Annotated in this window: 64 protein-coding genes and 1 other RNA gene (2 of these 65 cut by a window edge); 33 read left to right on the forward strand and 32 right to left on the reverse strand. The window is 40.7% G+C overall.

Annotated features, from left to right (window positions below; genetic code table 11):
- Positions 1-49 carry the end of a DUF6268 family outer membrane beta-barrel protein gene (locus tag CHB71_RS10670; RefSeq protein ID WP_144017393.1) on the forward strand. 824 nt of this gene lie to the left of the window's left edge, so the window shows 49 of its 873 coding nt (coding positions 825-873); the start codon falls outside the window, past its left edge; it ends in the stop codon at positions 47-49.
- A gap of 141 nt (positions 50-190) precedes the next feature.
- On the opposite strand, the gene CHB71_RS10675 is transcribed toward CHB71_RS10670, so the two are convergent.
- Positions 191-1,327, reverse strand: coding sequence for a lycopene cyclase family protein (locus CHB71_RS10675; RefSeq protein ID WP_089356897.1), 1,137 nt, complete (start codon positions 1,325-1,327; stop codon positions 191-193).
- A 55-nt stretch (positions 1,328-1,382) separates the two neighbouring features.
- Here CHB71_RS10675 and CHB71_RS10680 point away from each other — a divergent pair, with 55 nt between their 5' ends.
- Positions 1,383-2,078, forward strand: a complete 696-nt coding sequence (locus CHB71_RS10680; RefSeq protein ID WP_179213380.1) for a DUF3667 domain-containing protein — start codon at positions 1,383-1,385, stop codon at positions 2,076-2,078.
- On the opposite strand, the gene CHB71_RS10685 is transcribed toward CHB71_RS10680, so the two are convergent.
- Genes CHB71_RS10685 through CHB71_RS10695 form a run of 3 tightly spaced genes read right to left on the reverse strand, consistent with a single transcriptional unit; the run spans position 2,075 to position 4,260 of the window.
- Positions 2,075-2,821 (reverse strand): LytR/AlgR family response regulator transcription factor, encoded by a 747-nt coding sequence (locus CHB71_RS10685; protein WP_089356899.1) that lies wholly within the window; start codon positions 2,819-2,821, stop codon positions 2,075-2,077. The genes CHB71_RS10680 and CHB71_RS10685 overlap by 4 nt on opposite strands.
- The gene (locus CHB71_RS10690) at positions 2,818-3,837 is read right to left on the reverse strand and encodes a sensor histidine kinase (protein ID WP_089356900.1); all 1,020 of its coding nucleotides are present in this window, start codon (positions 3,835-3,837) and stop codon (positions 2,818-2,820) included. Before CHB71_RS10690 ends, CHB71_RS10685 begins: the two co-directional genes overlap by 4 nt.
- A gap of 9 nt (positions 3,838-3,846) precedes the next feature.
- Positions 3,847-4,260 (reverse strand): hypothetical protein, encoded by a 414-nt coding sequence (locus CHB71_RS10695; RefSeq protein WP_089356901.1) that lies wholly within the window; start codon positions 4,258-4,260, stop codon positions 3,847-3,849.
- Between the two features lie 213 nt (positions 4,261-4,473).
- On the opposite strand from CHB71_RS10695, the gene CHB71_RS10700 reads away from it, so the two are divergent.
- Genes CHB71_RS10700 through CHB71_RS10715 form a run of 4 tightly spaced genes read left to right on the forward strand, consistent with a single transcriptional unit; the run spans position 4,474 to position 8,565 of the window.
- The gene (locus CHB71_RS10700) at positions 4,474-4,806 is read left to right on the forward strand and encodes a PadR family transcriptional regulator (protein ID WP_089356902.1); all 333 of its coding nucleotides are present in this window, start codon (positions 4,474-4,476) and stop codon (positions 4,804-4,806) included.
- The gene (locus tag CHB71_RS10705) at positions 4,806-7,445 is read left to right on the forward strand and encodes an ABC transporter permease (protein ID WP_089356903.1); all 2,640 of its coding nucleotides are present in this window, start codon (positions 4,806-4,808) and stop codon (positions 7,443-7,445) included. The genes CHB71_RS10700 and CHB71_RS10705 overlap by 1 nt, the downstream gene beginning before the upstream one ends.
- A gap of 23 nt (positions 7,446-7,468) precedes the next feature.
- Entirely contained in the window at positions 7,469-8,008 is a 540-nt protein-coding gene (locus CHB71_RS10710) for an HD domain-containing protein (RefSeq protein WP_089356904.1), read from the forward strand.
- A gap of 11 nt (positions 8,009-8,019) precedes the next feature.
- Positions 8,020-8,565, forward strand: coding sequence for a DUF2911 domain-containing protein (locus tag CHB71_RS10715; RefSeq protein ID WP_089356905.1), 546 nt, complete (start codon positions 8,020-8,022; stop codon positions 8,563-8,565).
- A 66-nt stretch (positions 8,566-8,631) separates the two neighbouring features.
- On the opposite strand, the gene CHB71_RS10720 is transcribed toward CHB71_RS10715, so the two are convergent.
- Positions 8,632-9,345 (reverse strand): DUF2490 domain-containing protein, encoded by a 714-nt coding sequence (locus CHB71_RS10720; protein WP_089356906.1) that lies wholly within the window; start codon positions 9,343-9,345, stop codon positions 8,632-8,634.
- A 44-nt stretch (positions 9,346-9,389) separates the two neighbouring features.
- Positions 9,390-10,037, reverse strand: coding sequence for a sigma-70 family RNA polymerase sigma factor (locus CHB71_RS10725; protein ID WP_089356907.1), 648 nt, complete (start codon positions 10,035-10,037; stop codon positions 9,390-9,392).
- A 101-nt stretch (positions 10,038-10,138) separates the two neighbouring features.
- Between CHB71_RS10725 and CHB71_RS10730 the strand changes: the two genes are divergently transcribed.
- On the forward strand, positions 10,139-10,495 hold the full coding sequence (locus CHB71_RS10730; protein ID WP_089356908.1) for a DoxX family membrane protein: 357 nt from the start codon (positions 10,139-10,141) through the stop codon (positions 10,493-10,495).
- A gap of 357 nt (positions 10,496-10,852) precedes the next feature.
- Here the strand turns inward: CHB71_RS10730 and CHB71_RS18725 are convergent, their stop codons facing one another.
- The 3 genes from CHB71_RS18725 to CHB71_RS10745 all read right to left on the reverse strand — a co-directional run bounded on the left by CHB71_RS18725 (position 10,853) and on the right by CHB71_RS10745 (position 13,999).
- Positions 10,853-11,665, reverse strand: coding sequence for a hypothetical protein (locus tag CHB71_RS18725; protein WP_144017394.1), 813 nt, complete (start codon positions 11,663-11,665; stop codon positions 10,853-10,855).
- A gap of 298 nt (positions 11,666-11,963) precedes the next feature.
- On the reverse strand, positions 11,964-13,319 hold the full coding sequence (locus CHB71_RS10740; RefSeq protein ID WP_089356909.1) for a pyridoxal phosphate-dependent decarboxylase family protein: 1,356 nt from the start codon (positions 13,317-13,319) through the stop codon (positions 11,964-11,966).
- 110 nt (positions 13,320-13,429) lie between these two features.
- Positions 13,430-13,999 (reverse strand): nitroreductase family protein, encoded by a 570-nt coding sequence (locus CHB71_RS10745; RefSeq protein WP_221406708.1) that lies wholly within the window; start codon positions 13,997-13,999, stop codon positions 13,430-13,432.
- 17 nt (positions 14,000-14,016) lie between these two features.
- Here CHB71_RS10745 and CHB71_RS10750 point away from each other — a divergent pair, with 17 nt between their 5' ends.
- Positions 14,017-14,880, forward strand: a complete 864-nt coding sequence (locus CHB71_RS10750) for an SDR family oxidoreductase (protein ID WP_089356910.1) — start codon at positions 14,017-14,019, stop codon at positions 14,878-14,880.
- A 302-nt stretch (positions 14,881-15,182) separates the two neighbouring features.
- Positions 15,183-16,064 (forward strand): DUF72 domain-containing protein, encoded by an 882-nt coding sequence (locus CHB71_RS10755; RefSeq protein ID WP_089356911.1) that lies wholly within the window; start codon positions 15,183-15,185, stop codon positions 16,062-16,064.
- 58 nt (positions 16,065-16,122) lie between these two features.
- On the opposite strand, the gene CHB71_RS10760 is transcribed toward CHB71_RS10755, so the two are convergent.
- Positions 16,123-16,896, reverse strand: a complete 774-nt coding sequence (locus CHB71_RS10760) for an AMP nucleosidase (RefSeq protein WP_089356912.1) — start codon at positions 16,894-16,896, stop codon at positions 16,123-16,125.
- An 81-nt stretch (positions 16,897-16,977) separates the two neighbouring features.
- On the opposite strand from CHB71_RS10760, the gene CHB71_RS10765 reads away from it, so the two are divergent.
- Positions 16,978-17,667, forward strand: a complete 690-nt coding sequence (locus CHB71_RS10765) for a hypothetical protein (RefSeq protein ID WP_089356913.1) — start codon at positions 16,978-16,980, stop codon at positions 17,665-17,667.
- Positions 17,668-17,696: 29 nt separating this feature from the next.
- Here the strand turns inward: CHB71_RS10765 and ssrA are convergent.
- Positions 17,697-18,096, reverse strand: a transfer-messenger RNA (tmRNA) gene (gene ssrA, locus CHB71_RS10770).
- A 169-nt stretch (positions 18,097-18,265) separates the two neighbouring features.
- On the opposite strand from ssrA, the gene dnaX reads away from it, so the two are divergent.
- Entirely contained in the window at positions 18,266-19,384 is a 1,119-nt protein-coding gene (gene dnaX / locus CHB71_RS10775) for a DNA polymerase III subunit gamma/tau (RefSeq protein ID WP_089356914.1), read from the forward strand.
- Positions 19,385-19,785: 401 nt separating this feature from the next.
- The gene (locus tag CHB71_RS10785) at positions 19,786-20,016 is read left to right on the forward strand and encodes a hypothetical protein (protein ID WP_144017395.1); all 231 of its coding nucleotides are present in this window, start codon (positions 19,786-19,788) and stop codon (positions 20,014-20,016) included.
- An 8-nt stretch (positions 20,017-20,024) separates the two neighbouring features.
- Here the strand turns inward: CHB71_RS10785 and CHB71_RS10790 are convergent, their stop codons facing one another.
- From CHB71_RS10790 to CHB71_RS10820, 7 genes are all read right to left on the reverse strand, one after another.
- Positions 20,025-21,845 (reverse strand): LysM peptidoglycan-binding domain-containing protein, encoded by a 1,821-nt coding sequence (locus CHB71_RS10790; protein ID WP_089356917.1) that lies wholly within the window; start codon positions 21,843-21,845, stop codon positions 20,025-20,027.
- The gene (locus tag CHB71_RS10795) at positions 21,842-22,480 is read right to left on the reverse strand and encodes an O-methyltransferase (RefSeq protein ID WP_089356918.1); all 639 of its coding nucleotides are present in this window, start codon (positions 22,478-22,480) and stop codon (positions 21,842-21,844) included. The genes CHB71_RS10790 and CHB71_RS10795 overlap by 4 nt, the downstream gene beginning before the upstream one ends.
- 17 nt (positions 22,481-22,497) lie before the next feature.
- Entirely contained in the window at positions 22,498-23,736 is a 1,239-nt protein-coding gene (locus CHB71_RS10800) for a M16 family metallopeptidase (protein ID WP_089356919.1), read from the reverse strand.
- A 130-nt stretch (positions 23,737-23,866) separates the two neighbouring features.
- Positions 23,867-25,093 carry an RNA polymerase sigma factor gene (locus tag CHB71_RS10805; protein WP_089356920.1) on the reverse strand — a complete coding sequence of 409 codons (1,227 nt, stop codon included), beginning with the start codon at positions 25,091-25,093 and terminating at the stop codon, positions 23,867-23,869.
- A gap of 174 nt (positions 25,094-25,267) precedes the next feature.
- Positions 25,268-25,603, reverse strand: coding sequence for a YciI family protein (locus CHB71_RS10810; protein ID WP_089356921.1), 336 nt, complete (start codon positions 25,601-25,603; stop codon positions 25,268-25,270).
- Between the two features lie 139 nt (positions 25,604-25,742).
- Positions 25,743-26,198, reverse strand: coding sequence for a hypothetical protein (locus CHB71_RS10815; protein ID WP_089356922.1), 456 nt, complete (start codon positions 26,196-26,198; stop codon positions 25,743-25,745).
- 84 nt (positions 26,199-26,282) lie between these two features.
- Positions 26,283-27,473 carry a S8 family serine peptidase gene (locus tag CHB71_RS10820; protein WP_089356923.1) on the reverse strand — a complete coding sequence of 397 codons (1,191 nt, stop codon included), beginning with the start codon at positions 27,471-27,473 and terminating at the stop codon, positions 26,283-26,285.
- Between the two features lie 38 nt (positions 27,474-27,511).
- On the opposite strand from CHB71_RS10820, the gene CHB71_RS10825 reads away from it, so the two are divergent.
- The 5 genes from CHB71_RS10825 to murA all read left to right on the forward strand — a co-directional run bounded on the left by CHB71_RS10825 (position 27,512) and on the right by murA (position 31,896).
- Positions 27,512-28,801, forward strand: coding sequence for an aminopeptidase P family protein (locus tag CHB71_RS10825; RefSeq protein WP_089356924.1), 1,290 nt, complete (start codon positions 27,512-27,514; stop codon positions 28,799-28,801).
- On the forward strand, positions 28,798-29,229 hold the full coding sequence (locus tag CHB71_RS10830) for a GNAT family N-acetyltransferase (protein WP_089356925.1): 432 nt from the start codon (positions 28,798-28,800) through the stop codon (positions 29,227-29,229). Before CHB71_RS10825 ends, CHB71_RS10830 begins: the two co-directional genes overlap by 4 nt.
- On the forward strand, positions 29,229-29,666 hold the full coding sequence (locus CHB71_RS10835; RefSeq protein WP_089356926.1) for a RidA family protein: 438 nt from the start codon (positions 29,229-29,231) through the stop codon (positions 29,664-29,666). The genes CHB71_RS10830 and CHB71_RS10835 overlap by 1 nt, the downstream gene beginning before the upstream one ends.
- 126 nt (positions 29,667-29,792) lie before the next feature.
- Complete coding sequence (locus tag CHB71_RS10840) at positions 29,793-30,485, forward strand: DUF4290 domain-containing protein (RefSeq protein WP_089356927.1); 693 nt, start codon at positions 29,793-29,795, stop codon at positions 30,483-30,485.
- A 103-nt stretch (positions 30,486-30,588) separates the two neighbouring features.
- Positions 30,589-31,896 (forward strand): UDP-N-acetylglucosamine 1-carboxyvinyltransferase, encoded by a 1,308-nt coding sequence (murA, locus tag CHB71_RS10845; RefSeq protein WP_089356928.1) that lies wholly within the window; start codon positions 30,589-30,591, stop codon positions 31,894-31,896.
- Between the two features lie 12 nt (positions 31,897-31,908).
- Here murA and CHB71_RS10850 read toward each other — a convergent pair whose 3' ends face one another.
- The 3 genes from CHB71_RS10850 to CHB71_RS10860 form a co-directional block, all read right to left on the reverse strand.
- Positions 31,909-32,307 carry a BLUF domain-containing protein gene (locus tag CHB71_RS10850; protein ID WP_089356929.1) on the reverse strand — a complete coding sequence of 133 codons (399 nt, stop codon included), beginning with the start codon at positions 32,305-32,307 and terminating at the stop codon, positions 31,909-31,911.
- Between the two features lie 30 nt (positions 32,308-32,337).
- Entirely contained in the window at positions 32,338-33,246 is a 909-nt protein-coding gene (locus CHB71_RS10855) for an MBL fold metallo-hydrolase (RefSeq protein WP_089356930.1), read from the reverse strand.
- Between the two features lie 64 nt (positions 33,247-33,310).
- Positions 33,311-34,618: a hypothetical protein gene (locus CHB71_RS10860; protein WP_144017396.1), complete on the reverse strand. Its 1,308-nt coding sequence runs from the start codon at positions 34,616-34,618 to the stop codon at positions 33,311-33,313.
- 179 nt (positions 34,619-34,797) lie between these two features.
- Between CHB71_RS10860 and CHB71_RS10865 the strand changes: the two genes are divergently transcribed.
- The 3 genes from CHB71_RS10865 to CHB71_RS10875 are packed head-to-tail and all read left to right on the forward strand — an operon-like array spanning position 34,798 to position 36,486.
- Complete coding sequence (locus tag CHB71_RS10865) at positions 34,798-35,367, forward strand: MarC family protein (protein ID WP_089356932.1); 570 nt, start codon at positions 34,798-34,800, stop codon at positions 35,365-35,367.
- Positions 35,364-35,819: a ribonuclease HI gene (gene rnhA, locus CHB71_RS10870; protein ID WP_089356933.1), complete on the forward strand. Its 456-nt coding sequence runs from the start codon at positions 35,364-35,366 to the stop codon at positions 35,817-35,819. Before CHB71_RS10865 ends, rnhA begins: the two co-directional genes overlap by 4 nt.
- Before the next feature lie 37 nt (positions 35,820-35,856).
- Positions 35,857-36,486 (forward strand): hypothetical protein, encoded by a 630-nt coding sequence (locus CHB71_RS10875; RefSeq protein ID WP_089356934.1) that lies wholly within the window; start codon positions 35,857-35,859, stop codon positions 36,484-36,486.
- Between the two features lie 3 nt (positions 36,487-36,489).
- Here the strand turns inward: CHB71_RS10875 and CHB71_RS10880 are convergent, their stop codons facing one another.
- Genes CHB71_RS10880 through ubiE form a run of 4 tightly spaced genes read right to left on the reverse strand, consistent with a single transcriptional unit; the run spans position 36,490 to position 40,137 of the window.
- Positions 36,490-37,839 carry a saccharopine dehydrogenase family protein gene (locus CHB71_RS10880; protein ID WP_089356935.1) on the reverse strand — a complete coding sequence of 450 codons (1,350 nt, stop codon included), beginning with the start codon at positions 37,837-37,839 and terminating at the stop codon, positions 36,490-36,492.
- A gap of 38 nt (positions 37,840-37,877) precedes the next feature.
- A complete protein-coding gene (locus CHB71_RS10885) occupies positions 37,878-38,630 on the reverse strand; it encodes an SDR family NAD(P)-dependent oxidoreductase (protein WP_089356936.1) in 753 nt (250 codons plus the stop codon).
- The gene (gene porT / locus CHB71_RS10890) at positions 38,630-39,466 is read right to left on the reverse strand and encodes a type IX secretion/gliding motility protein PorT/SprT (protein WP_089356937.1); all 837 of its coding nucleotides are present in this window, start codon (positions 39,464-39,466) and stop codon (positions 38,630-38,632) included. Before porT ends, CHB71_RS10885 begins: the two co-directional genes overlap by 1 nt.
- A complete protein-coding gene (gene ubiE, locus CHB71_RS10895; RefSeq protein WP_089356938.1) occupies positions 39,415-40,137 on the reverse strand; it encodes a bifunctional demethylmenaquinone methyltransferase/2-methoxy-6-polyprenyl-1,4-benzoquinol methylase UbiE in 723 nt (240 codons plus the stop codon). The genes porT and ubiE overlap by 52 nt, the downstream gene beginning before the upstream one ends.
- A gap of 62 nt (positions 40,138-40,199) precedes the next feature.
- On the opposite strand from ubiE, the gene yihA reads away from it, so the two are divergent.
- The 3 genes from yihA to CHB71_RS10910 are packed head-to-tail and all read left to right on the forward strand — an operon-like array spanning position 40,200 to position 41,741.
- Complete coding sequence (yihA, locus tag CHB71_RS10900; protein WP_089356939.1) at positions 40,200-40,802, forward strand: ribosome biogenesis GTP-binding protein YihA/YsxC; 603 nt, start codon at positions 40,200-40,202, stop codon at positions 40,800-40,802.
- 29 nt (positions 40,803-40,831) lie between these two features.
- Positions 40,832-41,296, forward strand: a complete 465-nt coding sequence (locus CHB71_RS10905; RefSeq protein WP_089356940.1) for a DUF5606 family protein — start codon at positions 40,832-40,834, stop codon at positions 41,294-41,296.
- Positions 41,289-41,741, forward strand: coding sequence for an acyl-CoA thioesterase (locus CHB71_RS10910; protein ID WP_245811251.1), 453 nt, complete (start codon positions 41,289-41,291; stop codon positions 41,739-41,741). Before CHB71_RS10905 ends, CHB71_RS10910 begins: the two co-directional genes overlap by 8 nt.
- On the opposite strand, the gene CHB71_RS10915 is transcribed toward CHB71_RS10910, so the two are convergent.
- Entirely contained in the window at positions 41,731-42,207 is a 477-nt protein-coding gene (locus tag CHB71_RS10915; RefSeq protein ID WP_089356942.1) for a nuclear transport factor 2 family protein, read from the reverse strand. The genes CHB71_RS10910 and CHB71_RS10915 overlap by 11 nt on opposite strands.
- A 60-nt stretch (positions 42,208-42,267) precedes the next feature.
- Here CHB71_RS10915 and CHB71_RS10920 point away from each other — a divergent pair, with 60 nt between their 5' ends.
- Positions 42,268-42,585 carry a hypothetical protein gene (locus CHB71_RS10920; RefSeq protein ID WP_089356943.1) on the forward strand — a complete coding sequence of 106 codons (318 nt, stop codon included), beginning with the start codon at positions 42,268-42,270 and terminating at the stop codon, positions 42,583-42,585.
- On the opposite strand, the gene fbp is transcribed toward CHB71_RS10920, so the two are convergent.
- A complete protein-coding gene (gene fbp, locus CHB71_RS10925; RefSeq protein ID WP_089356944.1) occupies positions 42,560-43,567 on the reverse strand; it encodes a class 1 fructose-bisphosphatase in 1,008 nt (335 codons plus the stop codon). The genes CHB71_RS10920 and fbp overlap by 26 nt on opposite strands.
- Positions 43,568-43,645: 78 nt before the next feature.
- Here fbp and CHB71_RS10930 point away from each other — a divergent pair, with 78 nt between their 5' ends.
- Complete coding sequence (locus CHB71_RS10930) at positions 43,646-44,884, forward strand: aspartate kinase (RefSeq protein ID WP_089356945.1); 1,239 nt, start codon at positions 43,646-43,648, stop codon at positions 44,882-44,884.
- Positions 44,881-45,351: a GNAT family N-acetyltransferase gene (locus CHB71_RS10935; protein WP_089356946.1), complete on the forward strand. Its 471-nt coding sequence runs from the start codon at positions 44,881-44,883 to the stop codon at positions 45,349-45,351. The genes CHB71_RS10930 and CHB71_RS10935 overlap by 4 nt, the downstream gene beginning before the upstream one ends.
- On the opposite strand, the gene CHB71_RS10940 is transcribed toward CHB71_RS10935, so the two are convergent.
- The 4 genes from CHB71_RS10940 to CHB71_RS10955 form a co-directional block, all read right to left on the reverse strand.
- Positions 45,334-46,191 (reverse strand): fructosamine kinase family protein, encoded by an 858-nt coding sequence (locus CHB71_RS10940; RefSeq protein ID WP_089356947.1) that lies wholly within the window; start codon positions 46,189-46,191, stop codon positions 45,334-45,336. The genes CHB71_RS10935 and CHB71_RS10940 overlap by 18 nt on opposite strands.
- Positions 46,188-46,658 (reverse strand): low molecular weight protein-tyrosine-phosphatase, encoded by a 471-nt coding sequence (locus CHB71_RS10945; protein WP_089356948.1) that lies wholly within the window; start codon positions 46,656-46,658, stop codon positions 46,188-46,190. The genes CHB71_RS10940 and CHB71_RS10945 overlap by 4 nt, the downstream gene beginning before the upstream one ends.
- A 137-nt stretch (positions 46,659-46,795) precedes the next feature.
- Positions 46,796-47,815 carry a DUF6588 family protein gene (locus CHB71_RS10950; RefSeq protein ID WP_089356949.1) on the reverse strand — a complete coding sequence of 340 codons (1,020 nt, stop codon included), beginning with the start codon at positions 47,813-47,815 and terminating at the stop codon, positions 46,796-46,798.
- A gap of 14 nt (positions 47,816-47,829) precedes the next feature.
- The gene (locus CHB71_RS10955; protein ID WP_089356950.1) at positions 47,830-48,423 is read right to left on the reverse strand and encodes a hypothetical protein; all 594 of its coding nucleotides are present in this window, start codon (positions 48,421-48,423) and stop codon (positions 47,830-47,832) included.
- 147 nt (positions 48,424-48,570) lie between these two features.
- On the opposite strand from CHB71_RS10955, the gene CHB71_RS10960 reads away from it, so the two are divergent.
- The 6 genes from CHB71_RS10960 (at position 48,571) to aat (CHB71_RS10985) (ending at position 53,183) form a co-directional block, all read left to right on the forward strand.
- Positions 48,571-49,014, forward strand: a complete 444-nt coding sequence (locus CHB71_RS10960) for a Fur family transcriptional regulator (RefSeq protein WP_089356951.1) — start codon at positions 48,571-48,573, stop codon at positions 49,012-49,014.
- Positions 49,015-49,036: 22 nt separating this feature from the next.
- Entirely contained in the window at positions 49,037-49,666 is a 630-nt protein-coding gene (locus CHB71_RS10965) for a peroxiredoxin (RefSeq protein WP_089356952.1), read from the forward strand.
- 100 nt (positions 49,667-49,766) lie between these two features.
- On the forward strand, positions 49,767-50,681 hold the full coding sequence (rsgA, locus tag CHB71_RS10970; protein ID WP_089356953.1) for a ribosome small subunit-dependent GTPase A: 915 nt from the start codon (positions 49,767-49,769) through the stop codon (positions 50,679-50,681).
- A 260-nt stretch (positions 50,682-50,941) separates the two neighbouring features.
- On the forward strand, positions 50,942-51,745 hold the full coding sequence (locus tag CHB71_RS10975) for a DUF4197 domain-containing protein (RefSeq protein ID WP_179213381.1): 804 nt from the start codon (positions 50,942-50,944) through the stop codon (positions 51,743-51,745).
- 78 nt (positions 51,746-51,823) lie between these two features.
- A complete protein-coding gene (gene aat, locus CHB71_RS10980) occupies positions 51,824-52,459 on the forward strand; it encodes a leucyl/phenylalanyl-tRNA--protein transferase (RefSeq protein ID WP_221406709.1) in 636 nt (211 codons plus the stop codon).
- Between the two features lie 67 nt (positions 52,460-52,526).
- Positions 52,527-53,183, forward strand: a complete 657-nt coding sequence (gene aat / locus CHB71_RS10985; protein WP_089356955.1) for a leucyl/phenylalanyl-tRNA--protein transferase — start codon at positions 52,527-52,529, stop codon at positions 53,181-53,183.
- Here the strand turns inward: aat (CHB71_RS10985) and ggt are convergent.
- Positions 53,165-54,862: a gamma-glutamyltransferase gene (gene ggt / locus CHB71_RS10990; RefSeq protein ID WP_245811252.1), complete on the reverse strand. Its 1,698-nt coding sequence runs from the start codon at positions 54,860-54,862 to the stop codon at positions 53,165-53,167. The two genes, aat (CHB71_RS10985) and ggt, sit on opposite strands and share 19 nt — an antisense overlap.
- 411 nt (positions 54,863-55,273) lie before the next feature.
- Here ggt and CHB71_RS10995 point away from each other — a divergent pair, with 411 nt between their 5' ends.
- Positions 55,274-55,360, forward strand: the 5' end (the start) of a protein-coding gene (locus CHB71_RS10995) for a hypothetical protein (protein ID WP_089356956.1). 714 nt of this gene lie beyond the right edge of the window; only the first 87 of its 801 coding nucleotides appear in the window; the start codon lies at positions 55,274-55,276; the stop codon falls past the right edge of the window.

Raw genomic sequence — 55,360 nt, forward strand, 5'->3', positions numbered from 1 at the left:
CATCGATGATGCAATGCTTTATCGAATTGGGGTGAGGTGTAAGATTTAAATATCCTCTTGAGGGGTTCGGAGTTTTGAATGTTAACATCCCCCTTCCATCTCACAATCCTGCGCGCCCCCGAAACGTCGGACCGCCTTCAAAGGGGAATTAGGCACAGGCATTCGATATCAAATATTTTAGATTCCGACTTTATTTGAAAAAAGTATTCATAAACGCTCTCCAGAACTGAGGTTTGTTAAGTGAAAACATCACTTTCATATCTTCAGATAGGCTACTTTCTTCGTCCAGGAATCGGAAGACTGATTGTATATCCGGCTTGGTGTAAAGTCTTGTGAAAATTTCCTCGCCAAGATCATTGTTAGACGAAAGAACATTCAGAAAAATGGAATCATACATCCGGAAGCGAGAAGTTGCAATCCCTTTCTCCGGTCGCTTTCCTTTCTTTATGTTTTCTACCATCATCGTCGAGTACCGGTCTGCATTCTTAAAGGAGTATCCTGAAGAGGGGCGGACCCAGCCTCCGGCTGTTCCTATTTTGGTTAGGTGCTTTTCATGATATTTATGAAATGGAAAATCTGACATGGGGATCAGTCCCTGCTCCACTTCTTCTACTTTGTATTCAAACAAGTTTAAATAGGTGGCAAGGTACCTTCTCAGGAATTTGTCATATTCATCGTCCATCAAAAGTTGGTCGTTGAACAAGGTGAACTCTACCAATGCTTCCGTTTCTGAGATAGGAAGTACGTAAGTGAAACTGGTGCTGTCCTTCCATTTCAGCCGATAATCCATCATGGTGAAAGTCTCAGGATCAAACGTTGGTTTTTTGGTTTTCACAAACCAACCCTTGAAATGCTGAATGAGTGAGTGATAGTCATCTTGCTTGTCATGAAATGCCTGTGGAATGCGACTATCGAATATGTGATTTGTTTGATAATTATCTAATGACCCCTTTATGTCTTGATCGTTTACTTCAACGACCTCATCCTTCACCCACTTTACATTTTCGGCTTTTGCAAGCTCACCTTTGGCATACGAGTAGAAATCCGCTGATCGCACCATTTTGTAGCGATACGGGTCCAACTTAAAATCGATGGTCTGCTCCAGGTTAATGAACAGACCCTGACCCCAAGTTTTTGTAGCCAGCTGATCCCACGTGGTTTCTCCTTTTTCCCAAAAACACCACGTCCGATCGTTCGTGGACTTTTCATCTTTGTCCAAAACCAAAATGGATTTCTCTTTGAAAAACGGATCGCGAATCATCTTAAGTAAAAGCTGTAGGCCGGCAGCTCCAGCACCTATGATCGCATAATCGTATTTTGCATCCATTGACAGATAAAGCTACAATTAGTTTTATTTGTTTAATAGCTTATAAATTGAGGATGTGAAATACCCCATCGAATCAGAAGAAAAAAGAACCATTAATCGGATCACATTTCGTCAGTCTTTCAACGACTTTCTAAATGCGTTTAATGTAGAACGAGGATTGATATACACCCTCAGGAATCTCTTTACAAACCCGGGCGAATTGATTCGAAATTATCTGGGTGAAGGCCGCCACAAAGTAGTAAATCCATTTCGTTTACTAATCCTAACCACTGCAGTCAGCCTGTTGGTAATGTATATAAGCGATTTTCAGTCTGTTTTCAATGAAATGGAAGGTGCGTTAAATGAAGGGGTTGACTTTAATAAGACCGGCAATATTAATGAGATTATGCTCGATTGGTACAATCTGTTTTTATGGATATCGATCCCCATTTTTGCGTTTTGCACGTTGATTTTGAATAGAAAACATGATTATAATTATGCAGAGAATATTGTCCTACAGACGTATTATATAAGTGCGATGAATTTACTGACGACTTTATTGATGTCAATGAATCTATTTATAGATATTTTTTCGGTGTTGGTGGTAATTTTTATAGCAAACACCATCCTGTATTTTTATATGGTTTCTTCTTTTTATCAGCGAAAGAGCATCGTATTCTTAATCAAGAACCTTTTCGGATATTTAATAGCGTACAGCATTTACTCTTTTGTAATGACTACAATTCTGGGAGCTATCATGTATGTAAACTAGCGATCCAACCAATCCTTAAACGCCCGAACCTTTTCTCGGCTGACAATAACTTGCTCAGAGAATTCCGGTTTTAATGAGATCAAAAGACGGTTGTTGAAGTACGAATCAATGGAGATGATGTGGTCATCACAGACCAACATGTGTCTGTTGATTCGGAAATAACGATCGGGATTTAATGCTTTCTGCAAGTCATCTAATGAATGATCTATGATCAGAGATTCTCCTGTCAATGTTCTCAGATAAGAAGTGCTTGATTCACTATAGAAATACGCAATTTCTTCTACGGGGACAGACTTAAACTTTTGCCCCGTTTTTATAAGAAACTTCTTTTTATACTCGCCTTGTAACTGCGATTTTAAGTTGCTCATTATAGTGTCAATATCACCCTGACTCCTAACTTTTCTCAGTTTTTCAATGGCAGATATCAGTTCTTCGCCTTTTACTGGTTTTAATAAATAATCAACGCTGTTGTATTTAAATGCATCCAAAACATACTTATCAAATGCCGTAGTGAAAATCACTTGCGGGTATGACTTCAACGAATCGAGCACATCAAACCCCGTACCGTCACCTAGCTGAATGTCGAGAAAAAGTAGTTCAGGGCATTCATTTTTATGAAGCCATTGAATGGCAGATTTGACCGAATAGAAGGTTTCAACAACCGAAATAGAGGTGTGTTCCTGAATCAGTTTGTTGAGCCGGTCAGCGGTTAACTTTTCGTCTTCGATGATGAGGGCATTCATGAGCTGGTCAAAGGTAGTCTTACTTGAAATATTTCATCATTGTCAGTGATCTCCAGCGTTCTACCGGAAGCAAGTTGAAGTCTGTTGGATAAATTTTTCAATCCAATTTTCGTCCCTGGTGCAAGATTCTCTTTTTTCCTTTTAGGATTAGAAACGATAATCGCTCTTTCCTCATCATTTGAAATGCGAATTTCCAGCGGATCATCCATCGAGAAATGATTGTGCTTTACTGCATTCTCAACTAACACCTGGATGGACATAGGAGGGAGTTGAAGATTTGAGTTTTTGATTGTCAGTTCATTTTTTATCAAAATTCCAGATTGATGTCTCATCTTTAATAAAAAGACATAGCTGTCAAGAAAATCCAGCTCCTCCTTGAGGTCTACAACACTTTTTTCATCGTTTTCCAGAATGTATCGATACATATCGGAAAGCTTTGAAATGAACTCAATCGCTTGTTTTGAATCATCTTCTACTAGTGAGGAGAGAACACTAAAGCTGTTGAACAGAAAGTGTGGATTGACCTGATTTTTCAGACTTTCTAACTTGGCGGCAGCCAGTTCTTTCTGAATCTGCTCTTTCTCTCTGGCGCTTTTAATGGCATTTCTTACATACAGGATGATGATTTCATACGCAATGATCAAAAGTGAAATGACAAAACCCTGAGCAGCATTGATCAGGAAACTCCCATAATAGTGTTCGGGGCAACAACTAATATATTGAAGGATATTGTCATAAATGTATGCGAACAAAAACACCAAAGGCAACATCAGAAGTGTTGCCTTTGTGGAAAGGATGTATAATCCTTTATTAGAATTTATACTTGTTTTATTGCTGGTAGCATAAATATAGCGAGCCACTATTTCCCACAGCGCAAGAATGACAATTACAGTGTAGGCAAGTGAAATCCATGTTCCCTTGTCCCAGTGAAATAACTCATTTCTGAAATCATCCCTTGTCAGCTTAAAAAAGAAGAAGACAAAGACAGCAATTGTAAACCTAAATCGGTACTTCATTCAGTAAAATTACTCTCCATCTTTCGATGCAACCGTTTTTGCCGGAGTAATATTAAAAGACAGAGTAGTCCCTGTGACCTGATGAGTTCCATTGGTTTTGGAAGAGACAATCGTGGTGTATTGACCCGGAACAACATCTTTGGCCGAAACAGTAACCACATAATGATCCACATTCTCAGTATCCTGCTTTACCTCAAACGTTAAACCAGAACTGCTTCTAAGAGTTGGAGCTAAAAAGTTTGCTTTTTTTGCCATTCGTGATCTTACAATCCAAAGGTCAAAAGTTGTTTCATCCTCTGCATCAAGTGTTATCGAATACTCTTGTGCAAAGATTTTAGCACCCTTTCTTGGGGCGTCAAAATTTTGGGCCATAGCTAGTGTGCCTAATAGAAGAAGGGTAAGAAATGTAATATGCTTTTTCATAGTAGTAATCAGTTTGATTGTACAAATGACACGCTTATTAGCTGGCAGAGTACTATCGTTTTGGCTGAATTGACATGTTTTCTGTTGAATTGAGATTTTGAATAGCTGAGTCGTAATAATTTTTCATACAAAATGTGAAAAAATAAAACCTTGCAACTTTCGATTGCGTATTTATTTTTCATACATTTAATGAATTAATCAATTTTTGTAGAAATGAAAGGAACCAATCTTGGTGAATTTGAAGAGATAGTGCTACTCACAATCGCATCATTGATGTCCGAAGCATACAGTGTCAACATCGTGGATGAAATTGAGGATGTTACCGGCCGGAAGACAAAGCTTGGTGTTGTTCACGCTGTGCTCAAAAGAATGGAGGATAAAGGACTAATTACCTCCGAACTAGGTGAACCGACCAAAGAACGGGGAGGGAGAAGGAAACGATTTTTTACCATTTCCCATACTGGCAAGGTGGCACTGATGAAAGCGAAAGAGCAGCGAGACAAACTGTGGGGCAAAATTCCTGAACTTGTTTTTCAAGGTATCTGATGGAGGAATTAAAAGGGCCACCAAGATGGATGGATAGGATCATTGAATTCTACTGTCGCAAAGATCTATTAGAAGATCTGCAAGGTGACCTGCATGAATACTATTTCAGAAACCTCGAAAAAAGTAGAAGAAGAGCCAACCTGATCTTTTTATTGGATGTGTTCAAATTCTGCAGACTTTATACCATTCAAAAACCCAAAATACTAGGACAAATGACATTTCTAAATCTAATGGGCAACTACTTCAAAACAAGCGTGCGGAGTATTGCAAGAAACAAGCTTTTCTCATCTATCAATATTGTCGGGCTGGCAGTATCTATGTCTGTCGGGCTGCTCATGATTACCTACATAGGGGAGACACTCACCTTTGATGAGTTTCATGAAAAGAAGAATCGGATTTACCGGGTAACATCCAACTATCAAAGCATATCCAGCGACGATCCGTTTGATCTGGCATCAACATCTGTTTTCATAGGTGAAAAACTACGAGAGCAGTATACCGGGTTTGAAAAGGTGCTGATCATGCGACGTAACTTCAATGCTGATATTGCCAAAGGGGAGAATATCATCAATGTGAGGGGACATTATTCAACTACCGAATTTTTTGATGTCTTTTCTTTCGATTTGAAATCCGGAGATCCTGCTACTGCACTGAAGGAACCAAACTCAATTATCCTAACAGAGAAAGCGGCTAAAAAGCTTTTCACAGATGAAGATCCGGTCGGCCAGATAGTAACAGCAGGCGAGAAATCATACACAGTCACAGGATTGATGAGTGAAGTTCCAGAAAACTCCCACATCCAATTTGAAGCGTTAGCTTCTTTCTCAACTTTAGAAAAGGAACACCGAGACAATGAGAACTCAACCTTTTTTACCTGGAGAAGCATCTGGATGAACTATGTCTACTTGCTACTTGAGGAAGGAGTAAGACCGGAGCAAATCAATCAGAATTTAGCTGAAATAGCTGCAGAAGAGAATGCGAAGACAGACAGATATACGATCAATCATAAGTTAGAGAGTCTGTTGGATATCGTTCCCGGCAGGGATTTATCCAACCAAATTGGCCCCAGCATCAATTGGGAGAATATCTACCAGCTGCTTGGCTTGACATTGATAATCATTTTATCCGCTTGCTTCAATTACACGAATCTGTCAATAGCTCGAGCATTAAGAAGGGCTAAAGAAGTAGGCATAAGAAAAGTAGTAGGCGCATCTCAAACCCAGGTGCTTATGCAGTTTGTTTTTGAGGCGATTCTTATAGCGATTTTCTCCCTTGTTATTGCCGGAGGATTTTACCTGCTCATCAAACCGGAGTTTGTTTCATCTGTTGTGGATGATGAAAACATAGGTATGCAGTTTAGATGGATTCATCTTTTCTACTTCTTGCTTTTTGCTATTGCAATAGGATTTGTTTCCGGAATTCTGCCATCTCTAGTATTATCAAAACTGAAGGCCATTTCTATTCTGACAGATGCCACTAAACTCAAGCTTTTTAAAGGAGTTAACCTAAGAAAGGTGCTGATCGTGTTTCAGTTTGCAATCTCCATGGCGCTTATAATTGGTGCTACTATAACCTACCGCCAGTACAATTTTTCCATCAACTATGACCTTGGGTTTACTTCAGAGAATATTTTGAACATGGAGTTGTTTGGAAATGATTCTGAAGTATTGATCACTGAACTCTCGAAACTCCCGGAGGTAAAAGAAATGTCACGCTCAGGCATGATACCGAGTACAGGAGAAATTTGGGGAGAGGATTTGAAATATAAGGATCCGATGGATTCAGTATCAATCTACTTCAACAGGGTGGATAAAAACTACCCAGGTGTGCATGAATTGACGTTCCTGGCAGGTGGCACATTCCCTTATGACATGAAAGAAGATGATGAGAATCCCAAGTTCATCATTATAGACAGAGCGTTGTGTGAGCGATTTGGTTTTGAAAAACCGGAAGATGCGCTCGGGGAGATTGTGTATTTACAAAGAAGAGTGGAGGATGATGTGCCAGTGCAGGTTACTGGTGTAATTGAAAATTATCAGTATCAAAACCTTGCAGAAGATCCTGAACCGACCGCATTAATTCAGGGTGGCAAAGATGACCTCTATACCATCAATATGGTCATTAGCTCTAATGATATCATTGGCCTGATGGATAAAATAGAGGAAATATGGACTGATGTAGAAAAAGTACATCCATTCACGGCAAGTTTCATGGATGATCAAATCCAGTCTTCATATGCCCATTATAAAGTGATGTTCAGGATATTCACCTTTTTGGCGATACTCGCTATAGCTATATCTACTATGGGATTATTGGGGATGGCCGTTTTTACTACCGAAACAAGAATAAAAGAGGTAAGCATTCGCAAAGTACTGGGAGCATCAGAGCAAAACCTGATTATGATATTATCACGAAGTTTCATGATCATGCTCTTCATATCGGCAATCATTGCGATTCCATTTACCTATTTCTTTTTCACAGAATATATTCTGGGAGAGTTTAAAAAGCGAATTGATATAGGTCTGATGGAGCTGCTTCCAGGGGTGCTTCTAATTTTCCTGATTGGCTTTTTAACCATCAGCTGGCAAACGATAAAAGCGGCAAAAACCAATCCCGCAGATATGCTGCGGGACGAGTAGTCTAAATTTTGTATTTTCATGGAATGGACAGAAAAGAAGCAAGATTCATTCTGGAATCAATGACCGAAGGTGATAGCCTCCTTCGTCACGCACGAACAGTAGAACTGGTGATGGAGGCCTATGCTGAAAAGTTTAATGAAGATGCGGATGAATGGGCAATCACCGGAATGCTGCATGATGCTGACTATGAAAAATACCCGGATGAGCACCCCAATAGAATTGTAGCAATGCTCAGGGAAAAAGGAGATGAGAAGATTGCTCACGCCATCTCTGCCCACTATACAAAATGGAATGTGCCTTACGAGACTACTCTGGATAAGGCATTGCTGGCATGTGATGAGCTTACGGGGTTTATTGTGGCTTGCTCCCAGGTAAGGCCGGAAGGAATTGAGACCCTGACCGCCAAATCTGTAAAGAAAAAACTAAAACAGGCCAGCTTCGCAGCAAAGGTAGAACGAGATGAGATAGCAGCCGGAGTTGAGATGTTAGGTGTGGATATGACAGAACACATTACCTTTATCATAGAGGTCCTCAAGAAAAACAAAGAGGAATTAAACATCTAACCGACCGTATTATGAAAAAGAAAATATTTATTGGAGTTGGCATCCTGATCGTATTGATCGTGGTGGCCATGTTTTATCTCAATAACAGAAATAGAACGCTGAGTCCTCCTGGGCAGGCCATTGGAGCATTGAGCGGCGATACCGTATCAGTAGAATATTCCAGACCTTCTGTGAGAGACCGACTGATTTTTGGAGAGGAAGAGGAGGGGGCGTTACAGCCATACGGAGTATACTGGAGATTAGGCGCCAATGAGCCAACATTCCTAAATGTTAATTACGATTTCCGGTTTGGAGATTCAGAAATCGATGCGGGGAAGTATGTGATTTATGCCATCCCAAGAAAAGGGGAGATGGAGCTTAGACTTAATGCTGATTTAAGGTTTTGGGGCTTCACTGAGCCTGATTATGCTGAAGATTTGGCTACCGCTGTAGTAAGAATGAGTCCCGGTGAACACACGGAGCAGTTTACCATTTCAGTGGAAAGCGCAGCTTCGGGATTCGAGTTAAAATTCAATTGGGGTAAGCAGCAATGGAGTTTACCACTGGAAAAGCAATAAACTTAAATTATTACGAGTATTCAAAGTCGTCCTATCACATGGTGGTGATGGGACGACTTTTTTTATCTAAAAATCGTATTGGAAAGTAACTTGTAAGGATGGGTGTCGTTCCACAATCCCACCACTACTGGCATGTTGATGCAGGTATGCCAACTGAACATTTCCATTACCGACATTGCGTCCAAGTCCCAGGTATATCCAGTTTTGGTTATAAGATGCCTGTTTAAACTTACTGTCAGCAGATACCCACAACTCATCAAATATGTGAATGAAGTAATCTTCTGAGATCGGCTTTCGCAAGGTCAAACGATACCTGAATCGATTGCTGAAATCATATCCGTCTACCTCAAATAATTCAGGAGAAGTCTCCACTAAATTTCCCTGATACCTATGTTCCATTCGATATCGATGGGATAGGGTTGTTTTTCCCAGAGTTTGATTTATGGTGACTTGCTCCCAGAAATTATGTTCTGGCTGAGTAATAGGGCGAGGATATTTGCCGTATGGATGTGTTTCGATGTATGAGTATCCGACTGAGTAAACGACACTTTCCCCCGGTTTGAAATTCACAAAAGGACGAAGAATAAATTGCTTATTCTGACTCATGAATTCTGTGCGACGAATGTGCAGTTCATTTCCTACTGTCCACTGGTCATCAATTTTGTAGTGATTGAGCATCAAGAACCAAAACTCAGGATCACCGTGAGTTTCTTGTGATAGGGTTTCTTTTGGAAATAGAAAAATGGCCACAAAAGCCAGGATCAGTAAACGTAATTTCATTTGGCGATTTTAGTGAATAAAATTAGAAGGTCAACAAGAACCAATCAAATTAAATTCATCACCCTAGTGGTTAAAGCGTCACATTTTTTGTTCCCAAACTCATAAACATCAGTGGAAGCAGATAGTTGATAGAGCTTGTCTTTGATAAGGGATTTAGCCCGATGTATGCGCACTTTCACGTTCGATTCGGTGATCTCCAGACAGTCGCTAATTTCTGCAATGGACATGCCCTCTACTTCTTTCATAATATAGGCCGATCGATATTTCTCAGCTAGTGAACCAATAGCCATCTCCAGTGTCTGTTTTGCTTCTGCCTGCATATACTTTAGTTCAGGTTGTTGATTTGACTGAAACTGAGATTCCTTCACCTCGTCGAGGGAAACGACCTTCCTGGATTGGTTGATTCTTCTCAGTGCTTTATTGATGCCAATGCGAATAAGCCAGGTTGAAAACTGTGCTGACTGTCTGAATTGATCCAGCTTTTCATAAGCGGTGACGTACGTGTCTTGCATGGTGTCTACCACCTCATCATGATCAGTGAGGTACCCTCTCAGCACCCGATACAGTTTTTGATTGTTTCTTCTCAAAAGGATTTCAAAAAGCCCTTTCTCACCGGATAGTACTTTTTGTATGACCTCTATATCCTGCAAAGGACTAAAGGGTGGGGTAGATGAAATTTGAATGACTCGCATAATTGGTCTTTCCACTTAGAGCAGAGATTCTTGATAAAGTTACAACGGATGTAACCTTTCCTTAGGTTTTTGATCCAACCGCCAAACAAAATCTAAAGAACATGGAAACGACAGTGAAAAATGTATTTAACCTTTTAAAGTATACCTATGGACTGGTTCCCATCGTGGCTGGTTTGGATAAGTTCACCAATATACTCACAGACTGGAGTCAGTACCTGAGTGAAGGAATGATCCCAATGGAGTCAGAAACTTTTATGATGATTGTGGGAGTGATTGAAATTGTTGCCGGAGCATTGGTATTAACCAAAACCAAACTTGGTTCATTGATTGTAGCTGCCTGGTTGGTGTTGATATCCATAACACTGCTGGTAAGCTGGAGCTATGTAGATGTCGCGGTTAGGGATTTAGTGATGGCAATAGGCGCTTATAGCTTATATAAGCTTTCAGATCATGCTTAGAGGAAGGGGCTGGAGTAATAATGCCTATCTGAAATTCACTATAACGTCATGATAAAATGAGTGCGCCCACTCTCTCTTAATTCTCAGAAATAATATTTCACTTCTTGATTTATATGAAGGAAGTAAGCGCATTCAATTTTATCTATTGTTATGAGTCTTTGTTTTCAGAACTGTGTCTTACCAAAACTAATGAAGTAATTGTTGACACAATAAATGCACAGATAATTGACATCCAAAACCCCAACTTGGAAGGATTGAAAGTTCCATAAGGCATAAAATGCATAAATACGAATACCATAATAATAGTTGAAATCCAATACCTTCTTCTATGTTTATTATTTATAAACAGTTTCATGACTATCGTCCGCATGATGTAATTAAACCTGCCGCAACGCTTGTTGCTGCACCTGAAACAAATCCGATTGCTCCCCCGACGACTCCTCCACTGACTCCACCAGTTACTGTTCCTATTACTGGGAATGTAACGGTTCCAGCTGTAGCTCCAACATAAGCACCTTGCGTAGCTCCAACAGTCAACCCGACCACTGCACCAGCCCAAACGTCTCTCCAATTCACAGAGCAACCGCTACTTCCTCCTTCACCCGTATCACATGGTTGATTAACGTCATCAGGACAGTGATTGGTGAAATCTAAATCTGGTGCATCTAGAATTCTTCCATTTTCAGTATTGAGTATGTTATTTGCAATTTGCCCAAGACCACCGTTTATCAGGTTTTGATGTAAAGAATTTGTATACTCAACTAAAGCTATCATTTCATACTTTTCCTCGTCAGTCATTCCTTTAGAATTAGCTAATTTAATTCTCAATTCATCGATTGCCTCTTGGAGTTCAATGGAGCTTCTAACTTCCCCCATCAAAATCCCCATAGTCTCAATAAATTCTAATTGTTTTTGAGAAAAATATCCTGAATCTGCGATACGAGAATTAAAATTTGCTTCTAGGTCTATTTCAAATTCTGAGGGCAGGTTTTTAAAGTAGTTGGTTCTTAAATGATCTGAAACAATCTCTGGATTATTGATGCGAATCTCCTTATTTTGACTTATATCAAATGAAAAATTCGCATTTGAAAATCTTAAGGTATTTGATGACATATCTGCAAAAAAACCTGCAAGTTCATCAAGGTTTATTTCCGTTTCAATTTTGTTCATTTCCTGCTCTTGACAGGAAAAACTAATTGTTAGTAAAAATAAAATGGTGAGTAAAAATGATCTTTCATAGTTTAAAATTTGTTCAATAGCCTTACTTCTTTTTGAGGAGGATTCAGGTCAAATTATTCTCCTGATTAGGTGTTTGCAAACTTTTAATCAGTGCTAAATAGAATACTTTGTTTGATAAAAGCAAGTGCATTTTAATAATATTGCTCCTAACTATAATGTAACGTAAACAAATCTTTACAAACCTATCATTATAACGTAGTTCATAACGTTTATGTAGTAAGTCAAAGGTTTAAGAATTTATAGAAGTAACAGCACGAGATCTACTTTTCTCAAGCCTTGCCCATATCTCATCCAGCCATTCCTTATGTTCCGGCTTCATCAGGGATGATCGGAGGCAAATAAGATACTCCGCATCAATTTCAAAATCAGGATCATTGAATTTTGCTGTAGGATATTTATAAAGAGATAGATACAAATGATTATGTTCTGCTCGCTTGAATACTTCCTGTGCCGCCTTTGACATCTCGCTTACCTTTTGACCTTTCATCGCCCAAGACACGATATCCGTTTCCGGCTTAACAATTGGGAAGAAATGATCACTTGTGTTTAGTCTTTCGTACAATGAAAGGGCTGCTTCTCTTGATTGCGATAAATCAGCAGCAAACTTTCCGCCTTTAACCGGAGGCATCAATTGATGAGTAGCCCAGAGCCCTACCGCTGAAGCTCCTGCTCGTGAACACTCCAGGCTGATTTCACCCAAATGCAATTCATCGGAAGTGAAATAGGTATAGGGTGAATCGTGAATGTAGTACTGCGCCACTTTAGGATTTTTGAAAAGCACACAGCCACACCCGTAAGGCTGTAATCCTTGCTTGTGAGGGTCAATGACGATGCTATCCACCTGATCCAGCAAAGCATATTTTTCACTCGTTGAAGATTCGAGATTATCCAGTAATCTGAAATAACCACCATAAGCTGCATCAGCGTGGATTCTGAAATCGTACTTCTCCTGCAGGGCAACTATTTCAGGAAGCGGATCAACAGCGCCAAGTCCTGTGGTTCCCATCGTGCACACGACGGTACCCACATTGCCTTTTTTTAGCTTTTCTTCTAATGCATCTATGTCTATTCGTCCCTGATGGTCCGTAGCTACTTTTTCAAACTTTAACTTTAGAACCTCGGATATGCGCTCATGGGTATAGTGCGCCTGATCAGAAGCAACAATGGCTTTGTCAGGATGAATGTTGCCGGCAACCCATAAAGCTTCCAAATTAGCCATGGTGCCACCTCCGGTTAAGTGTCCCAGATGCTCGCTCCATCCAAACATTTTAGCCAGATCAGCCACAACCTCTTTCTCCATCGGGGAGCTGGCTTTGCTTCCATCCATGGCGTGATTGTTCGGGTTGATCCACATAGCCATCATATATGCTGCTTTGGCAATCGGATGAGGAGGCTTTAGCATCTGGCCTGCAAACAGCGGATGAAAATACGGGTAGTTGTCCTGCATTCGCTCGGCAGCTTTCAGGATCACCTCTTCCATTTTTTGGTAATCATGGGATGAATTAAAATCCGGCAAATCAAATCCCAATTCTAACTTTTCGATTGCTTTGGTGAGTAGCTTTATTGATTCTTTTTCTAGTTTCATTTCGTCAAAGTTTGCGTCATCGCGAGCTTGCGAAGCGATCTTAAAGACAAGATTGCTTCATTTGCCCTGCTTTTGTCGGCAGGTAGGCTCATTCGCAATGACGAGGTAAATTAATCCTCAATCCACTCCACTTTATCTTCAATCGGTTTCTTTTGGATAACACGATCAGATGGTTCGCAATAGCCTATGTAAAAGAGGCCGATGCACCTTTCGTTTTCTTTCATTGAAACATGCTCTCCTAAAAATTTGCAAAGGGCTGGACTACTCCAGTAGCCACCCATGTTATATTGATCAAGCGCAATCCAGATGTTTTCTACAGCACACGCCACTGATGCTATTTCTTCCCATTCTGGCACGCGCTCAGCCGGATCCCGATGCAACACAATCGCCAGCATAGCGCCAGCCATTGTCGGTTTAGATTTTATTTTCTCATACTTGGCCGGAGAAAATGCTTCTTCAGGAGTGATCTTCTGATACTTTTTTGCTAAAAATTCTCCCAATTTATTTTTTGCTTCACCGCTGAAAACTTTGAACCTCCAGGGTTCCGTAAGTTTGTGTGTAGGCGCATGATTGGCATTGAGGAGGAGCTCTTCCAGAATTTCTCTTGGTATAGGCTTATTGATATATTGCGCTGGATACACGGATCGCCGCTGGCGTATAATTTCGTTTATCTTACTCACTCTTGAATTATTTATAAATGGCGAAATCTAAAAACATCCTGATAACCGGCGCTTCAACCGGCATTGGTTATGACATGGCAAAGGTATTTGTTGCAAATGGTTATACCGTGTATGGAAGTGTAAGAAAACAGGAAGATGCGGATCGGTTAGTCAATGATTTAGGAAAAAACTTCCATGCTTTGTTATTTGATGTCACTGATTATGATGCCATAGATAAAGCCGCAGAGCGGCTGGAAAAAGAAATTGGTCATGAAGGACTTGGTGCGCTCATCAATAATGCCGGTATTGCCATAGGCGGGCCGCTCATGGATCTTGATGTCTCAGAATATAAGCATCAGTTTGATGTCAATGTTTTTGGGCTCATTAAAGTAACCCAGGCATTTTTGCCATTGCTAGGGGCAAAGCAAAATCATCCTTCAGAATCCGGAAGAATTATTCAGATTTCCTCTGTTGCCGGACGTCATGGGATGCCGTTTATGTCGCCCTATTCAGGATCCAAACATGCGCTGGAGGGAATCACGGAAAGTTTGAGAAAGGAGCTGATGATGTTTGGGATAGACGTCATTCTGATAGAGCCAGGACCCATCAAAACACCCATTTGGCATAAAGGAGCCAATCAGGCCGAAGAAGAAAAATTCCAGAATTCTGTTTTCAATGCTCCACTGAAAAAGTTCCAAACCAAGTTCGTAGCGAAGGCTGTGAAAAAAGCCTGGACTTCAGAGAGAGCAGCCAAAATCATATTTGATGCCTTCGAAAGCAAAAAACCAAAAGTACGATACCTCATCGTGCCACAGAAATTCAAGAACTGGACGCTCCCTCGATTGATGCCAACCCGCGTGGTAGATAAAGTCATTGCAAAAGCCATCGGATTGTTGAAATAGCATCTTGTTAGTTGCGTCCGAGAGAGATTTTTCGATTCGGTGCAATTAGCCCTTAAATCACCCTTTTTCATTCCCTAAAGGGATTTCTTTGCAACTCCCTTTTGGCCGGGCCGACGATTCGGTAGGGGTGGTTTTGAAATTGAAAGAAAAATCCATTCTCGGACTCATTAAATACACTTTTCTCAAATGAGAATAGATTTAGTTGGATGTCAATAGCATTTTGTTAATTCCCACACTATTGCACTGACTGTTGGAATAGGTCTTATAAAGACACTAGATTTAATCTTCTAAATACATGCCCTATGAAATTCGGAAGTGTCGACAATCCCGCTGGAATAGATTTTTCATTACCTGATGATCACCACGATACGGAGAAAGTATTGAAACAAGGGAGTGGCCTTAAACAGGTTTTTGTGGGTTGTGCAAAATGGAATAAGCAGGATTTAAAGAAATTCTACCCTCGTGGAACAAAGGACGAGCTTGCATATTATTCAACCCAGTTCAATTCCATCGAGCTCAACGCTACATTCTATAATCACTTCAGTATAGAGCAGATTGAAAAGTGGGTAGAAAAAACACCTGATGATTTCAAATTCTTTCCGAAAGTGCACCAGATGGTGAGTCACATCAAAAGACTGAATAATGTGGAAGAACCGATCGAACGATACACGACCAACATCAGAGCCTTCGGAGACAAGTTGGGCATGTGTTTCCTTCAACTTCATGACAATTTCAAGCCTCAAAACATGGAAAGGCTGGTAACAGCCGTGGAGTATTGGCCAAAGGATATTCCATTGGCGATTGAGCTTAGAAACACTGAATGGTTTAATGATGCTGAGGTAGCAAATGAAGTATATGCATTATTTGAGCAGCACAACATTTCCAATATTGTAACTGACACAGCGGGCAGGAGAGATCTGCTGCATATGCGTTTAACTTCGCCATCTGTATTTGTGCGATACGTTGGCGCCAATCATGAAAGTGACTACTCTCGTTTGGATACCTGGATGGATCGTTTAAAGCAGTGGGCCGATCAGGGGATGGAAAATCTCTACTTTTTCGTTCATCAGAATTTGGAAAAAGAATCACCTGTACTGTCTGCTCATTTTATTCACAAGTTGAATAAAGAATTTGGGCTAGATATCAGCATTCCTGTTGGTCAAGATCAGGAAAGTTTGTTTTAAATAGAAAAGCCCTCATTTGAGGGCTTGGATAAAGTTTTGCTATAAGATCAATCTCAACTTATTCGAATTTCAAATGCTTAACAGACTCTCCGGAGCTACTTAATTCCATAAGTGAATCAATTCCAATATCCAGGTGATTCTCAACAAACTGAGCAGTTACTTTCTTATCACTTTTTGACGTTTTAACTCCTTCAGGTACCATTGGATTGTCAGAGACTAAAAGCAAAGCACCTCGTGGGATTTTGTTTGCAAACCCAACAGTAAAGAGCGTAGCGGTTTCCATGTCAATCGCTGAGGCCCGAATTTCTTTCAGGTATTCCTTGAATTCATTATCGTGCTCCCAAACTCGTCTGTTGGTAGTAAATACCGTGCCTGTCCAATAGTCAAAACCTTTGGCCTTAATGACGTGCGAAACGGCACGCTGAAGGCGGAATGAAGGCAATGCAGGTATTTCTGCAGGCATATAATCGTCAGAAGCACCCTCGCCACGTATTGCAGCAATTGGAAGGATTAAATCCCCAAGTTTATTCTGACTTTTCAAACCGCCACATTTTCCAAGGAATAACACGGCTTTAGGCATGATTGCGGAGAGCAAATCCATTACCGTAGCAGCCATCGCACTCCCCATTCCAAAATTGATAATAGTAATATCATCATGGGTGGCAGTTTGCATTGCCCCTTTCTTGCCAAGAATTGGCACGTCGAACTTTTTAGCAAAAATGTCTACGTAGTTTTTAAAGTTGGTGAGAAGGATGTATTGACCAAATTCATCCAATTCGGTTCCTGTATATCTGGGTAACCAATCGTCTACTATTTCTTCTTTTGTTTTCATGAAGTGCAAAGATAGTTGAATGCTCAATACGAATTTTTACAGTTCTCCAAACTTGAAAATAGGTTTTCCGTTTCGTTATTGATGTCAAAATCTTTAGGCCTTTTCATTTTATTGATTTCATTATCAGGTAGTCTTAAAGCGCAAGTCCCTACTTATAATTCCTTTTTTTTCAATGAAGAGGCTGTGGAGAGTAAGGTATATGTAATAAATCTAACATCAATCGGACGCTATCACTTTGACGATACATGGAATGCGGGAAATATTTTTCTTAAAAATGGCGATTCGCTTATAGCTTATTATATGCGCTATGATTTGGTACGCAATCAGCTTGAAGTGATCATTGGAAATGATATTAAAGCATTGAATGGAGGATTTATTGATTGGTTTGAATGGTTTAGCGTTGAACGACTCAGGCCAGAGAAATTTGTGTCAGCTCAGTTATTTCAATTTGATGAGCAAAGCGAGATCAGGGGTTTTATTCAGTTACTCGAAGATGGGGACGCAAAGCTTTTGAAGTGTAAGCGAATGTACGCACCAAGAGAGGCCACCTCTCCAACGATAATAAATGATACAGATGAAGATATTCAAGCCCTTGAAGAATATTATTTGGTAGTTAACAATGTAGCAGTGGAGGTCACCAGAGGGAAACGGAAAAATCTTGATGTTTTTAAATCGAGAGAATTAAATAGATATGTGAATCAATCCAATCTGAAATTCAACAATGAAAGGGACCTTAAGGAGATTGTAGAATATTACAATTCTTTAGAATAAAAAAACCCACCGAAGTGGGCTTTAGTTTAGTGTGGAGTCGGAGGGATTCGAACCCTCGTCCAGCTAAGGAAACCATAGACCTTCTACATGCTTAGTTATTCTTTTAATCTCGAATCTCAGGCTGGCGAATAACTACCCACCTGAAAAACCAGTTGCTTTATTTCACTCACGACCCGCAACACTGTCTTGAGCTATTCCTTATGTTCGACACCCCAGTTCCTCGCCCTAAGGACAAAAGCGTGGTAGGATGTGACAGGGGGAACCTATGTGGCTCAACCCTAAATAAACTCTACTTTAATTTGAGATTATGCTGCCATAGCGTAGTTAGACTCGCCAATTACAATTTTGAGCGCATTTATCAAGGATGTACACTCCCCACCCTGCATGCTAGCATATGCTTTGCACTTCCTGTCGATTCCGGTCGACCCCATATATTCAAAGAACAAAATAACAGGGAACAAATTCCAACGAACAGGTTCCAATCACAAAGGTACATTCCTTTGTGGGAGAATAAGACATTTGATTTTCTGAAAAGGTTCAATCCTTTTTTGAAGAAATTTTTCCGAAGAATGGGAAGCATCATTTAACTTGCCAGCAGATGGAGAATTTTGTGGTATCGGCACGTAAGTACAGGCCTCTCGGTTTCGAAGAGGTAGTGGGGCAAGAGCATATCACCACTACCCTTGAAAATGCAATAAAGTCTAATCACTTAGGGCAAGCACTACTGTTTTGCGGGCCAAGAGGAGTGGGTAAAACCACCTGTGCGCGTATTCTTGCTAAAACCATCAACGAGTTTGAAAGTGAATCAGGTGACAGCACCAACAACTTCAACATTTTTGAGCTGGATGCTGCATCTAATAACTCGGTAGAAGATATTCGAAATCTGATCGATCAGGTACGATACCCACCACAGCAAGGAAAATATAAAGTATACATCATTGATGAGGTTCACATGCTTTCTACACAGGCTTTCAATGCCTTTTTGAAAACCTTAGAGGAGCCTCCTGAGTATGCCATTTTCATTTTGGCAACAACGGAAAAGCATAAGGTGATTCCTACCATTCTGTCCAGGTGCCAGATTTATGATTTCAATCGCATTGAGGTTTCTGATATCGTAAAGCAACTGGAGAAAATTGCGGGGAGCGAAAAAGTAGATGCTGAGAAGGAAGCACTTCACTTAATTGCGCAAAAGGCAGATGGTGCATTGAGGGATGCACTTTCCATCTTCGATTTGATCACGACTTTTTCATCAGACGGGAAGATCACTTATCAGGATACGATCAAGAATCTCCATATTCTGGATTACGATTACTACTTCAAGCTGGTCGATGACCTGTTGGCTCAAAATATGTCTGGAGCACTGATGCTCTTTGACGAGATTTTAAGAAATGGATTTGATGGAAATAATTTCTTAAATGGCTTTCAGCAACACCTTAGAAACCTACTGATATCCAAAGACAACCAGACCATCAAACTTTTGGAAGTTACCGACAACCTGAAGGCAAAATATGGGGAGCAAGCTGCTAATTGTAGTCCTTCCTTTTTGCTATCAGCACTCAATATTTCTAATCAGTTTGAACTGAGTTTCAAACAGAGCAAAAATCAGCGACTGCACGTAGAGCTTTGCCTCATGAAACTGGCTCATTTGACCAACGCACTTACACTTAGCTCCTCTGACAATGGAGCAAAAAAAAAAGGTCACACAGTGACAACATAGAAAAGCCAGCTGAAAAATCAATTCCTAAAAAGGAGGAGATCGAAAAGCCTGCAGAGCCAGAAGACGATTCTCCACCCCCACCAACAGAAGAGCCACAAACTCCACATTTCAGCGAATCTGAATCTACACCTGCTGCATCAAAACCTAAACCAAGTCCGGTAATAAAACCTTCGGAATCCGGTAAGGCAAAAGAGACGCCTAGCATCTTCGGGAAGAAGAAATTAAAGGAAGCAGCAAGTGATGCGTCTCCGGTCATTGACAAAAAGGAAACGGATTTCACACAGGAAGATCTGGAAAGAGTTTGGAAAGGGTTTGCCGAGCAGAAAACCGATGCTGGGGACACAGAGCGTTTGGTACTAAGCAAGTCAGTAAAAAAAGGAGAAAATCACAGTATAATCATTATGCTTGGCAGCCAACTTGAAGTAAGTTTTCTGGAGAAATTTGACACTGAAGTTGTACAATATTTGCGCAATGAATTACAAAACGATCACATTGTCATTCGTACAGAGATTGCAGAGATTAAAGACGAGAAAAAGCTCTATACCAGTACAGATATCTTCGATTACATGGTAAAGCAAAACCCTGATCTCAAAGATTTGAAGGATCGGTTGGGATTAGATTTTGATTATTAATTTTTTTGTCACTCTGAGCCTGTCGAAGAGCCCCCATAAACCCTCAATTCCTGCCCTACATTTAATTCAAAACCATTCAGGCTGTTCAGGTCTACCACCTCATCTACGGTCATCCCGTATTTTCTGGAAATAGCATAAACGGTCTCGCCTGGTTGAACTGTGTGATTAATAATGTTTTTACCTTCAGATGATTCTTCAATCGGCGCTTTTACCTGGATGTTTTGACCGATACTAATCGCATCTGGGTTGGGTAATTCATTCCAGCGGAGAATGTCATCCATTTCGATTTCATACAGCTTAGAAATACTCCACAGGGTTTCGCCAGCAGCAATGGTATGAATCTTTACCTTCTTTAGTCGTTCTTCCTTGGTGTCTACCACAGGCACGATTATATCAGGCACCTCTTCTTCAGTTACTTCCTCGCTAACAGGCTCATCTGCGGATTCCTTTATTATCACTGCATCATCAATATTTTCGGTTGAAGCTGTGGCTTTAGCCACCGGTTTGGTGATCACTGGTTTACTTACCTCATGATATGCAATTGGCTCACTGGAAGGTCTGTTTTTATCCATCCAAAGTACACGTCCGGGCTTTAATTCATCTATGACATTCATGCGGTTTCGCTTGGCCAGCTTGGAGAGGCGAATACCATACTGCTGAGAAATTTCCCATAATGACTCGTCAGATTTGGCAACATGAAATCCAATCTTCGCTTTTCCTTTTTTCTTTTTGATATAGTAGAATTCATTTGGGATGACCTTATCTGACTCACCCATGTCATTGTATTTTCTGAATTGCTTTTCTGAAATGCCGGCCCTTGCAGACAGGGTATGCACATCATCAGATGTCCTCGCTAATATGGATGGGATCCCATTAAGGGGAATAATGGTCGACTTGTTTGCTTCGGTAATTCCTGGTTTAAGTTCCGATGGATACACCTTTTTTTGAGGCGTTGAGATTTTGTTCCTTTTAGTGTTATTCTCTGCGATGGCTCTTTTGGGCGGAGTGCCCTGACGAGGGATTAGCACAGCATAGGCTTTATCTTTTGGAACAGCCCCACGCTTAAGCCATTTATTGTACTTCTCCAGTTCTTCCAAATCCACTTTCTCCTCTTTGGCAATTTGGGAGAGACTTTTACCACTAGCATTGGTTACTTCATCCAACCAGATTCCTTCTGAGTGGGGACGACCAACAGCAGGGGTGAAGGCAACTACGTGAGCAATGAATTTTTTGACATACCAATGGGTCTTGCTATTGATAGTCATTCGTCGAGCCCCAAGATTGGAATTGTCCACATATTTCTGAGCTCCACCTCGTCCGGTATTGTACGCCATCACCGAATACACCCAGTTTTTCAGAAAGTAATTGTGACTATTGAGGTATTTGGCTGATCCCCTTGATGCAGATACTATGTTCAGTCGTTCATCCACATTTCGATCTACTCGTAATCCCACTTCACGTGCGGTAAAATCTTTGAATTGCCAGAAACCAACTGCATTAGCTGACGAAACAGCATCAGATATCAAGGCACTTTCCTGAATGGCGAGAAATTTGATCTCATCCGGAATGTTTGCATCTCCATGTTCTCGTTCAATGATCGGGAAGTAGAGATTCATCCGATCTACCAGAATGTTGAAGTAGGTTTGGCTTTGCGTGAGTCGGTCTACCTCTTTTTGGATCTGTCTTCGGGTAGATTCATTGATAGATAAACGCAAATCCCCCAGCATCATTTCGCTTGGTACCGTTTGAGAAACCCCCGAATAGCAGGTGACAATGAAAAGCAGCCAACTCGAAACACGAAACAGTAAACTCGAAACTCTTAACTTCATAATTTTCTCAATATCATCAACCCGTCACGAATAGGGAATAGAACGTTTTGCACTCGGCGATCCGTATGCGTTTTCTGATTAAATGCCCGAATCGCCTCTGTATCCTTATCGTTCTTCGATTTATCAAACACCTTGCCGCTCCAAAGCACATTGTCAGCAATGATAAAACCTCCGGTGTTGACGCTATTTATTACCAGGTCAAAATAATTGGCATAGTTCTCTTTATCAGCATCGATAAAGACTAAATCCCATTTTTCTTTTAGGGTAGGAATCACTTCCAGTGCATTTCCAACACGCAGGTCTATTTGGTCTGCCCATGCGGACTGATCAAAATATTCTTTTGTGCGCAGGGCCAATTCGTCATTGTTATCAATCGTAATCAGCCTCCCATCCGCTTGCATTCCTTCGGCCATGCATAAAGCAGCATACCCGGTATAGGTGCCTATTTCCAGAATGTTTTTCGGACGAATCATATGTGACAGCATTGACAATACTCGCCCTTGGAGATGACCGGAAAGCATTCGGGGTTTTAAAACATGGAGGTGAGTTTCCCTGTTGATCTGCTGAAGCAAATCAGATTCGGGTTCGGAGTGATCTTCCACATACTTTTGAAGATCGTCAGGCAAAAATTCCATGAACGTAAAGATAATTACTATTCTGGCAGATATGCCAATGAACTCATCTGATCTATTGGGAAATATCGCTGGGATAGAGCTTGAATATCCTCGGCTGTAATGGCATCAATCTTCTTAAACACACTGTCAATATCCGGTACTTTGTTTAAATCAAGTTGACTTTTAGCCATCATGAGCATTGTTGCATTCTTATTTTCTTCGGATAAAGCCATCTGCCCCTTGATCTGATTTTTAGCTTTATGAAGCTGCATGTTTCCCAAAGGCTTAGACTTCAGGAGTTCGATTTCCTTGAGGATAATACGCTGACTTTTCTTTAGGTTTTTCGGGTCGGTAGCAAAGAAGATACTGAACTGGCCAACTTCCAGATAGGGAGCATAGCTGGCGTCTACCCCATAGACTAATCCATGTTTTTCTCTAAGAGAGAGATTAAGCCTGGAACTCATGCTTGGACCACCTAGTAGGTTTACGACAAAAAAGAAAGGAATTCTGTTTTCATCTTTGATACTCAATGAAGGCATCCCCATGGCGATGTGCGCCTGTGAAATAGATTTTTTGACTTCCTTTCGGGTAGGTTGATATCCTGAAAACCAGTTTCTTTCCGGTGTATGATTCTTATGTGGAATCTGTTCCAGGTACTTGGTTGCTAAACGCTGAATTTTCTTGGCAGAATAGTTTCCTACACTTGAAAGAATGATTTTCTCTGTATTCAGATTCCGGTCTAAAAAATTGCGAAAATCACCTTGTTTGAAGGAATTCACAGTTTGCTCAGTCCCAAGGATATTTCTCCCAAGCGCATGATTAGGAAATAGCTGCTCATCAAAATCGTCCTGAATCGAATCTTCCGGAGTGTCTCGATACATGCTCATCTCCTCCAGAATAACTTGTCGTTCTTTTTCGATCTGCTTTTCCGGAAAGGTGGAATTGAACGTGATGTCGCAAAGCAGTTCTACTGCTTTATCAAGATGAATGTCTAGCAGGGAGGCGTAGAAACAGATTTTCTCTTTCGTGGTGTAAGCGTTTAATTCACCACCTAATGATTCCAGTCGATTGATGATATGGTATGAGCTGCGCTTGTTGGTACCTTTAAATACCATATGCTCCAGGAAGTGTGCCAGCCCCTGTTCTTCAAGGCTTTCATCCCGGCTACCAATGTCCAACATAATGCCGACATGGGCGATTTTGGTGTGGTTGACTTCCTTATGTATCACCCGAATCCCGTTCGGTAATTCGATCAGCTCGTATTCCTTCTTGCTCATTGGAGCGCAAAGTTAGGACTAAGTACACTAACCACCCCCAACCCCTCCTTTATTCTCTTGAAAGAGTACTTGATACGATTAGCTCTAACTTCGGCTCCCCTTCCAAAGGAGGGATACAGGGAGATTGATGTTAAATGCTTTTCAACTTATCCTTTAAATAAGCCTTCTCCCGTTCATTCTTTGTTAAATCAATGGCCCGTTTAAGTGAGACTCGCGCCTCTGACGATTCACCCAGTGTATTTAGGAGATCACTTTTAATGGCATAAAAGAGGTAGTATTCATCAAAAAACGAGGTTTCTTCCAGCTCCTCTATTTCTGTATAAGCTACATGAGGGCCATGCACTTTTTCCAATGGCACAATTCTATTGAGGCGAACGATAGGAGATGGGGTAATTTGTAGTTGAAGGTCGTAGAGTCGAAGGATTTCCATCCAGTTGGTTTCCTCAAAAGAAGGTGCCTGACAGTGCACAGCACTGATAGCAGCCTGAATGATGTATTCGTTGATACCTCCATCATCAGATGCTTGTTCAAGGTAAAATAGTCCCTGATTGATCAGGTTTTGATCCCATTTGGATCGGTCTTGATTTTCGAGTGTGATGATGTCCCCATTTTCGTCTGTTCGGGCAGAAAACCGAGCCGCATGAAAATGCATCAGAGCCATCAAGGAGTTGGCTGTTGGCGTGTTACAGATTTCACTTTCCAGTAAGACCCGATTAAGTCGGATGGCATCCTCACACAATTCTTTGCGTATGAGCATTTCACCCTCTGCCGACTTGTAGCCCTCATTGAATAGGAGGTAGATGATTTTTAGGACCATCTCCAGCCGCTTCTCGATTTCATTGGCAGGAGGAAGCAGGAGTTTAATTTCCTCTTGTTTAAACTTCTTTTTTGCCCGGGTATATGCCTTCGCTACCGTTTCTTCTTTTTTGAGTAGGGAGCTGGAAATTTCTCTAACGGATAGCCCACCAAGAATCTTAAGAGTCAAAATGATCTGATATTCCTGACTCAGTGATGGATGGCAGCAAGCAAACATCATTCGCACCATGTCATCATTAATCGATTCAAGCGATAAGTCTTCGTTCATCTCTTCGGTGGTTTCCGGAACTTCCTGCTGTGTGGTTTTTTGATCTCTCCTGAGCTGGTCAATCATCTTATTTCTCGCCACCCGCAAGATCCAACCGGTGGGGTTGTCCGGTATCTGGGCGTACGGCCAGGTTTGCATCGCTTTGATCAGAGCCTCCTGCACACTATCCTCAGCAAGTTCCAGATTAGACGCACCAAACTTGCTGGTGAGGTGCGATACCGCCTTACCATATTCCGTTCGGAAGAAGTGATCCACGAGTTGGGAGGTTTGCATTTAGATGAGAATGTAATGGGCGTCATCTTGAGCCTGTCGAAAGATACCCTTCGACAGGCTGTTTAGTTGTAATATTTAATCTTACGTCACTTCGAACAAAGTGAGAAGTCCCCGTGAAGGAGATTTCTCGCCTTGCCTTCCCGCTAGCCAGGCAGGCTCGAAATGACGCTTTAATTACATCCCCATTTCGGTAATTACTTCTCTCACTTCTGTGGTACCACCAAACTCGAAGATTGGGCAGTCCTTGGATAGCTCTACCGCATGATCCATATCATTCGCATCAAGTACAACATAGCCACCAACGACTTCTTTTCCTTCTGTAAACGGCCCATCGGTGATTACATCTCCAGCTTTGCCTACCACTTTTCCTTCCTGCTGCAATGGGTAGCCTTCCGCTTTCACTTTAGCCATCCATTCACCCCATCGCTGCATGTGGGCTTGCATCTGCTCAGGTGATTGGTCTGCATAACCTTCATCACCACCTCGGAATACATACAAATACTTTTTCATCGTCTTAGTTGTGTTTTAGTTAAGATAAATATTTCCTTTAAGACGAGCGTACTAATTGAAAATGGACAATGAGGAATTGAAAATTGCTTTTTGCCCTGTGTTGTGCTGAATCTGAATAAAAGGCTGGAAAAAGTACCTACTAGTTCTGTTGGTCTTGAAAGCTGTTTTGAGAGATTAAAGATTTCAATTTCTTAACAATTGGAGGAGCTTTCCAAATAGGTGTTAGGTCAATTTCAGGCATGAATTTTATTGAAGTTCCAAATTCAGTTTTTTTATTAAAATGCATTGTAACTGGCTGAATGTTCCAAAGCCACGAGTGCGTTACTTTATCTAAATCTGTGATAGGTACTATTATATGTCGAAAATGATTAGAAATGTAAAAATTTTGGTCATCCATGGAGACACTCTTAAGTCTTAACAAAGCAGAATAGAATATTATAATTACTGTCCCTAAGAGCGAAGAAGTTACAATGACTAATTCATAATATTGAAAGTCTACAAAAATGATAGTTAGATAAATTAATGGGCCTCCAAAAACGGTTGGAAAGAAAATCTTAAATGTTAAGGTTAGCTCAGATGAAATTAATTTTTTCATGTTATTCAGCTAGTCTATTAATTAGCAATATATTAAGATTTTGTATCAAATCCGTTATTTACATTTCAAACTGTTGCGATAAACCTAATTCTCCCACACCACCTCCAAACTCTCACCCTCCCAAATCACCGTACTGGATGTCGCATCTTCTCTTCGTTTGATTTTGATCTTCGTTTTATCGGTTCGGATTGTTTCTTTTTTGATTACTTTCCAGTTGTCTTTGTGGTAAACAGTAATATAAATAGAGGGCTTGTCGAGTTCAAGTCTAAAGGTGTTTCTGGCATTTTGTTCAGCATCCTCCCAAAGAATCTCATTTCCTTCAAGCGCCAACATCGCGATCTCTCCATTTGGAACTCCATGCCCGATATAGTTATTGGGATACATCAGACTTCCAGACTGAATGATCACGTTCTTTAATTCTTCTCCTGTCAAGGACGGATATTTCTCCAGCAGACAAGCAGCCAATCCAGTAATAACAGGCGCAGAAAAAGAAGTGCCGAGCGAAGAATAGCATGAAATCTCTGGTTTTACATAATCGAGCCACCCAGGTCCTTTGGAGCTGTATTTCATCTCATCCCAGACCTTAAACTTTGTAGCCCCCACTGTGAGCGCACTTTTGGCGTCTCCCGGCGAACCTACAATCTGCCATTTGTGATCTCCGTCATTTCCGGCCGCAACTATTATCAGTATTCCATATTCTTCAGAGATGCGATCAACTGCCTGCGTTAAGATGGTACTTTTTCCATCCATTTGTTCCGGGCGATAGTTCTCTCGCTTATCATTAAACCCGTAATTATACCCCAGAGACAAGTTGATGATTTTCACACCTTCTTCAGCCATCCATCCCATCGCCTCAATCGCAAATTCCTCTTCCTGCCTTCGCTCATATCCCCCATGATCTGTTCGGGCCAGGTAAAAAGTCGCTCCGGTGGCCAGTCCGTACTGTACATCCCTTTCTTCATTATACCCGGCGATCAATTCCCAAACCTCGGTCCCGTGATTATCATCAAATCCAGCAGTGCCTGAGTAGGGTTTGGCTTCCGGATCCAGATAATCTTTATATCCCGCTATCTGACCATTCTCAAAAAGAGCTTTCAGCGATTCGCTATCATCAGCTTTCAGGAATCCACCATCGATGATCCCGACCTTCACTCCCTTGCCAGTAAGTCCGGCATCAATGATTGCCTGTCCATTGATCTGCTCCAGCGCAAATCCCAATTGCTGCCCGGAAAGGGGCAGATAGAGGAAAAGAAATGCTAATTTTAGCCATCTCATAGTCGGGCAATTTTGTTAAACCAGAACTAAGATAATCCATGCGATACGATCCCATTGACAACCAACTATTTATTCAGAATCGTGAGAAGCTAGCCAAGCGCATGAAACCCAGGTCTGTTGCTATTGTGCATGCAAACGATATCATGCCTACCAACGCAGATGGAACAATGCAGTTTGTCCAAAATGCCAATCTGTTCTATCTGACTGGTGTGGACCAGGAAGAAACAATTGTGTTGATAGCACCTGACTTTCCGGATGAAAAGATGCGGGAAATCCTGTTTGTACGAGAAACGAATGAAGAGATAGCCGTATGGGAAGGCCATAAGCTGACCAAAGAAGAGGGTACGGAAGCCACCGGCATCAAAAATATCAAGTGGACATCTGAGTTTGAGAAGACATTGTACACCATCCTCGCTGAATGTGATCACATCTATCTGGATAGCAATGAGCACATCCGAAATGCAAGTGAGGTGGAAACACGCAATGCCCGATTTATAAAGGAGTGCAAAGACAAATATCCACTATATCAATATGAGCGTCTGTCTCCAATCCTGACAGATCTAAGATGTGTGAAATCACAGTTTGAAATCGACTTACTAAAACATGCCTGTGAGATCACGGAGAAAGGGTTTAGAAGAGTGCTGGAGTTTGTACGTCCGGGTGTAATGGAATATGAAGTAGAGGCGGAATACCTGCATGAATTCGTGAGAAACCGATCGAAAGGGTTTGCATATACACCGATCGTTGGAGGTGGAGGGAACTCATGCGTGCTTCACTATATCGAAAATCGAATGCAGCTAAAAGATGGAGATGTATTGCTGATGGATGTAGGCGCAGAGTATGCAAATTACAGTTCGGATATGACCCGAACAATTCCTGTTAACGGCAAATTCACCGAAAGACAAAGAGCGGTTTACGATGCAGTATTACGAGTGAAGAATGGAGCAACCAAACTTTTAAAGCCAGGGAATAGAATCCCGGAATATCATACTGAAGTGGGTAAGCTGATGGAGAAGGAGTTGGTGGATTTGGGATTGATCACAACGGATGATATCAAGAATGAAAATCCGGATTGGCCGGCTTACAAAAGATACTTTATGCATGGAACTTCTCATCATATTGGTATAGATGTGCATGATGTGGCATCTATTTATAAGGAGTTTGAATCGGGAATGGTGTTTACGGTTGAGCCGGGAATTTATATTCCGGAGGAAAACATCGGCATTCGATTGGAGGACGATATCGTTGTAACTAAAAACGGACACATCAATTTGATGGAGAATATTCCTATTGAGGCGGAGGAGATAGAAGAGATTATGAATAAATGATTCGAAAAGGTGAGATAGATGAAATTCTCCCGATTATAGAAGGGATTCCTGAGTTTAAAAGCCCATACTCAAAAGAAGAATTTACTAAGCGTTTATCAGCTACTAAATCGGTGGTTTTAATAGCCGAGGATGATGGTAAACCAGTTGGTTTTAAGTGTGGATATCAACGAAACTCAAATGCTTCCTTTTACAGTTGGATGGGAGGAGTCTTACCCGAATTTAGAGGAATGGGGATTGCGGCAGCTCTGTTGAAAGAAATGGAGCTGTGGTGTCGATCGAAAGGATATCGGTATTTAACCTTCAAAACATTGAATGAACACAAATCCATGTTGATCTTTGCTTTGAAGTATGGATTTGAAATAATTGATACTGAGCGATCATCAAAAGATGAGCGAATCAGAATTTGGTTAAGAAAACAATTGAAATAATGTCATCACAAAAATTTGATTCAGATAAAGCACCGGAACCCGTGGGGTTATATCCACACGCCAGGCAAGTAGGCGATTTACTTTTCTTATCGGGTGTTGGGCCCAGGGAGCGGGGAACGAAGAAGATTCCCGGAGTGGAGCTGGATGAAAATGGCAAAATCATTAGCTATGACATTGCTGAGCAGTGTCATTCCGTTTTTAAAAATGTCCGGCTGATTTTGGAGGCATCCGGAGCAAGCTGGGATAGTCTGGTGGATGTAACCGTCTTTCTTACCAATATGAAAGATGACTTTAAGACGTACAATAAAATTTACGCTGAGTACTTCAAAGACAATCAGCCATGCCGAACGACCGTAGAAATCAGTTCGCTACCAACTCCGATTGCCATAGAGCTGAAGTGCATCGCGGCTTTAAAACAAAATCAAAATAATGGATAGTCATCCTTCAACAATCTTCATTAAAGATCGTTGATTTGATATTCACGTTAACAAATAAAAAGTTAAGATAAAGGACCCCTACCAAAGAGAAGATCAAAATCACTATTTTTGGGGCTTAATAGTATTATGGAAAGATCATTGGAATACAACACCCAGCGCTCGCAATTGAAATTAAGAGAGTACGGCAGAAACGTGCAGAACCTTGTAGCGCACTTGAGAACGATAGAAGATAAAGAGCAGCGAAATAAAAAAGCGGAAACATTGGTGGAGCTAATGAAGCTCATCAATCCGGATCTGGGCTCAAACAACGAGACCGATCAAAAGGTGTGGGATGACCTACATATCATTTCAAACTTCGAATTGGATATTGATGGCCCATTCCCTAAACCTGATGCGTCTGTTTTAGATCGGAAACCTGAAAGACTTCAGTATTACTCCAATGAGATCAAGTACCGTCACTATGGTCGAGGTGTGGAGATTCTTATTGATCAGGCGATAGCGATGGATGATCCTAAGGAGAAAGAAGGAGCGGTTGTAGCTATTGGACGGTTAATGAAAGGTTTTTTCCAAACCTGGAATAAAGAAAGCATTGAGGATGAGCAAATCCTTAAGAACATCAAACGACTTTCGAATAACCAGCTAGACATTGATATTGAAACGGTAAAAGAGCTTGGTCTTTTTGATTCCGAGAAGAAACACTCAAGCAGAAGAAGCAACACCAACAACAAGGGTCGCAGAAATAATCAGGGTGGAAAAGGTGGAGGTCGCCAAAACAGACCACACAACAAAGGCGGAGGAAACAACCGCAGAAGACACTAATTCGATTTTTTTGATTGACAGATTTGAAGATGGTTTCGATACTATTTAATAGCTTCGTTACCTAATCGAATAATTTTCAAATCATCAAATCTCAAAATCCATAATGTCATCTTTTCGGGTAGAAGGCGGTCACCAGCTAAACGGTGAAATCATCCCTCAAGGAGCCAAAAACGAAGCACTTCAGATCATATCTGCTGTCTTATTGACAGATCAGGAAGTGGTTATTCATAAGATTCCTCAGATTCGTGATGTCCTTAAGCTTATTGACTTGTTGGAGGACATGGGAGTGGAAGTATCAAAAAATGGCGGAGAGTCATGCACTTTCAAAGCCGCCAATGTCAACCTCGACTTTTTAAACACAGAAGATTTTAAGGATAAGGCCTCAGCACTTCGAGGTTCAATTATGATCCTTGGGCCATTACTTTCTCGCTTTGGAACAGGCAGGATGCCAAAGCCCGGAGGCGATAAAATTGGACGAAGAAGACTGGATACCCATTTCGTCGGTTTCCAGAAGCTGGGAGCTAAGTTTAACTACGATTCGAAAACCTCATTTTATACGGTAGATGGCACCAATTTAAAAGGTGCATACATGCTTCTTGACGAAGCTTCAGTTACAGGTACTGCCAATATCATCATGGCGGCAGTGATGGCAGAAGGACTCACGACCATTTATAATGCAGCTTGTGAGCCATATATCCAACAGCTTTGTAAAATGCTCATCCGAATGGGAGCTAATATTGAAGGAGTTGGTTCGAACTTACTACGAATCGAAGGTGTAAAATCCCTCAACGGCACAGAGCATACCTTACTTCCTGATATGATTGAGGTGGGTAGTTTTATCGGCATGGCTGCAATGACCAAGTCCAGCCTTATCATCAAAGATGCACGTATAGAGGAGCTTGGTATAATTCCCGAGACCTTTATGCGGCTGGGCATTAAAATGAATTTTAAAGATGATGATATTCATATTCCAGCTCAGGAGCATTATGAAATTGATTCCTATATCGATGGTTCTATTTTGACCATCGCTGATGCCATCTGGCCTGGGTTAACGCCTGATTTATTGAGCGTGATTCTGGTAACAGCCACACAGGCACGAGGTACAGCTCTTATCCATCAAAAAATGTTTGAAAGTCGCTTATTCTTTGTAGATAAGCTAATTGATATGGGCGCGCAAATTATCCTTTGTGATCCACACAGGGCCACAGTAATTGGATTGGATCGTGCATATCCACTTAGAGGAATCACAATGACATCCCCTGATATACGAGCAGGAGTATCTCTATTGATAGCTGCCATGTCTGCAGAGGGAGTTAGCACCATTCACAACATTGATCAGATTGATCGTGGCTATCAATTCATAGATGATAGATTGAATGCTTTGGGAGCTAAGATTGAGCGTGTAGGGTAGGCTGAACGCTCCTCATTCCATAATTCTTTTTATGTCTTTCCAAAAAAGCTTAACTTCTTTAATAGAAGTTTCAGATCTTTCGGCAAGCACCTTTTCATTAATGCTGAATTTTGTTTGCATTATTGAATTGTCACATTCAAAAAATCCCATACTCCAGGTTTTGAATTCACGGCTCTCGATTGTGCCAAGGTAGAAGAGTGTTACATCATAGTGTCTGTCATCCTTTTCAATCTTGGAATAGATTTCCTGAACCGCAGGCTCATCACCTTCAAGCACTTGAATGAACTTATTGTTGAAGTAAATTAAACACCCGGTGATATTATATTTTTTGTTATTAGCTCGTGAGACTTCCAAAATATCAGTTATATCGACTTTTGGTTGGGCTTTTGAATGATAGACTAGCTCAAACATGGTGGCGATGATTAAAATGGAAGAATTAAATTAGTACTTTTCTCCCTGCTCCGCAAGATCGTATCCTTTGCCTTTCACTTCGTTTTGAGCCTTTTTGTCAAACAGAAGTGGATTGGTATGATTAAGATGAATAAACTTGATCTTGCTCTTCACGCTTGCCGGCTCGCTATCAAATAGCAGCATGGTCTCCTCTACAAAAGGATGGGGCATTTCACTCATGGGACGGTTTGGCAACTCACCATCTTTGAAGAAAGTAGCATCTATAAATGCATGATCAATAGTCACATCCTTGACCATGTCTACAATTTTTCTATCCCATTTGTACCATTTGTCGATATCTGGAATGAATATATATCCCTTGTTGAGTGTGGAGATTTTGAATCCTGCGGTTTCAGAATATTCATCCCGATGAGGAACCGTAAAGGCTTCAACTGTTATCGTATTAGTAATCGGAAGAGGTTGATCTTCAATCATAACAATTGGACTAACGTTTTCATAGCTAACCAATTGACTCCATGGCCCATCAGACTTAAGAAATTCAATCATTTTTGGTAGCGCATAAACTTTTACATCTTTGGCTCCCAAAGCCTCTTTTCCAAGAAACATGAGACCAGTATAGTGCCCAATATGTGCGTGCGTAACAAAAATTCCTGAGGGTAAATATGGATACTGACCATCCGTCAGGTCTCTGAAATATTGTAGTTGTTTGTCCAGGTCAGGAGAGGCTTCAAACATCCACCACTGTCTGGTTACTGGGTCCACCAGGGCAAGTGATGTAACATATCGGGCCATTTTTGGATTCTTGTGAGCTTTCAGGCATTCATTCTGGCAGCCAATATGTGGGAATCCTCCATCTTGAGCAGTGCCTAAAACGATGATTTGCTGAGCATGAGAGAAAATGCAACAAATGAGGATGGTGGTAGCAAAGAGGTACTTCATTAGCTAAAATTAAAAAAGCCCTACCAGAGGCAGGGCTTGATAGACTATTTCTTTTTTTTTAGAATTAACGTCGCTGAAGTTTTACTGACTCATTGATCCAGCAACCGACTGTAATGGTTTGTCCTTCCTCCATGCCTTCATTGAATATTTCTTCTATTGAAGGGAACTGCTCTTTAGATGCTGCCATTTGTGCCTGATTGCCAGCTTTTTCATACATTTTGTGAGCAGCCAGAAACACTCCTCTGTCCATCACTTTGCTTTTATCGCCTTTGCAATCATCAAAACTGGTAAAGTACAAATTGCCAATGAGGTTATAAGCCTCAGCAGAACCTGGTTTAGCGCTAAGTGCTTCATAGGCGAGCGTTCTTGATCTGGATTTATTACCAAGTTTACTGTTCGCTACAGCCTGTCCCATTAAGGCTTCAAATTTTTCTTCATTAGTGGAAGCCAATTTAGCTGCTTCTTCATGGTATTGGAGTCCTTTGTTGATTTCACCAATTGCGAGATATCTACTACCAATGGCATTTGCCAAACTATAAGATGGCAGCTCTTTAAACACAGGTTCGCTAGCCTCTAGAAAGTATGGCTGATCAGTGCACTTAGCCTGAACGGAGTATTTGAAAATCTTCTTCGCTGTTTCCAAATCTTCAGGATTAGACCTGAACTTAGGGACCAATTTGTCTTCAATGAATTCACAGGTAAGAATTCCTGGAATGGAGCTAAGCCAGGCATCAGTTTTTGCCTGCTCCTTATCGAGCTTATCCGCATTTTCACCGTTTTTTCGTTTCTGATCAATGATTTCAGAGATTTGCGTGTGAATATCAAGTACCTTCTCCGCGGGCATTTTCACTGGATCAACCTGATGATAATTTTTAGCCAGGAGCATATAGGTATTTAGGTTGAAGGTGGAAATTTCCGGACCATTCATTTCATAAGCCTGAGCATACAAATTTGCAAGCATTGGGTATTTGGCCGGAGATTTATAATACAGCTTAAAAGCTTCGTACACTTTGCGATCCATCGTCGCAGCATCATTATCAAAATACTCCATCCGCTGATCGTACATCCACAATAGTGAGTCTTGAAGTCGCTCTTTTCTTTCTTTATCAGAGTTTTTTTTCAGCATATCCTCAATGCAGTCCACTCCTTGTATATAAATAGATGGATTTAAATCTGGGTTGTTTTTATAAAGCCAGTTAAGCGGCTTCATTGCTTCAGCATATTTGCTCTGCGCGATCAGGAGCTTATAATATGCCTGCTTTTCCATGGCCTGGGTTTTCATATCCGGATCATCAGGCCAGTTCCAGCCATTTTGTGCGAAAGAGAATGTAGATATGAGCACCAGAAATGTGCAAAAAGTTGATTTAATCATGTCCTTTTGAATTGAATTTTAGTCTTTGCCTTTTGTCTTAAAATTATTCGGGCCAAAACAATGCCAAATGGTAACTAAGTGTTGGCAAATAAAATGTTTGCAAATTGAATAATTTTTATGCTATTACGGTTGCTGATCACATTAGTTTTGTGTTAAATATCACATGTTAAACCAATCGGATGTTCAATTTTAAAGAAATTATAAGTGTTTCCCTCATTTTGTTCTCTGTAATAGACATTTTAGGAAGCGTTCCAATCATCATTGATTTAAGAAAAAAGTTTGGGCATGTGCAATCTGAAAAGGCCACTATTGTCTCAGGCGTGATTATGGTGATTTTCCTTTTTCTGGGAGAAAGTATCCTCAACCTCTTTGGTATTGATATTAATTCCTTTGCAATTGCAGGAGCGATTGTCATGTTCTTGCTTGGGATGGAAATGATTCTGGGGAGGCAATTTTTCCGATCTGATCCGGAAGAGATGAAAAGCGCATCTATTGTACCACTGGCATTCCCTTTAATCGCCGGAGCAGGTACCATGACCACTTTGGTTTCGTTAAAGGCAGAGTTTTCAACTTATAATATTCTTGTTGGTATTGCAGTCAATTTGATTTTCGTCTACCTGGTTTTGAAAACGTGTGGCTGGCTTGAGCGAAAGATCGGAACTGCAGGGTTTAATATCCTTAGAAAAGTGTTCGGTATTGTACTTTTAGCTATCGCGATCAAAATCTTCAAAAACCACCTTTTGGCATGATAAAAATGTTTACAGATGGTGCCGCCAAAGGAAATCCGGGTCCTGGAGGCTATGGTACAATCCTTCGGTACGGTGACAAGGAGAAAGAACTCTCAGATGGATTTCGCATGACTACAAATAATCGTATGGAGCTTTTAGCTGTGATTGCAGGCCTGGAAGCTATAAAGAAGCCCGGGTGGAATGTGATGGTGGTATCTGACAGCAAGTATGTGGTAGATGCAGTAACCAAAGGCTGGCTAAAGGGTTGGGTGGTTAAGGATTTTAAGGGGAAAAAGAATCGAGACCTATGGGAGAGATACCTTAAAGCATCGGCTCCACATAACGTACGCTTTCAATGGGTGAAAGGGCATGCGGGTCATCCGGAGAATGAACGATGCGATCAACTGGCTGTAGAGGCTGCTGAACGAAAAAACCTGAAAGTAGATGCCGCATTTGAAAAAGATAGGGCATAATCTCTTATTTTAGTCTATCAGATATAATACTTGAATCATGAATTTCAATAAAGGCATTTTCTACTTCTTATTCGCAGCGATTGTGATTGGCTCAATGGTGATTTATTTTAAAGTGCAGCGGGATTTGAAAATGGAAAATCCGAACCTTACGGATTTAGCAACCGAGCCTGACTTATTAATGAATACTGCAGATCGAACCATGCAGGATCATAAGTCACTGGCAGCTATTGGCTTTTTGGAAGATGCTATCAAAATGATGAAGCTTCTGGAGGAGGACGGAGATAGTATCAGTACTGGGGCTATCGAGATTGCCATTTACGATCTTCAGGTTGTAGAAGAGCATATCAAGGCAGAGGATATCAATAATGATTTGATGTACGAGGCATTTGCAGATGCCATGAACTCACTTGCTTTTGCATCACTCAGAATTTCTGAGCAATTCATTAGAGAGGGCAAAAAAGAAGAAGCAAGAATTACCATTCATCACGCCATGGATCACCTGCAAAACTCCATTCGGTTTGCCAGAGGGCAGCAGAAAGAGGACGAGATTAAAATTGCAGCTCACCTACAGCGTCTTATCGATGATCATCTGGAGAATGATATCACTGAAATTGATTTGGTGATGGCTGAAATTGACTCAGTAGTGAAAGCGCATGTGATCAAATAGATGCTATGAGTAGAAGGTAGGCTCTACCTCACGTTCACTAAACACAAGCCCAGTATTGGTTAACTCATCCAATACAGGCTCATAGATTTCTTTTTTAATTGGAACGTGTACTCCACTCAGCTTTATCTTACCTTGAAGAATTAGTTTCGCTGCTATAGCTAACGGTAATCCAACAGTTTTTGACATTGCGGTATTCACTTCATCATCCCCCATTGTAACCATGCTGGATTCAATTTGTCGTGGTTTTCCATCCGCCACAAAATTAAACTTGTGCCACATCACGATCATGTCCTTATCATGCGGCTCCAGCGTCCACTTCTTCTTTAAGATATGTTCCAGTATCTGTGCTGGTGTTCCCTGATTTAAGCCTACAAGCTCATCGTCAAACATTCCGAGCCATTTAAGCTTAAACATGATTCCGTTATCCAGGTCCAGACTAAGATAATGTGCTAGTTTCAGTTCAATTGAGTCCTTGGGATTATACGAAAGGAAGGAATTGATAAATTGCCTGTGTGTCATGTTGGACACATTTTCCATCTCATAGGTATCGTCTGTGGCACCAAGTTGTACAAACACATCCCAGGCCGCACAGTATCCGGGCCTCCTAAGAGTCCCTCTGTATAATGTTTTGATTCCTCGAAGGTTGTAGACGTCCAGGTAGGAAAGCGAGTCCCTGTTTGCGTATCCTTCAAAGTATCCATGATCAGGGATGTAAATGGCCTCCGTTCTTCTAAAGAGCTTTTGATAGGGAATGTATTTATATCTACCCTCCTGAATGAATTTACAAGTTCCTTGACCAGCTAACACAACGTTTCTTGGATTCCAGGTAAACTTATACTTCCACGGATTATCGCCAACTGATTCTTCAGCCACAAGGCCACCAGTAAAGGTCTCAAAGCCAGTCAGTTCATACTTCTTTTCCCTTAATTCATCCAGGACTTTCATTGCTGACATGTGATCAATGCCCGGGTCAAGTCCCATTTCCATTATCATCAACTTACCTGCATTCTCAAACTGACCATGAAGCGATTTAATTTCTTCTGTTAGATAAGAGGCAGTAAGAAAATGTTTTTTAAGCTCAGCGCATTTGCGAGCCACATGGATATGCAAAGAGGCTGGTAGCATAGAAATGATCAACTCATGCTCACCTACGAGATTTGTGAGAATCTCCTCGTCAAATACATCAAAAGGAACAGCCTTAGCTTGTGGGTGGTCCTTGATCTTTGATTCAGCAAGCTTCAGATCCTTTTCCGCGATGGTAATGTTCCATTGCTCTTCTGTAGCGTGATCCAGTAAATAGTTTATTAATGCGGTTGATGATTTGCCCGCCCCGATGATCAGGATATTTTGCATCCGGCAAATATGTGTTTATCGCAAATCTTTCAAAAAGACTATTTGCTTTTTTTATTCACAATTGTGCTGGTAGCCTGATCTGTAGGTAAAATCAATAGGTCTCCAATCATCACATGTGGAGGCCTATTAAGTGTAAATTCAATAGTTTCCGCTACATCATGAGCGGTGAGGGGAGTGAAGTTTTGATAAACCTGACTAGCACGATCTGAGTCTCCTTTGAATCTCACTTCACTAAATTCGGTCTCGACAAGCCCTGGATCAATGGATGTTACTTTAATTCCGTGCTCATTTAAATCCATCCTCATGCCTTTTGTCAAAGCGTCAACGGCATGCTTAGAAGCGCAGTAGACATTCCCTCGTTGATAGACCTCAAGGCCAGCTATAGAGCTAACATTGACAATATGACCCTTTTTTCTTTCAACCATTTGCGGAATAATTGCTTTACTGACGTATAATAAGCCCTTCACATTAATATCCATCATCGCATCCCAATCTTCCGTACTGCCTTCATGGATAAAATCCAGGCCATGCGCATTACCTGCATTGTTGATTAATACATCAATTTTTTTCCAATCAGTGGGTAATGATTCAATCGAAGCAAAAACAGCTTCTTTGTCTCGTACATCAAAGCATAAAATTTGCACTTCACCCACCAATTCATTTTGTAGTTTTTCAAGTCGATCTTTTCGTCGGCCACAGATGATAAGTCGATACTTTTCAGATAGTAGACGTGCGGTTGCTTCCCCGATACCGCTTGTAGTTCCGGTGATAAGTGCGATTGGTTGGCTCATTATCTTCCTCCTTTTCCTTTTTTCAATCTTTTCTTTTGCCTTGCCTGAATCTGGCCGGCTCCTTTTGTTTTCCCTCCTAATTTCCTCTTCCCGCTAGGCCCCCCTTCAAAGGTGATGAAAATACCCAGGTTTTGAGTTGTCAGTTTGTCTAGCCCCACGCTGAAGTCGTTTTGGTTGTCAGTGAGCATATTCCTCAGCCCATACGAATACCTGATCTCCGGTGAAAATTTGAAGTAGGCGAAGTACATATCTAAACCAACCCCCACATCTATGGCTAGATTCCAGTTTCTCAGCTCTAATTTCTGTCCAACATCCTGCTCATCTCCCTTGCCGGCAGCTTCCAGCGATGGATTGATTCCAGCAACCATATACATGGCCAGATTGCCTCTTCTTGCGGACTTATATTTCAGTAGCAATGGTAACTCCACCATAGTAGCATCTTTTAGCTCACGTTGGGTTACCCCATTTGTAAAACGGTAACTGAGGTCATTTTCATAAAATCCCACCGTTGGTAAAATCCGAAAATCCAGATATTGCGCTACTTTCATGTTAATCACAAACCCCAACTTAAACCCTCCCAGATTTCCGGGAATGATGGAGTGAACAGTATCCATTGCTGGAGAAGTAAACTGATCCGAATACCGGATCATGTATTTAGATGAATGTACTCCGATTAAAAAACCATAATGAATCCATTGATCCCCATAGTTAATGAGGTTATCAGTCGGGTTGTTTTGAGCCTGAGAAGAATGCCCCATTCCCAAAATGAGCAAACAAGCAATGGCTACTTTTCTCCCACGTAAATAGAGCTGATGCCTAGGGTTAATGGTTTGCATTTAGTGTTTTTATATCCTGTTTTCTCCAAAATCCTTAAAAATTTATCCCCAAATGGAAATTCATTTACAGATTCGGGCAAGTAGGTGTATGCTGCATTATCTTTAGATACCACCTTTCCAATCTTCGGTAATATCCAACGAAAATAAAAATTATATAATTGTTTGAATGGAAATACAGTCGGTTTCGAAAACTCGAGAATCACCGCTCTTCCACCAGGTCGAAGCACCCGATTCATTTCTGCTAGTCCTTTTTCCAGATTTTCAAAGTTTCTCACTCCAAAAGCAACGATCACCGCATCAAAGCTATTGTCTTCGAATTGCAGGTTTTCAGAATCCCCGGATTGCATGTCGATGATATCTGCAATCCCTTTTTTCTTCATTTTCTCACGACCTACATTCAGCATGCCTTCAGAAATATCTACTCCCACGACCTTTTCAGGGTTGAGTTTTAAAGATTCAATGGCAAAATCACCAGTACCTGTTGCTATATCAAGTATGTGTTTGGGCTCAAGGTCTCGCAGCATTTTAATGGCTTTCTTACGCCATCTGATATCAATACCAAGGCTTAAAAAATGATTTAAAAAGTCGTACTTGCCCGAAATGCTATCAAACATTTCTGCCACCTGCTTCTTCTTCGCATCCGACTTATCTTTGTAAGGAAGTACCGTCATAATTGCCGCAATATTAGTGGATTAAACCCTTGTACGGTTCAAATGTTATCAGTTTCTTCCTCATGCAGATAAAATCAGCCGAATTTGTAATTAGTAGTCCTGATGTGTCAGGGTGTCCTCCTCCCGATAGGCCGGAATATGCTTTCATTGGCCGCTCCAACGTGGGAAAATCCAGCTTGATTAACCATATGACTAATCGTAAGAAGCTCGCAAAAACTTCATCTACGCCTGGAAAAACACAGTTGATTAATCATTTCTTGATTAATGAATCCTGGTATTTGGTGGATCTTCCGGGTTATGGTTGGGCTCAAACATCAAAGACAAACAAAGCAGCCTGGAAAAAAATGATTCACTCTTATCTGGAACAACGCCAGAGTTTAGCATGTGTATTTGTGTTAGTAGACAGTAGGCATGAGCCACAAAAGATAGATTTAGAATTTATGGAATGGCTGGGGACAGAGGCTATTCCTTTTAGCATAGTGTTTACTAAAGCAGATAAACTGGGAAAGACCCAAATCCAATCAAATGTGGCATTGTATAAAAAAATCATGAAAAAAACCTGGGAGGAGTTGCCTCCCACATTTATTACTTCTTCAGCAGATCGGGTTGGAGGAGAAGAAATATTGGAATTTATTGAACGAATTAATGCAGAGATAGTAGGATAGGATATTTTTGCGACCTCAAAAAATAACATATGGAATTCAGCGATATAGCATCGGTTTCTGGAAAAGGCACACTTTTCAATATTGTTCAACCAACTCGAACAGGGGTGATACTCGAAAGCCTCGATGAGCATAAAAAGAAAATGGTGGCCACCATGCACAATAAGGTGAGCATACTTTCTGAGATCTCCATCTACACAACAGATGCGGAGGGAGCAGTGCCATTGGAAGATGTGATGAAAAAGATTCACAAGGAATTTGATGGTGATACCGATCTGGATAAAAACAGTAGTCCTGAAGAACTGAAAGCTTTCTTAAAGTTTGTTCTGCCAGACTATGATGAGAGCAGGGTTTATGTTTCTGACATCAAAAAAGTGGTTAGCTGGTATGATCAATTGGTGAAGCAAGCACCAGATGTTCTGGCTGAGAAAAAGGAAGAAAAGAAAAAGGAAACTAAAAAGCCAGCAAAGAAGAAAGAAGAGGACAAGGGTGAGTGAGGTAAAGTATAAATTTAGAGTTCGCTGGGCAGATTTGGATCCAAATGGACACATGCGTCATACGGCCTACAACGACTACTGTGCACAAGCCCGCTTGATGTACTTTGAGGAGATCAGTATGCCTTTTCAGAAACTACTGGAAATGAATGTAGGTCCAATACTTTTCAGAGAGGATACGAGATTTTTTAAGGAAATCCGAATGAATGAAGAGTTCGAGGTAGGGTTTACAATATCTAAACTTCGGAAAGACGGGTCTAAATGGTCATTTCGCCATAATATCTATACAAAAGATGGAGATCTTTCAGCAAAGATCGATGTTGATGGTGCATGGTTAGATATTGAAAAGCGTAGAACAACTGTACCTCCTGCTGAGTTAAGCGGCCTATTAAATGATGGGATAAAATCAGAAGATTTCGAGTGGATTCCCGATAAGGTTAAGGCTTAAATTCATCTGGCACTTCACAACCTGTTTTTCTTCTCGTATCCACCAGATGGAATATTTTCCAACCATCATCTCTTTTGATAAGGTGAAAAGCATCTACTCCGCAGTGGGAAAACTGATCATCGACGTAAAAAGCATAATCCACCCATACTGAAGCCAGGTTCCCGTCAATTTCTACTTTCTCATTCCAGATCGGCTCATTCCATACTTGCTCCTTTGGCTGGCCTACTGCATTAACAAATCGACTAAAATCTCCAATAGAAAGTTTTGATTCACCTTCCTGATTTATAAAAGCTGTGAAAGTATTGGGTGCTTCGGTAAAGCATTGCTTGAGCAAGGTGCTGTCGCGGGTACGCATAGCTTCAAATACTTGATTTATCACTTTCATTATGGTTTCTTTTTCATCACTTTGGGCGGAAGAAATAGCGGGAACCGTACAGATTAGAATAAATAATAATAGTTTTTTCATGATTGTGTTTTTCAAAGTCTGAAAAATTCATTGATAATTGCCTTAATCAGCGCAAAGGACATGGATGAAGTTACACTAGCAAGACAGAGTTACCAACTGATTCACAAGGATTTAGGATTAGAGGATCAATTGGAATTTGGGGAGGGGGAAAATGAATTTGATCGGCTGGAGGAGTTCCTAACCAAACAAGTTAATCACCTATTGGATCACGACCTCAACCGCCTTCTTAATGCGCTATATCGTATTGATATTCCTGAAAATCAAGTAAAAAGCCTTTTGCAAAACTCAAAGCAGGGCGAAATTGCGCCAAACATGGCAAAGGCAATTATCGAACGAGAAAAACAGAAAGTGATTACCCGGCAACAGTATCAGCCTTGATAAAAGAGGTAGCATACTCCACCATCTCCGACGAGCCTATATACAATGGCGATCTCTGATGAAAGGTGGTTGGCTGAATGTCCAGAATTCGCTCTTTACCATTTGTAGCCACTCCACCTGATTGCTCTGCGATGAATGCAAGCGCATTACATTCATATAGAAGTCTCAGCTTACCATTTGGTGCTTTTTCAGTATTTGGATAAAGATAGATACCACCCTTCATCATATTTCTATGAAAATCAGCTACCAATGATCCGATATATCGGGCGGTCATGCCTTTTTTCTTACAATCATCTACATATGCTCTCACCCATTCATCAAAAGCAAAGTAGTTACCCTCATTGATGGAGTAGATTTTTCCATCTTTTGGGCTTTTCATTTTATTGTGGGATAGAACAAATTCTCCAAGACTTGGCTCCAAAGTAAACCCATGGACTCCACGACCAGTGGTGTAAACCAGCATAGTGGATGATCCGTAAAGAATGTATCCTGCTGCCACTTGCTCAGTGCCTTTTTGCAGCACATCTTCATCCTGAACAGGCCCACCGACTGGTGAAATTCGTTTGTAAATGGAGAAAATTGTTCCAATAGATACGTTTACGTCGATATTAGAACTGCCGTCAAGTGGATCAATGGCTACAACATATCTGCAATTTGGGTTGAGGTGGATGATTTCCTGCTCTTCCTCAGAAACTACAGCACAAGTCATTCCTCCGTTTTTTAGTGCCCGAGTGAAACGAATATCTGCTACTACGTCAAGTTTTTGCTGATCTTCACCCTGTACGTTTTTCTCTCCAAAACCACCGGTGATGTCAAGTAAACCAGACTTGTTCACCTCTTTATTAATGATCTTTCCAGCAAGCGCGATATCCCTCAAAAGTTGAGATAGTTCACCAGTGGCTGAGGAAAATTCATCCTCTTTTTGTTTAATAAAGCGGTCTAAGGTTGTTCCTATCGGTAGCCCAAGCTTACTTTTGTTCATGTGGGGTGTTAATTCAGAATTAAATTTTGCTTTTCAAACCACGAAATTAATTCATTCACTAGTTATAACGTTTGCATTATGCAGATTTTCAAGTTTGGTGGTGCATCTGTAAAGGATGCGCAAGGGGTCAAAAATTTGGCTGAAATCGTTTCATCTCACGCTGCTGAAAGGGTGGTGGTGGTCGTGTCTGCAATGGGTAAGATTACCAATAAACTCGAGGAGCTAGTCAAGCAGGCCCATGGTGGAAAAGATTATTCAAAAGAACTTGAATGGGTAAAATCGTACCATCGGGGTGTAATTAAAGAGCTGGGAATCGAATTACCAGAGCGATATATTGGATTCGAAAAATCTTTGGAGAGTGCGCTTAAAGATCTGAGTGAGTGTGAACCAATGCTTGCTTATGATAAAGTGGTTCCCCATGGTGAGCTTATGTCTACATCCATTGTAGAAGCATATTTGAGTTCTAAAGTGAATAGTGTCTGGTATGATGCTCGATCTGTTATCAGAACGGACCAATACTTCACAGAAGCAAATGTTGACTGGGTAGTTACCGAAAAACAAATTATCCAGAACCTAAAGCCAATTGCGGAGGAAAGTGTTGTTGTTACACAAGGCTTTATTGGTTCTGATCTTGAAGGTAATTCTACCACACTTGGGAGAGAAGGTTCCGATTATACTGGTGCTATTCTGGCTTACTGTCTCAATGCGGATGGTTTTACGGTATGGAAAGATGTCCCCGGGATTTTAAATGCAGATCCACGTATACTGGATGGAACAGAGCAGTATGAAAAACTGAGTTATCGTGAAGTCACTGAAATGACCTATTACGGGGCGCAGGTTATCCACCCAAAGACGTTAAAACCGATTGCACAAAAAAGCATTCCGCTGATTGTGCGCTCGTTTCTGGATAAGGGCAAGCCGGGAACTACTATTGCTTCAGAAAATACAACTAAAATGATTCCCTGCTTCATTTTTAAAGGCAATCAACTTTTGGTCACGGCGCAGGTAAAGGATCATAGCTTTATGGATGAGAAAAAATTGGGGTTAATCCTCCAGGTGCTTGATTTGCTGAACATCAAGATCAATTTGATGCAGAATTCGGCTTTGACATTTTCATTTTGTATTGACAACAAAGAGTTTAAATCAAAGCGAATCAAGGAACTGCTAAACCGCGATTTTATTTTGTCTTTTGATAGTCCATTGAACCTGGCTACAATTAAAAACTATACGCCGGATGCATTCAACAAATTGCCATGGAATCGTTCTGTGATTATGGAACAGAAAACTTCGAATAACTATCAGGTTTTGTATAGATGAGTAGTCTGTTTTTCAGGAGAGCCGAAATAGTTGATATTCCAATACTTAATAAGATAAGTGTTCAATCTAAAAAGCATTGGGGCTATCCGGATGATTGGATTGCGCATTGGATGGATGATCTTCAATTAAGCGAAGATGACTTTAAGCAGCAGAGGATATTATTGATTGAAGTTGACAATGAAATCTCAGGATTTTGTTCAATCGTCAATTATAAAATGAGTTCTGAGATTCTTCATCTTTGGCTACTGCCAAGATATATTGGGAGTGGTTATGGAACGAAATTACTTGAGCAGACAATTGATCAGTTGGTTCCTGAAAATAATGAAATAATTGTGGAGGCGGACCCAAACGCTGAATCGTTCTATTTTAGACATGGGTTTGTAACAATAGATCAAAAAGCAAGCTATCCGCATGGGCGGTTTCTACCAGTCATGAAAAGGCTGGCCCGCTCAAACAAATCTGTTTAATGTTTGAATCACTCCTGAAAGGTACGAGCTCCCAAAAAGATTGACATGCACAAGAAGTGGGTACAGGTTATGAATATCCACTCTTTGATCAAATCCTGGCTCAAGTGGGTATTCCTTTTCATAAAAATGATAGAATTCCTGGTCAAACCCGCCAAATAGTTGAGTGAAAGCCAATTCTGTTTCTCTATGCCCATAGTGGACCGCCGGATCGAAGATGGCAGCTTCACCAGATGAATTGATCATGAAATTCCCACTCCAAAGATCACCATGTAATAATGCTGGAGGTTCTTCCGGGATCAATTGATCCAACTTTCCAAGAAGGATTTCAAACTGATTTCGAATAGGGTTTGATATCAGACCTTTATGAGATGCTAGTTTTAGTTGTGGGTTTATTCGTTCTACAGCGAAGAAATCGTACCAACTATTATGCGTCTTATTAGATTGAGGCAGGCTTCCTATGTAGTTATCGTGATCAAGCCCAAAGCGCGAGGAGGTTATTTTATGCTGTTTGGCGAGATTGGTGCCGAAAACTCTCCAGAAATCAGGAGTTTGTCGTCCTTTTTCAATCCATTCGGTAAGCAAATAGGATTTACTGCCCAATTGATCCTGAGCAATTACCTGAGGTGAAAAGACAGGAGAGAGATTATTAAGGATTTTTAGTCCTTCAGTTTCTGCCTGAAACATTTGCTTCAGCTCTGCCTTATTCCATTTCAGGAAATAAGAACTTTCCTTGGTGCTGATCTTTACAGCACTATTGATGCAACCACCAGATACATGTGAAGTAGAAATGATTTCAGATAATAAGTGTTTTTGTATGACTTGCTCGAGGAAGTCATTCATAAGTTATGCTTCTTTTTGAGGAAAGTTAAGAATTCTACCAATGACCTATCCAGAATCTGATACACGGTTTCAAATCCATTGGTGCCTCCGTAATAGGGATCCGGAACATCTTCACCTTTGCCATATGGGTCAAAATCTCGCATTAGGAGAAGTTTTTCTGGATGCTCACCCATTTCAGCAATCATATTGCTTTGATTGGAGTGATCCATAGCCACCAGGTAATCAAAGTCAGTTTGATGGTGTTTTTTGAATTGTTGACCTTTATGATTTACCGGAATCCCATGCTTTCCAGCTATTTCTATTGTTCTGGGATCAGGATTTTCTCCAACATGGTAGTTGCCAGTTCCGGCAGAGTCAGCCATTATTTTGTTGCTTAATCCTTCATTTTGAAGCTTTTTATTGAAAATTGCCTCGGCAAGAGGAGACCTGCAGATGTTACCTAAACAAACAAATAAAACTTTTATCATAATGGGTGGTTACCTTTTTTGATTAGATAGTATATATCTAATGCATAACACAAATTTATTCATACACCTGTTTGACAAGTAAAAAAGAAAGTCCCGTTTTTGACGGGACTTTTCTTTGTTTAGACGGTTCTTAGGTTCTATCTAATACTGAAACCAGCCCCAATTGTTAGAGTGTTGTATTTCTGAATTGCATAATCCGCATGTAGCGTTAAAATCAATAGCTTCAGCCTGAATCCAAGGTTTATTCTTGGTCCGGTAGATAAAAAGCTGAAATCGATTGGATCTGTAACAGTGCCAGCTTCTGTATCATAAGTGCCGAGCATGTTAAAGGTGGTTTTGGTATTTGCAATACCCACGCCTCCAAAAACGGTCAGAATAGAAAGTTGTTTGGAAACTAAGCCCTGAAGCGTGAATCCATTCGTTTGAAATTGTGCAATTTGGTCAGGAGCATCTGCGTCAAGGAATAATTGTGTGGTCATTCTATTCCAGCCCACAAACCCGGATACATCTAAAGGAAGTTGCTTAAATCCAGGAACCCATTGCTTAAGATCGTGCATTACACCGATACCAAACATTTCGAATGAATATTCATTTTCAGACTCGATTGCTGGAACTATTCGAATTTTCAAATCTGTGTTTTTCATGAGACCAATGCCAACCTGAATCATCCCGGAAGGAACCGCATTAAAAGGAATAGATTCTTCTAAACCTAGTCCGGTAGGAGTACTGATACTGTAGCTGTTGCCTTCTGGGTCAGTGTATTCCAGCATAGGAAGAAAATCTGCATTCAGATTTGGTCCAAAAAGTGTTGGAGTATCTCTAATCAAATTACCCTGGCTATCCGTAGGTCCGTTTGGATCTACTCGAAGTGATGTATAGTCTGAATCATTAAGTCTAAAAAATTCACCACTGGATGGCACCATTGCCAATGTGAATGTAGGCGTGATGTCAAAGCCAAAAAGTTTATGTGGCTTGGCGGTATTGTACCACCCACTATTGATCCCGTATCCGAAACCAAGGAATGCCGGCTCCAAATAATTCTCTAAAAGTGTATTTGCATCCTGAGCGCTCGCTTCAAGAAAATTCCCAAAATCAACCTGGCTTTTTCCAATGAAGGGTGATGCGATAATTGAAAGTATGATTAATATTTTTTTCATTTCAGTGATGATTATTAAAGGTTTCTAACCTTAAGTAAAACATTAAAGTATAGCTTGAAATCGAAATCTATTTCTCGAGAGTTGGGGTCAGCTGGTACAGTGCCCAAGTCAAAAATCACTTCAGAATTAACGTCTGAACTATTACTAAGCTCTGAAATAATTGAATTACCAGCAGTTGAGGTCAAATTTATCTCTGTTTTAGCAACATTGGTAAGCATACCTCCAGTTGTTTCAATAGGAATTGTTGCAATTATGCCAGTGGAAGAAAGTATGTGTATTGTAAGTTCGTCAAGCGGCAGGTTTTCTTCTGAATCAATGCCTTCTATTTCATAAGACATTCCTATGAGTTCGATTGAGTTCCGATCGATTCCACCACCCGCAGAGCCAAGATCCCGTAGCGCATCATTAAATGCACTTACATCCCCAAGAGAATAGTTTATGCTTGTAGCATCCGGATCAACACTGATGACCGTTGCAGGGATTGTAATAGATATTGGTGCTGTCACCGGGGAATCAGCGGATACATTAAATCCAAATCCAGCCTCACCGCAGGAAAAAATGATAAGTGAAAGCAGACTTGCTGATAATAGTTTTCTTAAGTGTTTCATTTCATAAATGGAATTTGTATTTCGTAAATCTAACTAAAATCATGAAGTAAGAATGAGAAGTAAACCATTGGAAATGGCTTTTTATCGAACAATTGTTTGGCTGTCTGATTTATGTGATCTAATTTCGCAATTAAGAAAAATTCCTAAATGGGAGAAATTAGTCATATAAAAGAGCAGCTAAGCGAGGTTGGACTAAAAGCGACACATCCCAGGATAGTGGTTTTGCAAAAGCTCATGACCTCTCACGATCATCCCACCGCTGAGAATATTCATGAAACGATAAAAGAAGATAATCCTTCTATTTCTTTGGGAAGTGTTTATCGTGTATTGGATGTCTTGGTGGAAGCGGGTTTGATTCAGCGTGTTTCTGTAAGATCTGGCTCAAAGCGTTATGATGCCAATATGAATCCTCATGGTCATATCTATTGCCTGAAGACGAATAGGATTCAGGATTTTTATGATGAGGAGTTATATGGTTTAATAAACGAATTTTTCCGAAAAAAGAAGATTAGGAATTTCAGAATAAATGAAATAAAGCTTCAGGTAAATGGCGAACGCATCGATCCTGAAGATGATGTAACTATTATTTAAAAACTAAAAACTAAAACAAAACATGTCATTAGTAGGAAAAAAAGCACCTATTGTAAATGCACCCGCAGTAATCAACGGTGAAGAAATCGTTGAAAACTTTTCTTTGGATCAGTACATCGGTAAGAAGGAAGTAATGTTCTTCTTTTACCCAAAGGATTTCACATTTGTTTGTCCAACTGAAATCCACGCTTTCCAGGAAAAGCTTGAAGAGTTTGAAAAAAGAGGTGTAGCTGTAGTAGGCGCTTCTTGTGATACAGAAGAAACTCACCTAGCATGGTTGATGACTGATAAGGATAAAGGGGGAATCTCTGGCGTTACATATCCATTGGTGGCTGATCCGTCAAAAACTGTTGCTTCGAACTTCGGTGTATTGGCAGGAGACTGGGCATACGACGAAGAAGGGAACCTTGAATTTGACGGTGCGCCGGTAGCTTTCAGAGGTACATTCTTCATTGATAAAGAAGGAGTGGTAAGACATGAAACGATTAACGACCTTCCTCTTGGAAGAAACATCGATGAAATGTTGAGAATTGTTGATGCATGGCATCACGTTGAAAAACACGGGGAAGTATGCCCTGCAAACTGGGAAGAAGGTAAAACAGCAATGAACGCGACCAGAGAAGGAGTAGCAGAATACCTTTCCGCAAATTAATTCTTACATAAAATAGACAATGAGGCTAATCCTAAAGGGTTAGCCTTTTTTTGTTTGTATTGCGTACTATTGCTTCATTATGGATAAAATGGCTTATTGATTGAGAGCGCTAGTAGTAAAATCGACTGGGTTGTGGTATGAAGTCCGGGCAGATGGAGAAAAACTCATCGCCAGGCTGAGGGGCAAATTTAAGCTTGAAGATAAAAAGCTGACAAACCCCATTGCTGTTGGAGACTGGGTAGAGGTCATACCGAATGATCAAGCAAAAGATGAGTGGATTATCTCTGAGATTTATGCAAGGGAAAATTATGTGATAAGAGAGAGTCCAAGAAAAAAAGGACACGATCATCTAATTGCAAGTAATATTGATCAGGGAGTTTTAATTGTTACGCTAAAGAAACCTCGTACGTCAATTGGCTTCATCGATCGATTTCTTATTACACTGGAAGCTTTCCGAATCCCGGGAGTAATCCTTTTCAATAAGGAGGATTTGTACAAACAGAAAGATTTAGATAGATACGAAGAGTTAAAATCTATCTATGAAAATATTGGTTATAAAGTTGAGCTTTGTCAGTTTGATAAAGAAGTTTCAAAGGTGGTCCAGAACCTTTTACAGGACAAAATCAGTTTACTTTCAGGTCATAGTGGTTCAGGAAAATCAACATTGATCAATCAATTAATACCCAATGCAGGTCAGGAGGTGGGTGCTGTTTCTGATTTTGCCAATAAAGGCGTTCATACTACTACTTTCGCAGAACTTTTCCACTTGAATAAAGAATCTGCAATCATTGATACCCCCGGGATAAAAGAACTTGGACTTTCTGAAATAGAGGAAGAAGAACTATCACACTATTTTCCTGAAATGAGAGATTTTCTTGGCCAATGCAAATTTCATAATTGTCTACACGAAAATGAACCAGGTTGTGCAGTGAAAGAGGCCATAGGTAGCGAAATTTCTATATCCAGATATGAGAGTTATTTATCCATATTGAGGGTCGAAGACAATCGAAGATAAAAAAGGGTCACCTCAGCGGGTGACCCATCACACAACCAACCTAACTTACACTATTGCTAGTGTACAGGAATAACAATTGGTAATGGATGAGTGTTCGATTTTTGAGAAATTTTTAATTGAAACCTATTTCAATACCGTGATTTGGTCATCATTGGTATTGTCCTTGCTAAGTTTGAAAAATACGTGCATTTGTCACTTTAAATAGAGCAGCAGTCTTTTTGATTTATTTTTAATTTATTGAATATAAAATGGAGCTTATAATGAAGACATTAAAAACAGGTTTTGTGGGTGTGTTGATTGGCTTGTCGGGGATTTTTGTTTCCTGCGAGTTGTTTGAAGATGCAAATAATCCATTGACAGAAGGTGAAGTAGTGCAGGGCTTGAAAGAAGCCTTGGATATAGGATTATCAAATTCGGTAACAAGCGCCTCTTCAGTAGATGGGTATCTTAAAAATGAGATTATTAAGATATTACTTCCGTCTGAAGTTGCAGACCTTCAGGCTAAAATTGAAACGGAAAGCATAGGAGGGATTGTGCCGCTTTCGGTAGTATATGACGCCTATGTTGAAATAGAAAATGATGGAAATGACCTTTTCGAGGAACTGATTACTGCCATGAATAAAGGAGCTGAGAATGCTGCTTCCAAAGCGCTTCCAATTTTTGGAAATGCCATTGTGACCATGTCTATAACAGATGCATTTGATATTCTCAATGGTCATGAAACAGCCGCCACTGACTATTTTTTTCAAAATACCAGCCAACAATTATTTACGGCTTTTAACCCGGATGTAAAGAGTGCTCTTGATGCGACAGGTGCCAATCAAATCTATACCACAACGGCCGAATTTTTGAACTATGAATATGATCCAACTGGTTTAGGGCTTTCTACAGTAAGTCCCAGCGATGTGTTGAACGTTGAGCTGCCCAACAGTATTGATGAATATGCAACCACAAAAGCTATCGATGGGTTATTTTTCTTAATTGGAGAAGAAGAAAAAAAGATCAGAGAGGATCCTTTTGCATGGGGTAGCGCTATTATAGAACGAGTTTTCGGAAGTAATTAAAAAAACACCAACCACCCAGAAGATTCAAACCTTAGTTCTGACTTTTTAAGAACCAAATTGGTTTACACCCAATCACTTATGCCCATTTACCAATTGACGGACGATCTGATATTTCCTTCTGTTGAAGGTGCTGAAGATGGTATTGTGGCAGTTGGTGGAGACTTGCTGCCGGAGCGATTGATCATTGCCTATCAATCCGGAATCTTCCCATGGTATAGCAAAGGAGATCCGATCATTTGGTGGAGTCCGGATCCTCGTTTTGTATTATTTCCTGACCGCCTTCATATTTCAAAATCCATGAAAAGGGTGATGAATAACAAGGAGATTAAAGTGACTTTCAATCAAAATTTTGAACAGGTAATTTCTGAATGCAAACAAATACCTCGTCCGGGGCAAAAAGGTACATGGATAACCGATGAAATGGAGCTAGCTTATATACGCCTTCATGATATTGGAGTAGCAGAATCAGTAGAAGTCTGGAAAGACAAAGAGCTGGTAGGAGGGATGTATGGTGTAAGGATTGGGAAGGTATTCAGCGGAGAATCGATGTTTTCAAAAGCCAGCAATACATCAAAGCTGGCATTGATACATTTTATGCGCAAGTTCCGGGCTGAAGGAGGGGAGCTGTTTGATTGCCAGGTGCACTCAGATCATATGGAGCGAATGGGTGCGGAGGAGTTAAGTAGAGAATCTTACCTGGGGTATTTAAGATAGCTGGAAAAATTATCTGAAAGATTCAGCCAATTTAGAATAAATTGATGCTGAATTTAAAATCACACACATGTCTACATACCATCTGACAGATGACTTATTTTTTCCGCCGGTTTCTGACTCTGATAAGGACGGTTTGGTGGCTATTGGAGGCGATCTAAGTCCGGAGCGATTGATGCTTGCGTATCGCTCAGGGATTTTCCCCTGGTACAATGATGATGAACCGATCATGTGGTATAGTCCGGATCCTCGTTTTGTTTTACTTCCAGATAAACTTTACGTCAGCAGATCCATGCGAAGTGTGTTGCGAAAGGAGGAATTTGCTGTCACATTCAATCAGGATTTTGAAGGGGTAATTGATAGTTGTAGACAAATGCAGCGTGCTGGTCAGGATGGCACATGGATTACCGAAGAGATGGTGGAAGCTTATATTAAGCTTAATAAATTAGGATATGCCCAATCAGTAGAAGTTTGGAAGGATAATGAGCTGGTTGGAGGTATGTATGGCATCCGTTTGGGAACCGTTTATTGTGGAGAATCCATGTTCTCCAAGGTGAGCAACGCCTCCAAAGTGGCTCTGATCGTGTTTATACAAAAATTCAAAGAGGAGGGAGGACAGTTATATGATTGTCAGGCATATACTGATCATATGGCCAGCATGGGCGCTGAGCTAATCGATAGGAATGATTTTCTGAAATATTTGGATGTTCAAAACCCCTCAGCATAATTATCACCTCTTGTGTAATCAGCCCCACCTTCAAGTTTGCCATCCTCTCTGATCAGGATACAACCCATTCTACCCATAGATTTTCTCGGCTCAATTTTGTGTCCGAGTTTTTCCAGTCCTTTCAGGGTATTTGGGTCAATAGGCCGTTCCTCAATGAGGATTCGATCAGGTAGCCACTGACTGTGTGTACGGGTTGCATTCACAGCATCCTGCATGCCCATCCCATGATCGATTACGTTCATTATGACCTGAAAAACAGAGGTAATAATTGTAGCACCCCCGGGTGTTCCGACAACCATTTTAACCTTGCCGTCTTTTTCAACAATGGTAGGAGTCATGCTGCTAAGCATTCGCTTCTCCGGGACGATGGCATTGGCTTCTCCACCTACAAGTCCAAATTGATTGGGTACACCAGGTTTGGCACTAAAGTCGTCCATTTCATTATTGAGAAAAAAGCCCGCTCCCTTGACGTATACTTTGCATCCGAAAAACGAATTTAAGGTAGTGGTTAGCGATACTGCATTGCCTTCAGGGTCGATGACTGAGAAGTGCGTTGTTTCAACGCTCTCAATTACTTCTACTTCACCCTCTTTTATTTCCTGAGAGTCCGTCTTTTTTTTCAATGAAATAGTTGAAAACCGCTCTTTGTTATAATCGGGATCAAGTAGCATTTTAACTGGTACCTCGAAATAATCCGGATCTCCAAGATGAGTGGCTCGATCAGCATACACCCGACGTTCCAGTTCTGTCAATAGATGGATGGTCTTTGTAGAATTATGTCCCATTTCAGCAATGTCGTATTGTTCAGCGCCTTGTAATAATTGTAAGACCGCTACACCGCCACTTGATGGTGGAGGCATGGAAATAATTTTATGTCCTCGGTAGCTACCTGTAAGTGGATCTCGCCACTTGGAGCTATAGTTTTTTAAATCATCCTCAGAAATCAATCCACCACCACGTTGCATTTCTTTTACTATCTGATCAGCAACTATGCCACCATAAAACCCATCGCGTCCACGGTCCCTGATCTGTGTAAGTGTTCCAGCTAGTTCAGTAAACTTAATAGTGTCATTCACTTGCCACGGTTGATTTTTCACCAGAAAAAAATCAGGCCCATTTACATTGATAAAATCCTCGCGTTTCTCATTAAATTCATCAGCTTGATCTTGGGTGATAGTGAATCCGTAATACGCCAGATTGATGGCTGGCTGAATCAGTTCATTTAATGGCTTGGTTCCATGTGCCGCATGCAGTTTTAAAATACCATCTACAGAGCCTGGTATCCCAGCAGCCAAATGACCAGTCGTGCTTATGTCAGGTATGACCTCTCCATTTTCATCCTGATACATATCTCTCCTTGCAGCACCGGGCGCCTTCTCTCTAAAATCGAGCGACCCAATCGTTCCATCACTCATTCGGTAAACAGCAAAGCCACCGCCTCCAATATTCCCGGCTCTGGGGAATACAACAGCCAGTGCAAACTTTACTGCAAGTGCAGCATCAAATGCATTACCACCATTTTTTAATACGTCAACCCCAATCTTAGTTGCTAGTGGGTGAGCAGATGAAATCATCGCCTGCTCGCCCAAAGGACCTGTTTCAGATGGAATAGGCTGATAATTAGATTGAACCTGGCAACTTAATAGTAGTACGAGAAAGGTCAGTCTGATTAATTTCATGGGTTAGGATTTCATTCGCACAATTTTGATGCGCTTACGCTTACGATGTTTTTTCTGGTCATATGGAAACCAATGCTTTTTTGGCTTCACTACTTTCACGGTGTGTGATCTGCTGCAAGAAGAAGTGAGTACTCCAGAACATAAAATGATGAACGCCAATAGTAATTTCTTTACCATAATCTGAGGTGAAAACTAATCAACGTTGGAAGTGTAAAAAAATGATATATCTCTAGCGTTATAAGTAAGTTTATAAACTTCATTTCATAAGTTGGTAGTTATCAGCGGTTAGCATTTGGTTTAGTTAAGCGATTCCTTAATGGAAAATTTTGTTGTTACGGGTCGAATGATTATCTTCATCAGCCCTAAGCGAAAAACAGTATCCAAGTCAACCGAAAAAGCTAACCAGCAAAAATGAAAGAGTCACCTAGAACCCCATTAGAAATTGAAATTCCCAAAGGCTACAGAAGATATAAATTGAAAGGCATTGATCGCGAGATC

It is taken from the genome of Ekhidna lutea (assembly GCF_900188325.1).
GTDB classification, from domain to species: Bacteria; Bacteroidota; Bacteroidia; order Cytophagales; family Cyclobacteriaceae; genus Ekhidna; species Ekhidna lutea.

Coding starts and splice junctions, on each gene's coding strand:
- CHB71_RS10675 (WP_089356897.1), bottom strand. CDS start 1,327: ATGGATGCAAAATACGATTATGCGATCATAGGTGCTGGAGCTGCCGGC.
- CHB71_RS10685 (WP_089356899.1), bottom strand. CDS start 2,821: ATGAATGCCCTCATCATCGAAGACGAAAAGTTAACCGCTGACCGGCTC.
- CHB71_RS10690 (WP_089356900.1), bottom strand. CDS start 3,837: ATGAAGTACCGATTTAGGTTTACAATTGCTGTCTTTGTCTTCTTCTTT.
- CHB71_RS10695 (WP_089356901.1), bottom strand. CDS start 4,260: ATGAAAAAGCATATTACATTTCTTACCCTTCTTCTATTAGGCACACTA.
- CHB71_RS10700 (WP_089356902.1), top strand. CDS start 4,474: ATGAAAGGAACCAATCTTGGTGAATTTGAAGAGATAGTGCTACTCACA.
- CHB71_RS10705 (WP_089356903.1), top strand. CDS start 4,806: ATGGAGGAATTAAAAGGGCCACCAAGATGGATGGATAGGATCATTGAA.
- CHB71_RS10710 (WP_089356904.1), top strand. CDS start 7,469: ATGGACAGAAAAGAAGCAAGATTCATTCTGGAATCAATGACCGAAGGT.
- CHB71_RS10715 (WP_089356905.1), top strand. CDS start 8,020: ATGAAAAAGAAAATATTTATTGGAGTTGGCATCCTGATCGTATTGATC.
- CHB71_RS10720 (WP_089356906.1), bottom strand. CDS start 9,345: ATGAAATTACGTTTACTGATCCTGGCTTTTGTGGCCATTTTTCTATTT.
- CHB71_RS10725 (WP_089356907.1), bottom strand. CDS start 10,037: ATGCGAGTCATTCAAATTTCATCTACCCCACCCTTTAGTCCTTTGCAG.
- CHB71_RS10730 (WP_089356908.1), top strand. CDS start 10,139: ATGGAAACGACAGTGAAAAATGTATTTAACCTTTTAAAGTATACCTAT.
- CHB71_RS18725 (WP_144017394.1), bottom strand. CDS start 11,665: ATGAACAAAATTGAAACGGAAATAAACCTTGATGAACTTGCAGGTTTT.
- CHB71_RS10740 (WP_089356909.1), bottom strand. CDS start 13,319: ATGAAACTAGAAAAAGAATCAATAAAGCTACTCACCAAAGCAATCGAA.
- CHB71_RS10750 (WP_089356910.1), top strand. CDS start 14,017: ATGGCGAAATCTAAAAACATCCTGATAACCGGCGCTTCAACCGGCATT.
- CHB71_RS10755 (WP_089356911.1), top strand. CDS start 15,183: ATGAAATTCGGAAGTGTCGACAATCCCGCTGGAATAGATTTTTCATTA.
- CHB71_RS10760 (WP_089356912.1), bottom strand. CDS start 16,896: ATGAAAACAAAAGAAGAAATAGTAGACGATTGGTTACCCAGATATACA.
- CHB71_RS10765 (WP_089356913.1), top strand. CDS start 16,978: ATGTCAAAATCTTTAGGCCTTTTCATTTTATTGATTTCATTATCAGGT.
- dnaX (WP_089356914.1), top strand. CDS start 18,266: ATGGAGAATTTTGTGGTATCGGCACGTAAGTACAGGCCTCTCGGTTTC.
- CHB71_RS10785 (WP_144017395.1), top strand. CDS start 19,786: ATGCTTGGCAGCCAACTTGAAGTAAGTTTTCTGGAGAAATTTGACACT.
- CHB71_RS10790 (WP_089356917.1), bottom strand. CDS start 21,845: ATGAAGTTAAGAGTTTCGAGTTTACTGTTTCGTGTTTCGAGTTGGCTG.
- CHB71_RS10795 (WP_089356918.1), bottom strand. CDS start 22,480: ATGGAATTTTTGCCTGACGATCTTCAAAAGTATGTGGAAGATCACTCC.
- CHB71_RS10800 (WP_089356919.1), bottom strand. CDS start 23,736: ATGAGCAAGAAGGAATACGAGCTGATCGAATTACCGAACGGGATTCGG.
- CHB71_RS10805 (WP_089356920.1), bottom strand. CDS start 25,093: ATGCAAACCTCCCAACTCGTGGATCACTTCTTCCGAACGGAATATGGT.
- CHB71_RS10810 (WP_089356921.1), bottom strand. CDS start 25,603: ATGAAAAAGTATTTGTATGTATTCCGAGGTGGTGATGAAGGTTATGCA.
- CHB71_RS10815 (WP_089356922.1), bottom strand. CDS start 26,198: ATGAAAAAATTAATTTCATCTGAGCTAACCTTAACATTTAAGATTTTC.
- CHB71_RS10820 (WP_089356923.1), bottom strand. CDS start 27,473: ATGAGATGGCTAAAATTAGCATTTCTTTTCCTCTATCTGCCCCTTTCC.
- CHB71_RS10825 (WP_089356924.1), top strand. CDS start 27,512: ATGCGATACGATCCCATTGACAACCAACTATTTATTCAGAATCGTGAG.
- CHB71_RS10830 (WP_089356925.1), top strand. CDS start 28,798: ATGATTCGAAAAGGTGAGATAGATGAAATTCTCCCGATTATAGAAGGG.
- CHB71_RS10835 (WP_089356926.1), top strand. CDS start 29,229: ATGTCATCACAAAAATTTGATTCAGATAAAGCACCGGAACCCGTGGGG.
- CHB71_RS10840 (WP_089356927.1), top strand. CDS start 29,793: ATGGAAAGATCATTGGAATACAACACCCAGCGCTCGCAATTGAAATTA.
- murA (WP_089356928.1), top strand. CDS start 30,589: ATGTCATCTTTTCGGGTAGAAGGCGGTCACCAGCTAAACGGTGAAATC.
- CHB71_RS10850 (WP_089356929.1), bottom strand. CDS start 32,307: ATGTTTGAGCTAGTCTATCATTCAAAAGCCCAACCAAAAGTCGATATA.
- CHB71_RS10855 (WP_089356930.1), bottom strand. CDS start 33,246: ATGAAGTACCTCTTTGCTACCACCATCCTCATTTGTTGCATTTTCTCT.
- CHB71_RS10860 (WP_144017396.1), bottom strand. CDS start 34,618: ATGATTAAATCAACTTTTTGCACATTTCTGGTGCTCATATCTACATTC.
- CHB71_RS10865 (WP_089356932.1), top strand. CDS start 34,798: ATGTTCAATTTTAAAGAAATTATAAGTGTTTCCCTCATTTTGTTCTCT.
- rnhA (WP_089356933.1), top strand. CDS start 35,364: ATGATAAAAATGTTTACAGATGGTGCCGCCAAAGGAAATCCGGGTCCT.
- CHB71_RS10875 (WP_089356934.1), top strand. CDS start 35,857: ATGAATTTCAATAAAGGCATTTTCTACTTCTTATTCGCAGCGATTGTG.
- CHB71_RS10880 (WP_089356935.1), bottom strand. CDS start 37,839: ATGCAAAATATCCTGATCATCGGGGCGGGCAAATCATCAACCGCATTA.
- CHB71_RS10885 (WP_089356936.1), bottom strand. CDS start 38,630: ATGAGCCAACCAATCGCACTTATCACCGGAACTACAAGCGGTATCGGG.
- porT (WP_089356937.1), bottom strand. CDS start 39,466: ATGCAAACCATTAACCCTAGGCATCAGCTCTATTTACGTGGGAGAAAA.
- ubiE (WP_089356938.1), bottom strand. CDS start 40,137: ATGACGGTACTTCCTTACAAAGATAAGTCGGATGCGAAGAAGAAGCAG.
- yihA (WP_089356939.1), top strand. CDS start 40,200: ATGCAGATAAAATCAGCCGAATTTGTAATTAGTAGTCCTGATGTGTCA.
- CHB71_RS10905 (WP_089356940.1), top strand. CDS start 40,832: ATGGAATTCAGCGATATAGCATCGGTTTCTGGAAAAGGCACACTTTTC.
- CHB71_RS10915 (WP_089356942.1), bottom strand. CDS start 42,207: ATGAAAAAACTATTATTATTTATTCTAATCTGTACGGTTCCCGCTATT.
- CHB71_RS10920 (WP_089356943.1), top strand. CDS start 42,268: ATGGATGAAGTTACACTAGCAAGACAGAGTTACCAACTGATTCACAAG.
- fbp (WP_089356944.1), bottom strand. CDS start 43,567: ATGAACAAAAGTAAGCTTGGGCTACCGATAGGAACAACCTTAGACCGC.
- CHB71_RS10930 (WP_089356945.1), top strand. CDS start 43,646: ATGCAGATTTTCAAGTTTGGTGGTGCATCTGTAAAGGATGCGCAAGGG.
- CHB71_RS10935 (WP_089356946.1), top strand. CDS start 44,881: ATGAGTAGTCTGTTTTTCAGGAGAGCCGAAATAGTTGATATTCCAATA.
- CHB71_RS10940 (WP_089356947.1), bottom strand. CDS start 46,191: ATGAATGACTTCCTCGAGCAAGTCATACAAAAACACTTATTATCTGAA.
- CHB71_RS10945 (WP_089356948.1), bottom strand. CDS start 46,658: ATGATAAAAGTTTTATTTGTTTGTTTAGGTAACATCTGCAGGTCTCCT.
- CHB71_RS10950 (WP_089356949.1), bottom strand. CDS start 47,815: ATGAAAAAAATATTAATCATACTTTCAATTATCGCATCACCCTTCATT.
- CHB71_RS10955 (WP_089356950.1), bottom strand. CDS start 48,423: ATGAAACACTTAAGAAAACTATTATCAGCAAGTCTGCTTTCACTTATC.
- CHB71_RS10960 (WP_089356951.1), top strand. CDS start 48,571: ATGGGAGAAATTAGTCATATAAAAGAGCAGCTAAGCGAGGTTGGACTA.
- CHB71_RS10965 (WP_089356952.1), top strand. CDS start 49,037: ATGTCATTAGTAGGAAAAAAAGCACCTATTGTAAATGCACCCGCAGTA.
- CHB71_RS10975 (WP_179213381.1), top strand. CDS start 50,942: ATGAAGACATTAAAAACAGGTTTTGTGGGTGTGTTGATTGGCTTGTCG.
- aat (WP_221406709.1), top strand. CDS start 51,824: ATGCCCATTTACCAATTGACGGACGATCTGATATTTCCTTCTGTTGAA.
- aat (WP_089356955.1), top strand. CDS start 52,527: ATGTCTACATACCATCTGACAGATGACTTATTTTTTCCGCCGGTTTCT.
- ggt (WP_245811252.1), bottom strand. CDS start 54,862: ATGAAATTAATCAGACTGACCTTTCTCGTACTACTATTAAGTTGCCAG.